The sequence below is a fragment of the uncultured Sphingomonas sp. genome, assembly GCF_913774285.1.
Taxonomy (GTDB): Bacteria; Pseudomonadota; Alphaproteobacteria; order Sphingomonadales; family Sphingomonadaceae; genus Sphingomonas.
The window spans coordinates 280,400-336,094 of record NZ_CAJYHX010000008.1 but is presented as its reverse complement, the minus strand read 5'-3'; the positions used below and the strand labels follow the sequence as shown (position 1 = coordinate 336,094).

The 55,695-nt window shown below is 68.8% G+C and carries 53 protein-coding genes (2 of these 53 only partly in view); 22 read left to right on the top strand and 31 right to left on the bottom strand.

The window, feature by feature from the left end; genetic code table 11:
- Nucleotides 1-1,427 carry the 5' end (the start) of an excinuclease ABC subunit UvrA gene (gene uvrA / locus QZ670_RS05320; protein ID WP_294252741.1) on the bottom strand. Its footprint begins 1,600 nt before the window's first position, so 1,427 of the gene's 3,027 nt are visible here — the first part of the coding sequence; its start codon is at nt 1,425-1,427; the stop codon falls past the left edge of the window.
- A gap of 439 nt (nt 1,428-1,866) precedes the next feature.
- Between uvrA and QZ670_RS05315 the strand changes: the two genes are divergently transcribed.
- Nucleotides 1,867-2,103: a restriction endonuclease gene (locus QZ670_RS05315; protein ID WP_294252740.1), complete on the top strand. Its 237-nt coding sequence runs from the start codon at nt 1,867-1,869 to the stop codon at nt 2,101-2,103.
- Nucleotides 2,104-2,212: 109 nt separating this feature from the next.
- Here the strand turns inward: QZ670_RS05315 and QZ670_RS05310 are convergent, their stop codons facing one another.
- From QZ670_RS05310 to QZ670_RS05300, 3 genes are all read right to left on the bottom strand, one after another.
- Nucleotides 2,213-3,607 (bottom strand): globin-coupled sensor protein, encoded by a 1,395-nt coding sequence (locus QZ670_RS05310; protein ID WP_294252739.1) that lies wholly within the window; start codon nt 3,605-3,607, stop codon nt 2,213-2,215.
- A 139-nt stretch (nt 3,608-3,746) separates the two neighbouring features.
- A complete protein-coding gene (locus tag QZ670_RS05305; protein ID WP_294252738.1) occupies nt 3,747-5,072 on the bottom strand; it encodes a surface lipoprotein assembly modifier in 1,326 nt (441 codons plus the stop codon).
- Nucleotides 5,069-7,654 (bottom strand): transferrin-binding protein-like solute binding protein, encoded by a 2,586-nt coding sequence (locus QZ670_RS05300; protein ID WP_294252737.1) that lies wholly within the window; start codon nt 7,652-7,654, stop codon nt 5,069-5,071. Before QZ670_RS05300 ends, QZ670_RS05305 begins: the two co-directional genes overlap by 4 nt.
- Nucleotides 7,655-7,824: 170 nt before the next feature.
- Here QZ670_RS05300 and QZ670_RS05295 point away from each other — a divergent pair, with 170 nt between their 5' ends.
- From QZ670_RS05295 to QZ670_RS05285, 3 genes are all read left to right on the top strand, one after another.
- Nucleotides 7,825-9,210, top strand: a complete 1,386-nt coding sequence (locus tag QZ670_RS05295; protein WP_294252736.1) for a hypothetical protein — start codon at nt 7,825-7,827, stop codon at nt 9,208-9,210.
- 397 nt (nt 9,211-9,607) lie between these two features.
- Complete coding sequence (locus QZ670_RS05290; protein ID WP_294252735.1) at nt 9,608-10,252, top strand: response regulator transcription factor; 645 nt, start codon at nt 9,608-9,610, stop codon at nt 10,250-10,252.
- A 95-nt stretch (nt 10,253-10,347) separates the two neighbouring features.
- The gene (locus QZ670_RS05285; RefSeq protein WP_294252734.1) at nt 10,348-10,713 is read left to right on the top strand and encodes a response regulator; all 366 of its coding nucleotides are present in this window, start codon (nt 10,348-10,350) and stop codon (nt 10,711-10,713) included.
- Nucleotide 10,714: 1 nt separating this feature from the next.
- Here the strand turns inward: QZ670_RS05285 and QZ670_RS05280 are convergent, their stop codons facing one another.
- The gene (locus QZ670_RS05280; protein ID WP_294252733.1) at nt 10,715-12,286 is read right to left on the bottom strand and encodes a PAS domain-containing sensor histidine kinase; all 1,572 of its coding nucleotides are present in this window, start codon (nt 12,284-12,286) and stop codon (nt 10,715-10,717) included.
- Nucleotides 12,287-12,463: 177 nt separating this feature from the next.
- Between QZ670_RS05280 and QZ670_RS05275 the strand changes: the two genes are divergently transcribed.
- Nucleotides 12,464-12,628, top strand: coding sequence for a hypothetical protein (locus QZ670_RS05275; protein ID WP_294252732.1), 165 nt, complete (start codon nt 12,464-12,466; stop codon nt 12,626-12,628).
- A 7-nt stretch (nt 12,629-12,635) separates the two neighbouring features.
- On the opposite strand, the gene QZ670_RS05270 is transcribed toward QZ670_RS05275, so the two are convergent.
- Nucleotides 12,636-13,931 (bottom strand): MFS transporter, encoded by a 1,296-nt coding sequence (locus QZ670_RS05270; protein WP_294252731.1) that lies wholly within the window; start codon nt 13,929-13,931, stop codon nt 12,636-12,638.
- 111 nt (nt 13,932-14,042) lie between these two features.
- On the opposite strand from QZ670_RS05270, the gene QZ670_RS05265 reads away from it, so the two are divergent.
- From QZ670_RS05265 to QZ670_RS05240, 6 genes are read left to right on the top strand one after another with little or no spacing between them, the layout of a single operon-like run.
- The gene (locus QZ670_RS05265; protein WP_294252730.1) at nt 14,043-14,843 is read left to right on the top strand and encodes an APH(3') family aminoglycoside O-phosphotransferase; all 801 of its coding nucleotides are present in this window, start codon (nt 14,043-14,045) and stop codon (nt 14,841-14,843) included.
- Nucleotides 14,844-14,898: 55 nt separating this feature from the next.
- Nucleotides 14,899-15,453 carry a CDP-diacylglycerol--glycerol-3-phosphate 3-phosphatidyltransferase gene (pgsA, locus tag QZ670_RS05260; protein WP_294252729.1) on the top strand — a complete coding sequence of 185 codons (555 nt, stop codon included), beginning with the start codon at nt 14,899-14,901 and terminating at the stop codon, nt 15,451-15,453.
- Nucleotides 15,453-15,710, top strand: a complete 258-nt coding sequence (gene moaD, locus QZ670_RS05255) for a molybdopterin converting factor subunit 1 (protein ID WP_294252728.1) — start codon at nt 15,453-15,455, stop codon at nt 15,708-15,710. Before pgsA ends, moaD begins: the two co-directional genes overlap by 1 nt.
- Nucleotides 15,707-16,144: a molybdenum cofactor biosynthesis protein MoaE gene (locus tag QZ670_RS05250; protein ID WP_294252727.1), complete on the top strand. Its 438-nt coding sequence runs from the start codon at nt 15,707-15,709 to the stop codon at nt 16,142-16,144. Before moaD ends, QZ670_RS05250 begins: the two co-directional genes overlap by 4 nt.
- A 33-nt stretch (nt 16,145-16,177) precedes the next feature.
- Nucleotides 16,178-16,447 (top strand): addiction module antitoxin, encoded by a 270-nt coding sequence (locus QZ670_RS05245; protein ID WP_294252726.1) that lies wholly within the window; start codon nt 16,178-16,180, stop codon nt 16,445-16,447.
- Nucleotides 16,444-16,758 carry a type II toxin-antitoxin system RelE/ParE family toxin gene (locus QZ670_RS05240; protein WP_294252725.1) on the top strand — a complete coding sequence of 105 codons (315 nt, stop codon included), beginning with the start codon at nt 16,444-16,446 and terminating at the stop codon, nt 16,756-16,758. The genes QZ670_RS05245 and QZ670_RS05240 overlap by 4 nt, the downstream gene beginning before the upstream one ends.
- Here the strand turns inward: QZ670_RS05240 and QZ670_RS05235 are convergent.
- The 6 genes from QZ670_RS05235 to QZ670_RS05210 form a co-directional block, all read right to left on the bottom strand.
- Entirely contained in the window at nt 16,755-17,657 is a 903-nt protein-coding gene (locus tag QZ670_RS05235) for a hydrogen peroxide-inducible genes activator (RefSeq protein WP_294252724.1), read from the bottom strand. The genes QZ670_RS05240 and QZ670_RS05235 overlap by 4 nt on opposite strands.
- 107 nt (nt 17,658-17,764) lie before the next feature.
- The gene (ahpF, locus tag QZ670_RS05230) at nt 17,765-19,345 is read right to left on the bottom strand and encodes an alkyl hydroperoxide reductase subunit F (protein WP_294252723.1); all 1,581 of its coding nucleotides are present in this window, start codon (nt 19,343-19,345) and stop codon (nt 17,765-17,767) included.
- A gap of 131 nt (nt 19,346-19,476) precedes the next feature.
- A complete protein-coding gene (gene ahpC, locus QZ670_RS05225) occupies nt 19,477-20,040 on the bottom strand; it encodes an alkyl hydroperoxide reductase subunit C (protein WP_294252722.1) in 564 nt (187 codons plus the stop codon).
- 269 nt (nt 20,041-20,309) lie between these two features.
- On the bottom strand, nt 20,310-21,536 hold the full coding sequence (locus QZ670_RS05220; RefSeq protein WP_294252721.1) for an acyltransferase: 1,227 nt from the start codon (nt 21,534-21,536) through the stop codon (nt 20,310-20,312).
- A 128-nt stretch (nt 21,537-21,664) separates the two neighbouring features.
- The gene (locus tag QZ670_RS05215) at nt 21,665-22,873 is read right to left on the bottom strand and encodes an acyltransferase (RefSeq protein ID WP_294252720.1); all 1,209 of its coding nucleotides are present in this window, start codon (nt 22,871-22,873) and stop codon (nt 21,665-21,667) included.
- A gap of 84 nt (nt 22,874-22,957) precedes the next feature.
- Nucleotides 22,958-23,731: a sulfite exporter TauE/SafE family protein gene (locus QZ670_RS05210; RefSeq protein WP_294252719.1), complete on the bottom strand. Its 774-nt coding sequence runs from the start codon at nt 23,729-23,731 to the stop codon at nt 22,958-22,960.
- A 155-nt stretch (nt 23,732-23,886) separates the two neighbouring features.
- Here QZ670_RS05210 and epsC point away from each other — a divergent pair, with 155 nt between their 5' ends.
- From epsC to QZ670_RS05190, 4 genes are all read left to right on the top strand, one after another.
- The gene (epsC, locus tag QZ670_RS05205; RefSeq protein ID WP_093298692.1) at nt 23,887-24,576 is read left to right on the top strand and encodes a serine O-acetyltransferase EpsC; all 690 of its coding nucleotides are present in this window, start codon (nt 23,887-23,889) and stop codon (nt 24,574-24,576) included.
- Nucleotides 24,576-24,914 (top strand): DUF2794 domain-containing protein, encoded by a 339-nt coding sequence (locus QZ670_RS05200; protein WP_294252718.1) that lies wholly within the window; start codon nt 24,576-24,578, stop codon nt 24,912-24,914. Before epsC ends, QZ670_RS05200 begins: the two co-directional genes overlap by 1 nt.
- Nucleotides 24,915-25,114: 200 nt before the next feature.
- A complete protein-coding gene (locus QZ670_RS05195; protein WP_294252717.1) occupies nt 25,115-27,526 on the top strand; it encodes a TonB-dependent receptor in 2,412 nt (803 codons plus the stop codon).
- Nucleotides 27,527-27,622: 96 nt separating this feature from the next.
- Nucleotides 27,623-27,943: a 2Fe-2S iron-sulfur cluster-binding protein gene (locus QZ670_RS05190; RefSeq protein ID WP_294252716.1), complete on the top strand. Its 321-nt coding sequence runs from the start codon at nt 27,623-27,625 to the stop codon at nt 27,941-27,943.
- Between the two features lie 12 nt (nt 27,944-27,955).
- Here QZ670_RS05190 and QZ670_RS05185 read toward each other — a convergent pair whose 3' ends face one another.
- From QZ670_RS05185 to QZ670_RS05165, 5 genes are all read right to left on the bottom strand, one after another.
- Complete coding sequence (locus QZ670_RS05185) at nt 27,956-28,738, bottom strand: hypothetical protein (RefSeq protein ID WP_294252715.1); 783 nt, start codon at nt 28,736-28,738, stop codon at nt 27,956-27,958.
- Nucleotides 28,739-28,759: 21 nt separating this feature from the next.
- Nucleotides 28,760-30,301 carry an MBL fold metallo-hydrolase gene (locus QZ670_RS05180; protein ID WP_294252714.1) on the bottom strand — a complete coding sequence of 514 codons (1,542 nt, stop codon included), beginning with the start codon at nt 30,299-30,301 and terminating at the stop codon, nt 28,760-28,762.
- A complete protein-coding gene (locus tag QZ670_RS05175) occupies nt 30,301-32,430 on the bottom strand; it encodes a hypothetical protein (RefSeq protein ID WP_294252713.1) in 2,130 nt (709 codons plus the stop codon). The genes QZ670_RS05180 and QZ670_RS05175 overlap by 1 nt, the downstream gene beginning before the upstream one ends.
- A gap of 218 nt (nt 32,431-32,648) precedes the next feature.
- A complete protein-coding gene (locus tag QZ670_RS05170) occupies nt 32,649-33,098 on the bottom strand; it encodes a PH domain-containing protein (protein WP_294252712.1) in 450 nt (149 codons plus the stop codon).
- A gap of 42 nt (nt 33,099-33,140) precedes the next feature.
- Nucleotides 33,141-33,608: an EF-hand domain-containing protein gene (locus QZ670_RS05165; protein WP_294252711.1), complete on the bottom strand. Its 468-nt coding sequence runs from the start codon at nt 33,606-33,608 to the stop codon at nt 33,141-33,143.
- A gap of 130 nt (nt 33,609-33,738) precedes the next feature.
- Here QZ670_RS05165 and purB point away from each other — a divergent pair, with 130 nt between their 5' ends.
- The 3 genes from purB (at nt 33,739) to QZ670_RS05150 (ending at nt 38,261) form a co-directional block, all read left to right on the top strand.
- A complete protein-coding gene (gene purB, locus QZ670_RS05160; RefSeq protein ID WP_294252710.1) occupies nt 33,739-35,055 on the top strand; it encodes an adenylosuccinate lyase in 1,317 nt (438 codons plus the stop codon).
- Nucleotides 35,056-35,144: 89 nt separating this feature from the next.
- Nucleotides 35,145-35,690 (top strand): biliverdin-producing heme oxygenase, encoded by a 546-nt coding sequence (locus tag QZ670_RS05155; RefSeq protein WP_294252709.1) that lies wholly within the window; start codon nt 35,145-35,147, stop codon nt 35,688-35,690.
- The gene (locus tag QZ670_RS05150; protein WP_294252708.1) at nt 35,691-38,261 is read left to right on the top strand and encodes an HWE histidine kinase domain-containing protein; all 2,571 of its coding nucleotides are present in this window, start codon (nt 35,691-35,693) and stop codon (nt 38,259-38,261) included.
- A gap of 48 nt (nt 38,262-38,309) precedes the next feature.
- Here the strand turns inward: QZ670_RS05150 and QZ670_RS05145 are convergent, their stop codons facing one another.
- From QZ670_RS05145 to QZ670_RS05100, 10 genes are all read right to left on the bottom strand, one after another.
- On the bottom strand, nt 38,310-39,422 hold the full coding sequence (locus QZ670_RS05145) for a hypothetical protein (protein ID WP_294252707.1): 1,113 nt from the start codon (nt 39,420-39,422) through the stop codon (nt 38,310-38,312).
- Between the two features lie 69 nt (nt 39,423-39,491).
- Nucleotides 39,492-40,382, bottom strand: a complete 891-nt coding sequence (locus tag QZ670_RS05140; protein WP_294252706.1) for an SDR family NAD(P)-dependent oxidoreductase — start codon at nt 40,380-40,382, stop codon at nt 39,492-39,494.
- A gap of 203 nt (nt 40,383-40,585) precedes the next feature.
- Nucleotides 40,586-41,056: a hypothetical protein gene (locus QZ670_RS05135; RefSeq protein ID WP_294252705.1), complete on the bottom strand. Its 471-nt coding sequence runs from the start codon at nt 41,054-41,056 to the stop codon at nt 40,586-40,588.
- Nucleotides 41,057-41,183: 127 nt separating this feature from the next.
- Entirely contained in the window at nt 41,184-41,876 is a 693-nt protein-coding gene (phoB, locus tag QZ670_RS05130; protein WP_064314091.1) for a phosphate regulon transcriptional regulator PhoB, read from the bottom strand.
- Nucleotides 41,877-41,885: 9 nt separating this feature from the next.
- Nucleotides 41,886-42,587: a phosphate signaling complex protein PhoU gene (gene phoU / locus QZ670_RS05125; RefSeq protein WP_294252704.1), complete on the bottom strand. Its 702-nt coding sequence runs from the start codon at nt 42,585-42,587 to the stop codon at nt 41,886-41,888.
- Nucleotides 42,587-43,363 carry a phosphate ABC transporter ATP-binding protein PstB gene (pstB, locus tag QZ670_RS05120; protein WP_093298717.1) on the bottom strand — a complete coding sequence of 259 codons (777 nt, stop codon included), beginning with the start codon at nt 43,361-43,363 and terminating at the stop codon, nt 42,587-42,589. Before pstB ends, phoU begins: the two co-directional genes overlap by 1 nt.
- Nucleotides 43,363-44,661, bottom strand: coding sequence for a phosphate ABC transporter permease PstA (pstA, locus tag QZ670_RS05115; protein ID WP_294252703.1), 1,299 nt, complete (start codon nt 44,659-44,661; stop codon nt 43,363-43,365). Before pstA ends, pstB begins: the two co-directional genes overlap by 1 nt.
- The gene (gene pstC / locus QZ670_RS05110; RefSeq protein ID WP_294252702.1) at nt 44,654-46,030 is read right to left on the bottom strand and encodes a phosphate ABC transporter permease subunit PstC; all 1,377 of its coding nucleotides are present in this window, start codon (nt 46,028-46,030) and stop codon (nt 44,654-44,656) included. The genes pstA and pstC overlap by 8 nt, the downstream gene beginning before the upstream one ends.
- 40 nt (nt 46,031-46,070) lie before the next feature.
- The gene (locus tag QZ670_RS05105; RefSeq protein ID WP_294252701.1) at nt 46,071-47,102 is read right to left on the bottom strand and encodes a substrate-binding domain-containing protein; all 1,032 of its coding nucleotides are present in this window, start codon (nt 47,100-47,102) and stop codon (nt 46,071-46,073) included.
- Nucleotides 47,103-47,190: 88 nt separating this feature from the next.
- Nucleotides 47,191-48,396, bottom strand: coding sequence for an ATP-binding protein (locus QZ670_RS05100; RefSeq protein ID WP_294252700.1), 1,206 nt, complete (start codon nt 48,394-48,396; stop codon nt 47,191-47,193).
- 82 nt (nt 48,397-48,478) lie between these two features.
- Here QZ670_RS05100 and QZ670_RS05095 point away from each other — a divergent pair, with 82 nt between their 5' ends.
- From QZ670_RS05095 to QZ670_RS05080, 4 genes are read left to right on the top strand one after another with little or no spacing between them, the layout of a single operon-like run.
- The gene (locus QZ670_RS05095) at nt 48,479-48,868 is read left to right on the top strand and encodes a hypothetical protein (protein ID WP_294252699.1); all 390 of its coding nucleotides are present in this window, start codon (nt 48,479-48,481) and stop codon (nt 48,866-48,868) included.
- A gap of 10 nt (nt 48,869-48,878) precedes the next feature.
- On the top strand, nt 48,879-49,154 hold the full coding sequence (locus tag QZ670_RS05090; protein ID WP_294252698.1) for an HPr-rel-A system PqqD family peptide chaperone: 276 nt from the start codon (nt 48,879-48,881) through the stop codon (nt 49,152-49,154).
- Nucleotides 49,142-49,993: an HprK-related kinase A gene (locus QZ670_RS05085; protein WP_294252697.1), complete on the top strand. Its 852-nt coding sequence runs from the start codon at nt 49,142-49,144 to the stop codon at nt 49,991-49,993. Before QZ670_RS05090 ends, QZ670_RS05085 begins: the two co-directional genes overlap by 13 nt.
- Nucleotides 49,990-50,997 (top strand): nucleotidyltransferase family protein, encoded by a 1,008-nt coding sequence (locus QZ670_RS05080; RefSeq protein ID WP_294252696.1) that lies wholly within the window; start codon nt 49,990-49,992, stop codon nt 50,995-50,997. The genes QZ670_RS05085 and QZ670_RS05080 overlap by 4 nt, the downstream gene beginning before the upstream one ends.
- A gap of 162 nt (nt 50,998-51,159) precedes the next feature.
- Here QZ670_RS05080 and QZ670_RS05075 read toward each other — a convergent pair whose 3' ends face one another.
- The 4 genes in view from QZ670_RS05075 to QZ670_RS05060 are tightly spaced (at most 53 nt apart) and all read right to left on the bottom strand, a layout consistent with a single transcriptional unit that may run on beyond the window.
- The gene (locus QZ670_RS05075) at nt 51,160-53,154 is read right to left on the bottom strand and encodes a TonB-dependent receptor (RefSeq protein WP_294252695.1); all 1,995 of its coding nucleotides are present in this window, start codon (nt 53,152-53,154) and stop codon (nt 51,160-51,162) included.
- 53 nt (nt 53,155-53,207) lie between these two features.
- Nucleotides 53,208-53,561, bottom strand: a complete 354-nt coding sequence (locus tag QZ670_RS05070) for a hypothetical protein (RefSeq protein ID WP_294252694.1) — start codon at nt 53,559-53,561, stop codon at nt 53,208-53,210.
- A 41-nt stretch (nt 53,562-53,602) separates the two neighbouring features.
- The gene (locus QZ670_RS05065) at nt 53,603-55,180 is read right to left on the bottom strand and encodes an ATP-binding cassette domain-containing protein (RefSeq protein ID WP_294252693.1); all 1,578 of its coding nucleotides are present in this window, start codon (nt 55,178-55,180) and stop codon (nt 53,603-53,605) included.
- Nucleotides 55,177-55,695, bottom strand: the end of a protein-coding gene (locus QZ670_RS05060) for an ATP-binding cassette domain-containing protein (protein WP_294252692.1). 1,182 nt of this gene lie beyond the right edge of the window; 519 of the gene's 1,701 nt are visible here — the last part of the coding sequence; the start codon falls outside the window, past its right edge; it ends in the stop codon at nt 55,177-55,179. Before QZ670_RS05060 ends, QZ670_RS05065 begins: the two co-directional genes overlap by 4 nt.

Here is a 55,695-nt window from a genome sequence, read left to right as displayed (position 1 = left end):
ACCGCCAGCGCCTCGGGCTTGAGGCGGGCGCCGCCGCACACCTCGCAGGGGTGGCTGGCCTGGTACTTGCCCAGCTCCTCGCGCATCCACGCGCTTTCGGTCTGCAGCATGCGGCGGTTGAGGTTGCCGATCACGCCCTCGAACGGCTTCTTGACGTCGTAGCTCTTGCGACCGTCGATGAAGGTGAGGGTGACGGGCTTGCCGCCGGTGCCGTGGAGGATGATCAGTTGCACTTCGCCGGGCAGGTCCTTCCACGGCGTATCGAGGCTGAAGCCGAATTCGCGGGCGAGGCTGCCCAGCACCTGCATGTAATAGGGCGAGGGCGGGTTGGACTTGGCCCAGGGCACCACCGCGCCCTTCTTGATGCTGAGATCATGGTTGGGGACGACGAGGTCCTCGTCGAACTCGAGCTTCTCGCCGAGCCCATCGCACGCCGGGCAGGCGCCCTGGGGGGCGTTGAACGAGAAAAGGCGCGGCTCGATCTCGGGAATGGTGAAGCCGGAGACCGGGCAGGCGAACTTCTCGGAGAAGACGATGCGGTTGTCGGGGATGCCCGCTCCCTTGAGGTTCCCCTCCCGCTTGCGGGAGGGGCTAGGGGAGGGGCTGTCCGGGGCCTCAACGGCGAACGTCTGGGGTGCCTCCCGAACAGCCCCTCCCCCGACCCCTCCCGCAAGCGGGAGGGGAGCGCTGAGCTCGGCCACCGTCGTATCCACCAGGTCCACGTACGCCAGCCCCTCGGCCAGCTTGAGCGCGGTCTCGAAGCTCTCGGCCAGGCGCGTGCCGATATCGTCGCGCACCACCAGGCGATCGACCACCACCTCGATGTCGTGCTTGAACTTCTTGTCGAGCGCCGGGGCTTCCTCGATCAGGTACATCTCGCCGTCGATGCGGACGCGGCTGAAGCCGGCCTTCTGCCATTCGGCGAGCTCCTTGCGATACTCGCCCTTGCGCCCGCGCACCACGGGCGCGAGCAGCAGCAGCCTTGTGCCCTCGGGCAGCGCCAGCACGCGGTCGACCATCTGGCTCACCGTCTGCGCGCTGATCGGCAGGCCGGTGGCGGGCGAGTAGGGGACGCCCACCCGTGCCCACAGCAGGCGCATGTAATCATAGATCTCGGTGACCGTCGCCACCGTCGAGCGCGGGTTGCGGCTGGTGGTCTTCTGCTCGATCGAGATGGCGGGGCTGAGGCCCTCGATATGCTCGACATTGGGCTTCTGCATCAGCTCGAGGAACTGGCGCGCATAGGCCGAGAGCGACTCGACATAGCGGCGCTGCCCCTCGGCATAGATGGTGTCGAACGCGAGGCTCGACTTGCCCGAGCCCGACAGCCCGGTGATCACCGTCAGCGTGTCGCGGGGAATGTCGATGTCGACGCCCTTGAGATTGTGCTCGCGCGCGCCGCGGACGGAGATCGTGGTGAGTGCCATAGGGGAGGGTTCTATCTTTGTTCTGAATGGTTTTCCAGAGCCGAGATAGGAATGCCGTCCGCGCTTCGCCACCTGCCCCTGCGGTCCATGCCGGTAGCCGAGCCGAGGGCAGCGGGAATCCACCGATCGACCGGCGCGGACGCCGCGTTGCCATCGCGACGAGCGCCTGCGCTGCACGATTCATTGCCGAGGCGTGACGACGGTCACATGGTCCCATTTTCGCAATATGGCAGATGCACCGCAGCGCCGGAGCCAGCGGCCCGCGGCGCACCAGGTCTCCCAAGGCGCTGCGATTCGGGGGAAGCGCGGCGCCCATGCGGGCGGGCAGGTTCAGGCCGGGGGGCTGAACCGCCCGCCCGCTGTTCGTTGGGGGCGTCTCCTCGCTCGGCGTGCTTCCTCAAGCACAAGGACTCGAAAGAGGGTCGCTTGCGCCGCCACGGTGCGCGATTTTCGCGGGGCGATGCAGGGGCGGGCGGACAAGGGGCTGATCCTCACCACCGGCAGCTTCACCGCCGATGCCAGGCAGGAGGCGCGGCGCGACGGCGCGCCCGCCATCGACCTGATCGACGGCGAGCGGCTGTGCGAACTGCTGAAGGACAACCAGCTGGGCGTGCGGGTAGAGGACGTGAAGACCGAGAAGGGGGCCGTGCTCCCCGACTTCTTCGCGGCGATCTGACCGCGACAAAGAGGCGGAGGGAACGGACGCCGGGGATCGCGCCATTCCCTCCGCCAGGTGCCGCCGGTGCCCGCGTCCTGACCGAGGCGGGCGGGCGGCGGCAGGGACGTCAATAGGCCATGGCGCCCAGGGCCTGCACGGTCGCCCGTGCCGCCGCGCTGGGCTGGCCGGGAAGCGTCGGGGCCGCGCCCCCGGCCTGGAAGCCGTTCGCCTGGCGGGCCAGCCGGTCGACCTCGCGCGCCAGATTCTGCGCGGCGGCGGAGGTCTGCTCCACCATCGCGGCGTTCTGCTGGGTGGCGCGGTCCATCTCGCCGATCGTCGCCGACACTTCGCTGATCGCGCCGGCCTGGGTCTGGTTGTCGCTCGCCATCCCGGAGACCAGCTGGTTCACGGTCGCCACGTCGCCGGCGATGTTGGAAAGCGCGCCGTCGACCTTCTCGACCATGCCTACCGCTGCGACGATGTCCGCCTGGGTGGCAGTGAGCTGGTCGCGGGCGCGGCCGGCCTCTTCCTCGGCCCGCATCGCCAGCGCCGAGACGAGATCCGCGACGACCGCGAAGCCGCGGCCCGCCTCGCCGGCGCGGCCCGCCTCCACCGCGGCGTTCATCGCGAGGACGCGGGTCTGGAAGGCGATCTTGTCGAGGCCCTCGATGACATTGTCGATGCCCTTGGCGCTTTCGGACACCCGCTCCATCGCGGCGACCGCCTGTTCGGTGATCGTGCGGCCGGTGTCGACGGTGGCTTTGGCACCGTCCGCGCGCTCCACCGTGCGGCTGGCGCTCTGCGCGGTCGCCTTGAGGCGCTGGTCCATTTCCTGCACCGAGGCGGCGGTTTCGGCGAGGCTGGCGGCATTGGCTTCGGTGCGGCGGGCGAGGTCGCCCGAGGCCTGGGCGATTTCCTGCGAGCCGGTCTTGATCGCATCCACCGTCTCGTTGATCGCGGCGAGCAGCGAGGCGAGCGATTTCTCCCGCTCCTGCAGCGCTTCCATCGCCTTTGCGCGTCCCGCCTGTTCCTGTTCGAAATAGATAGAGACCGACATCTCCAGGTCGATCAGCGCGGCGGTGACGATCGCGCGGAGCTGATCGAAGCGCGGGTCTGCCTTGCGGCGCCCGAAGGGCAGGCGAGGGCCGCCGCCGCCCATGGCCGCGAAGCTCTCGATCATCGAATCGAGGATGATCGCGTAGGAGCCGATATACCATTGCGGGGTGAGGCCGATCTGGGCGTGGCGGGCGCCGATGCGCTTCACCCGCTCGACATAATCGGCGTCGAAGGCGGCGCCCGAGAGGTGCGCCCAATGGTCGGCCTGGAGCTGCTTGGCCTTGGTGATGTGGCTGGGGCCGGAGAACATCCGTGCCGTTTCCGGATGCGCGGCGATCTGGGTGTAGAGCCGGTCGAGCGCGGGGGCGAGCGCCGCCTGGATCGTGTCGCGCGCGTCCGCGAGGATGGCGCGCTTGTCCGCGGTATAGCCGACGAAATCGAGGCGGGTGGTGAGTTCGGGGTGCACGATCCTGCTCCTGTAAACCTGCTGGGGCGGTTTACGGGCGTTATAGATCGGGCCGCCCTCGCGAGGCGGCCCGGGCACGTTACAAATGCTTGCTGGACCCCCTGTACATTAGGCCATTCAGGAGGGCCCCGGAGGCGGTTCAGAAAGCCCTGGTGAGCCCGATCGCCGCCGCCTTGCGGGTGAAGTCGTAGATGCCGACCGTCGACTGGTTGCGCTCCCATTCGAGCCGGATCAGCGGTGCGAAGCCGTGGATCTGGAGGCGGCGGAAGGTCGCGCCGGCGCCGAGGCTGATGTTCCAGTCCTTGCGGCGTTCGGGGAACAGGAACAAGCGCGCGTCGCCCTCCAGCCGGCGCAGGCCTGCAGTGGCATAGACGGTGGTGCGGCCGAACTCGCGCCAGCCGAGCAGACTGCCCGCGCCCGAGGCGGTGGCATAGCCGGGATCCTCAGCATTCTGACGGGTGGCGGAAACAGTGATGCTGCCCCCGGCGCGGGCGGAGAAGGCGCGTTCGTAGGACAGTCCGGCGTTGAGCAGCAGGCCGTCCTGTAGCGGGTTACCCCGATACTTGGTGTCGGCGACGGTCACGCTGGTGGTGAGCTGCGCCTTGGTGCCCAGCGGATGTTGCCAGTCGATCGCGGCGGTGGCGGTGCGCGCATAGGGGCTGCCGCCATACCAGCGCTGGGTGCCGCCGATCGAGGGGCGCAGGCGATCGCGGCCGAGGCTCCACTCCAGCCCGACCAGCCCCGAGGCCGAGACGTCGTTGAAACGGCCTTTGCGGTAGAAATCGCCCTGGCCGGAGACGCGTGGGACCAGCGACAGATTGGGCGCAATCGGCACGCGGGCATAGAGCTGGCCGGCGGCGCGGGCGCCGATGCCCGACTGCTCGCGGGCGTCGCGGGAGAGCTGGAGCGGCGCGAGCACGGTGTCGAGCGTCGCCGCGTCGGTGGCGCGGTTGACGTTGCTGTCCGGCACCAGCGCAACCTCGAGGCTGGCGCCCCAGGGCTTGCGCGAGCGCAGCGCCGCGGCGAACTGGTCGACGATCTGCGCCACCTGCGGCGGCAGCCCGCCGGCCTGGGCGGCGCGCAGCTCGCGGCGGGCGGCGCTCTCGTCGCCAAGCTGGGTGAGCAGCCGGGCGAGTTCCAGCCGGACGCGCGCGGCGCCGGGCTTCTCGTCGAGCAGCGCGCGATAGGTGGTCGCCGCCTCGCGCTTGCGGCCGAGCCGATCGAGCAGCTGGCCGAGCCGGAAGCGGGCCTCGGCGCGCACCTCGGAATCGGGATCCTTGGCGAGCGCGCGGTACATCGTCTCCGCTTCGTTCGGCCGGCCGGCGCCCTCCGCCTGCGCGGCGAGCGCGAACAGCTCCACCGCCGAAACCCGACGTTGCCCAGGCTGGGGCTCGGTGGACTGGGCAAGGGCGGGGATCGGCGCGAGCAGGGCCAGCGCCAGGGAAGTCACGATGCGGTGGGTCACGGCGCCTTCTTAGCGAGTGCGGCGCCGTTGAGAACCGCCTTGTCCCCATTGGAGAAGGTTCGAACCGCGTCGAAACGCGCCCCGATCTCCTGTGCCTGGGGGCCGAAGAACCAGCCGGTAAGCGTGCCGCTGCCGCCGGACCCGCCCAGTGCCCCGGTGAAGCCGTTCGCGGAGATGCCGGCGCCGGTGAAGCCCAGGCTGCCGAAATCACGCGTTCCCGCCGCGCCGCTGCCGGTGATGGCGAGGTTGCCGCTGGCGCTCGCCCGGGCGAAGTCGATGGCGAAGCTGCTGGTGCCGCCGAGCGTGTAGGATGCCGTGCCCACCGTGCCGGTACCGAACACCTGGCCCGCATAGCTGGCGGTGCCGGTGCGCGGCAGCTGGTCCGCCGTGGTGCGCTGGCCGAAGGGCAGATACCAGCGCAGCGGATCGCTGCCCGCCGGGGTGTTGTTCGCCAGATAGGCAAGCTCGGCGAAGCTGGCATAGCTGAGCGCCAACGGGCCCTTGCCGGCATCGTAGATCCGCGCCTCCACCGTGCCGGCGGCGAGCGCCCTGCGATAGACCTCGAAGCCCACGTCGCTGGTGATCGCCTCGCGATCGGCGGCGGTGAGGAGCACCAGCGTCTCGGACAGGCCGGGCAGACCGGTCACGCGATAGCCGTTGGCCGCGTCCCCGGCGAAATCGGGCGTGGCGAGCATCTGGCCCGCGGCGAGCGCGCCGCCGGCCTTGCCGCCGACCAGGCTGATGGCGGCGACTTCGCCGCTCGCATCGGTGAGCGCGGCGGCGCCGCCGACCTCGTCGGCTGCCGGGCCGTAGAAATGGCCGGTCAGCGCGCCGTTATAGCCTGCGAACAAGGCGAGGTTGAAATTGCCGGCGAAGCTGTTGGCGCTGCTCGACAGCGTTGCCGATCCGGTGAAGCCGCCATTGGTGGTGCTGGTCGCGTTGGCCGCATCGGTGAAGCTCGCGGTGGCGGTGCCGCTGGTGGCGATCGCCCCGCTGGCGAAATTGGCGGTGAGCGTGCCGCTACCGGTGACCGCGAACGGCCCGGGCTTACTGGCATCGGCGAGGCTGCCCGCCAGCCGCACGGCATAGCTCGCCGACCCGGTGCGCGGTACGCTGCCGGCGGGCGTCATCATGCCGAAGGCGAAAGCATCGGTCGTGCGGGTGGTGATGCCGTTGGCGGCGGTGGTGGTCGTCCAGCGGCCGGCGCGGACATAGCGCATGCCGTTCAGCGCATCGAGCGTCAGCTGGTCGGGCGATCCCGCGACCGGGTTGGCCGGGAAGATGCCGGTGCGTGCGCCCGAAATGACGAGGTAATTGCCCGAGGCGGCATCGTAGCTCACCGTCACCGGCTGGGCGGCGGCGGTAGGCGCGGCGAGTTCGCCGCTGGCATCGACATAGCGCGCGGTCAGCGTCGCGGCCTCGCCGGTGAAGATCTGGCTGGCGGTGAGGCCTGCGAGGCTGGTGTTGCCGGTCTGCGCGCCCGACTGGCGGCCGATCAGCACGCCCGCGGCGGCGCGGCCATCCGGGTTGGACGCGCTCCAGGCGGCGCCGACTTCCTGCGCGGCGGGGCCGTAGAAGCGGCCGTCGAGCGCGCCGGTGAGCGCGCCGCCCGCGAAAGCGAAGATGCCCGCGAACACGTTGTTGCTCGCGCCGAGCTGGGCGAGCCCGACAAATGCCGAGCTGTTCGTGGTCGCGCCGCTGGCGGTGGAGACCTGGCGCACCTCGCCGCTGGTGACGATCTTGCCGCTGGCGAAATCGATCTGCAGCGTGCCGCTGCCGACCAGGCTCTCCAGCATGCCGAAGCCCATCGAGCCGACCAGATCGACCGCATAGGCGCCGTTGCCGATGCGCGGCTGGGCTGCGTCCGGCGTCTCGACGCCATAAGTGAAGGCGTTGAAGCGGAAGGCGCTTTCGCCGCCGGTCGCGATGTCCGCGCGCTGCCAGAAGCCCGCGCCGACATAGCTGTAGCTAAGCGCGCCGCTGGTGCCCGGCAGGCTGAGCGTCAGCGTATAGTCACTGCTTGCGCCGGGGTGGCGATAGACGCGCAGCACCGCATTGGACTGCGCCGCATCGACGTCGCCGGGCAGGAAGGTTTCGGTGTTGGTGCCGTCGCTGACGGTGTAGCCGCCGGTGGTGGGATCGAAGCGAATGGTCAGATCGCGCGATGCCGCGAGGCAGCCGCAGGCCCGCGCATCGGGATAGAAGGTGCCGGCAAAGCCGCTCGCGTAATTGTCGAAGCTCTCGGCCCTGGTCGGCGCGAGCAGGCTGGGGTTGATTTCCGGCGTGGTCGGCTTGGCGACGATCCCCGGCGTGGGCGTGGGGGTCGCGGTGGGCGTCGGGCTTGGGGTAGGGCTCGGGCTCGGGGCAGGGCTCGGGCTCGGGGAGGGACTCGGGGTCGAGCTTGGGCTTGGGCTTGGGCTTGGGGCAGGGCTCGGGCTCGGCGCCGGGGTCGGGTCGGGTGCAGGGCTGGGGGCTGCGGGCGTGGTCGCAACGCCACCGCCGCCGCCGCCACCCCCGCCGCTGCAGGCGGCGACCAGCGCCAGTGCCGAAACCATCGTCGGGAGCAGGACCGCGCGCCGCATGCCGAATCTTCCGAAGTACGCGTTAACCATGGGGCGGCTATGCGGGGCGGGGCGCTAAGTTTTGGTTAATTCAATATTTTTCATATTGTTGCCGGCGCGGCCGATATTGTCATGCTTTGTTCACCGCGACGGGCGGATGGTGCCGGCAGGACGTTGTACAGGACCACGACATGGCACGGATTACCCCATGGCTGCTCGGCACGGCGCTGCTTGCGGCTGGCGCGCACCCCGCTGCCGCGCAGAACGGATCCATCGTCACCGCCGGCTCGGCGGAGGTCGATGCCGAGGGCGAGAGCAGCTATCGCTGGATCGACCGTGCCCATGCGCTGTGGGACACGCTGGGCGATGCGCCGCCCGATTACAGTTTCCGCTTCGACGGCGGCACGCCGGTCGCCTGGGAACTGCGCGACGGCTATTGGGTGGTGGCGGAGGACCGGTCCGAGGGCGCCCGCACCTATTTCTTCGCCCCCGGCGAGCGCGGACCCTTCCTGGTGCGCGAGGTCGATCGCAGCTTCGGCTATCAGGACGGCAATGTCGCAGCGGTCTATGACGGCGGCGGCAAGCTGCTGCCGCACGATCTGGGCGCCCGGTGGATCGACGAAGGCGAGCGGCTCTACCAGCGCGGGCGGCGGCTGCGGAACGCGCTGCTGGACCGCCAATGGGACGCGGTCGACACCACCAGCTGGAGCGACCTCAATCTGTTCTTCGTCGGCATCGATCCCGGCTGGGATTCGGGCTGGCAATATCGCAATTCGGGTTTCGCCTTCGCCGACCAGCAGCGCTGGGCGGCCGAGCGCGCGCGCCGCGCGGCGATGGCAGCGGCGTTCGCCAACTGGCGGAACGGCGGCTTCAACGGCCCGCCGCCGCCGGGGCTGGGCCAGCATTGGCAGCACCGTCCGCCGCGCCCCGGCCGCCCGCCGCACGCCGCGCCGCCGCCGGGCGGAGGACAGCCGGTCCCACCGCCGCCGGGTACCGGGAAGCCCGGGCGCCCATGGATGTGGGGCGGGTTGCCCGGGCAGCGCCCGAACCGGCCAGATCGTCCGCAGGGCGGCACGCGTCCCACCCGGCCGCCCGGCACGGTGACGACCCCGCCGCCGCCCGGTGCCGTCACGCCGAGCCAGCCGCCGGTCACCGGTGCGCCGAGCTGGAGCGCGGGACGCCCGCGTCCGGACGGCTGGATCGCGGGTCCGCCGCGCGGCAACGGCGAGGGACGCCCTGGCTGGCAGGGGCCGCGCCCCGACTGGCGAGGCAGCCGCCCGGGCGCCGGTGCGCCGCAGCCTGCGTCTCCCCCGGCCGCAGCCCCTGTACCGGCCGCGCCCACCCCGGCTGCGCCCACGAACGCAGGCCCGCGCCGCGGCGGCGGCTGGATGTCGCCAGGCTGGATGCGCCAGGCACGTCCCGAAGGCGCCGCCGCCCCGCCGCCGCGCCCTGCCTTCCAGCCGCAGGCGGTCCACCCCGCCGCCGCGCCGAGCCGCCCGAGCCCGCCCCCGGCCGCAACGCCGGCCCCCCGACCGGTGCCAGCCCTCCGCGCGCGAGGGCAGGCACGGCAAGAGTGAACCGGTTGGAAAGACGGTAGCCGACATCGGTGGCTAGCTGCCTTTCGGGCGATCACTGGGAGCGGATCAGCGCTGGAGGCGAACCTCCCCCGATCTCCGCTGCGTGCGCCGTTGCGAACCGCCAGACGGCAGCGGCTGTACCCGACGTGCCAGCCAATATTGTCGCCGAAAGCAGCCGACTGTTCAGGCGAGATGGCAACGCGGCGTAGGGCGCGCAGCCAAGCCCGTTGGTAGAGCGACCAGTACCCCACGCCACCGCGGCGAGATGTCTTTTGCACCTCCCGCCGGTCCGTACCCGGCCGTCTGCCCCGCCCGTTCGGGGGGCGCCCTGACACCCCTTCCGGGATTGCCGCCCGGCGCCTCGTGCGCCACCCCTGTTGCGAAAGGATCGCAACCCATGACCCGCATTGCTCCCGCGCCCGAAGCGCAGCCCGTCGTGCTGGTGGTCGACGACGATCCGCTGGTGCGGGGCGCGCTGGATTCGCTGTTCCGCTCGGTCGATTTCGCGGTGCGCAACTACGGATCGGCGCAGGAATTCCTCGATGCGCCGCTGCCGGAGACGCCCTGCTGCCTCGTCGTCGACGTGCGGATGCCGCACATGGGCGGGTTCGAGTGTCGCAACCGGCTGGCCGAGCGCGGGGTCGACCTGCCGGTGATCTTCCTCACCGGCCATGGCGACATCCCGATGTCCGTCCAGGCGATGAAGGGCGGGGCGGTGGACTTCCTCACCAAGCCGGTCCGCGATCAGGACATGCTCGACGCGGTCAATGCCGGGCTCGCCCGCGCCGCCGAGCGGCACAGCGTCGCACGCGAAAGCGAAGCGCTGCGCCGGCGCTTCGCCACACTCACCGCCCGCGAACGGCAGGTGATGGAGGGCGTGGTGCGGGGCTTGCTCAACAAGCAAATTGCCGGCGAGCTCGGCATCGCCGAGATCACCGTGAAGCTCCACCGCGCCAGCCTGATGCGCAAGATGGGGCTGCGCACCGTGCCCGATCTGGTGCGCGCGGCAGAGTCGCTGGCGCCCCACCAGGCCCCTGCGTAGTTCCCCGAGTAACCGAGCGTATAGCTTACAGCCGCGGCATTGCGCTCTACCCAGGCAACAGTCCCGGATGGCCCGGCGACGTTGGAGCGGTGCGCGTGCCGGACAGCCTGGTTGCGGTGGTGGATGACGATGCCCTGGTGCGCGATGCAGCGGCGAGCCTGATCCGCTCGTTCGGCTATCGCACCGCCCTCTATCCCTCTGCCGATGCCTATCTGGAGGCCGGGGACGGCGAAACGGCAGACTGCGTGCTGACCGACCTGCAGATGCCCGGCCGATCGGGGCTGGAGCTGCGCCAGACGCTGCGGGCGCGGGGCTCGATGGTGCCGGTGATCCTGATGACCGCCTATCCCTCCGCCGAGCTGCGCGCCCGCGCGGCGTCGCTGGACCTGGTGGCGCTGCTGGACAAACCGGTCGATCCCGACCTGCTCGCCGGCGCACTGGCACGGGCGCTCGGCGGGTAGTTCAGGCCGCCAGCGGCAGTTCGATCGCCGCCAGCGCGCCGCCATCGGGGTGGTTGGCGAGCGAGATGCGGCCGTCGTGCAGCTCGACGATCGAGCGGCAGATCGACAGGCCCAGCCCCATGCCGCCCGGCTTGGTCGTGGCGAAGGTCTCGAAGGGCTCGGCCAGGCCGGGGGCGATGCCGGGGCCATGATCGCGCAGCAGCAGCAGGACATGATCGTCCTTGGCGTGGAGCGTCAGGTCCATGCGCTTGTCGGCAACGCCCGCGCTTTCCATCGCCTGCAGCGCGTTGGTGATCAGGTTGAGCAGCAGGTGCTTGAGCAGGATCGGATCGCCCAGTACCCGCGGCTCCCCCAGCGGGGCGACCTGGATGCGCGCGCCGTGGGCGTCGAGGTCGCGGGCGGCGATCGCCAGCGTGTCGGCGACGAGGCTGCCCAGCTGCAGCGGCTGCATCTCGCCCTGCGACCCGCCGACCAGCGAGCGCACCCGCTGGATCACCGCATGGACATTGGCCACCGCCTGGTGAAGCCCCGCCAGCGACAGCCGCACCTCATCCAGGTCCGGCTCCGGCCGGGCGAGCCAGCGCGCGGCCGCATCGGCATAGCTTTGCACGGCGGAGATCGGCTGGTTGATCTCGTGCGCGATCGAGGCGGACATTGCGCCGATCGCCGCGGTGCGCTGGACGCGCTCCAGCTCGATGCGGGTACGCTCGACGGTGGTCTCCAGCCGCTTGCGCTGGCGGATGTCGAGGATGCTGCCCGGCACGTGCGCCAGACAGGTCCCAGGGGCGAGGCTGAAGGCGACGATGATGTCGATCGGCGATCCGTCGGCGGCGATCACCTGGGTCTCGGCCTGGAACATCGGGCGGCGCTCGTCGATCGCGAGGATGCAGTCGGCGAAGCTGGCGTCGGTCTCGGGGAGGAAGTCGCCGAGCTTGCGGAAGAAGGCGGCCTTGCTCGGCACGCCCATCAGATCGAGCGCGGTCCGGTTGACGTCGGTGATGCGCACCTGGCGGCGGACCTCGGCGACGAATTCGGGATGCGCGGCCAGATAGGCGCGCAGATCGGTGACGCCGTCGGCGCGTAGCGCCTGGATCGCGGCGTCGACGCAGCGGAAATCATGTTCCCAGATGGCGATGGCCAAAGTGTCGGTCATCGTCGCATAGCGGCGCTCCTCGTGTGCCACGCGTTCGTCGAGGACGATCCTGTGGAGCAGCAACGCGGTGGTGACGGCGTTGGCCGAGAGGCTGACCACCAGCCGCAGCAGCGCTTCGGTGGCAGGCGCTGCGCGGTGGACCGCGACGAAGCTCGCGATCGTCAGCGCGGCGCAGGCGATGCTCCAGCCGAGCAGCTGCCGCCGATCGAGGCTCGGGCCGGCGAGCAGCAGCACCAGCACGTACAGCGTGGCGATCGCGCTGTGGAAGCTGGTGAAGCTGTCGACTCCGAAGATGCCAAAGGCGAGCAATGCGGCGGCGAGCGCGCGCAGGCGGGCGCCGTCCAGCGCGGTGCCCAGCCGCGTGCCGCCCGACAGCGCGACGTTGCCGCCGCCCCGGGCGCGATCCCCGAAATCCCACATGGCGCGAGGATGCCGCGGCCGCCGCAACGTCGCCAGCCCAAGGCGAGCATCGCGCACCCCCCCATTTGGGGGTTGCATCGGGGGCGTGCGCGACCGGCGCCGGGCATCCCGCCGCGGGACGCCGTTAACCACGCTTGCGGCTGGCCGAAATCGTAAACGGCGCGTTAACCTCGTGCCATGCAGCAGCCGTTCGCCCTACGCGGCACCCGCCGCCATCCGTTCCGCCGCCATGTGCGGCAGGTGATCGCGCGCCAGCGCAAGGCGAGCAAGGACGGCGACGTGAAGCTCTTCGCGCTGAGCTTCACCGCCTTCTTCGTCTGCTTCTACACCTTCCTGCTGTAACCCGGGTTCAGACCTCGGGCGCGTCCCCGCGGCGGGGGACATCGCCTTCCTTGTGCAGCTTGCGGGCGCACCAGGCGGAGGCCAGCGCCAGCGCGACCACCACCCACAGCGCATCCTCGACGTTGATGCCGGGAATGCGGGTGAAGCCGAAGATGCCCACCGAGCCCAGCACCATCGCGCCCGAGTTGACGACGTTGTTCGCCGCCACCGTCCGCGCGGTCTGCGACTTTTCGACGGTGGTGGTGAGGAAGGCGTAGAGCGGCACCACGAACATGCCGCCGGTGGTGGCGATCAGGATCAGGTCGCCCAGCGCATGCCACGCCGCCGGCATCTGGACGAAGTCCATCGTCTTGAGCAGTGGCCCTTCGTGCACCGGCCAGTAGCGGGCGGTGAAGTGGAAATCGATCACGAACACGGTCATCGCCAGCACCGAGGGCACGCAGTAGCGCGCCGAGACATTGCCCTTCAGCAGCTTGTTGATGATCACCGATCCGATCGCGATACCGATCGAGAAGATGCCGAGGAACACGCTCGCCACGTCCTTCTGGGCGTGGAACACGTTCTTGACGAGCGGCGGGAACAGCACGCCCAGCACCGCCGCGATCGACCAGAACACGCTGATCGAAAGGATCGCCAGGAACAGCCGGCGGATGTGCATCGTCGCCGAGATCAGCCGGTGCGAGGCGCGGAAGATGTTGAGGTCGATTTCCAGATGCGTCAGCGGCGGGGCGGGCGGGATCTGCAGCGAGGCGATCCAGCCGACCAGCGCCACGCCGATCACCGCGAAGGCCGCCGCATGCGCGCTGATCAGCCCGCCGGCGATGGTGCCGCACAGGATCGCGACATAGGTGCCCGCCTCGATCATGCCGGTGCCGCCCAGCACGTCGTCTTCGGCCAGATGCTGCGGCAGCACCGCGTACTTGATCGGCCCGAAGAAGGTGGAGTGCACCCCCATGCCGACCAGCGCGACCAGCATCAGCGGCAGGCTCTTGAGGAAGATGCCTGCGGCGCCGACGAGCATGATGCCCACTTCGGCCGCCTTGATGATCCGCATGATCTTCGCCTTGTCATGCGTATCGGCGAGCTGGCCGGCCAGCGCGGAGAAGAGGAAGAAGGGCAGGATGAAGATGCCGGTGGCGATCGCGCTGAACCGTGTCTCTTCCTCCACCGAGTTGAAGATCTGGTAGGTCGCGAAGAAGATCATCGCGTTCTTGAAGAGGTTGTCGTTGAACGCTCCCAGGAACTGCGTGATGAATAGGGGCAGGAAGCGGCGCTCCTTCATAAGCCCGAGCGCACCGATCATTCGACAATAGCTCCCCTCGCTGCGGTGTTCCGCACGGTGAGGGGGCGGCATACCGGGGGGCGCGCGCGGCTTCAATCGATTAATCGGTACGGTGGAGAACGAGGGGTGAACATGAGCAGGGAAGTGGCGATCGAACCGGTTGCGGTGCCGGCAGGCCTGGCGGCGCTGGTCGCGGAGCGGACCTGGTTTCGCGACCAGGTCGGCGAGTCCGGCTGCGCGGTCCATCGGCTGGTGCGGGAGGGCGAGGGCGACCTTTATCTGAAGATGGCGGGGGCGGACACGCTGTCGGATCTGGTGGACGAGATGGCGCGGCTGCGCTGGCTCTCCGGATACCTGCCGGTGCCGCCGCTGCACGGCTTCGGGCTGGAGGCGGGCGGCGGCTGGCTGCTGACCGGCCGGCTGCCCGGGCGCACCGCCTATCAGCTGCTGGAGGAAGATCCTGCCGCCGCCCCGGTGCTGGCCGCATCGCTTGCGCGGTTCCTGCGGCGACTGCACGCTATCCCCGTCGAGCGCTGCCCGTTCAATGCCGATAGCGCGGTGCGGCTCGCCGCGGCGAAGGATCGGATGGAAGCCGGGCTTGTCGAGGAGGATGAATTCGATGCGGCGCGGCTGGGCAAGTCTGCGCGTGCGGTGTGGGACGAGATGCGCGCCGCGATGCCCCCAGCGTTCGACCGGGTGGTGACGCATGGCGACTTCTCGCTCGACAATCTGCTGGTGGTCGACGGCGACGTTACCGGCTGCATCGATCTGGGACGGGTAGGCGTTGCCGACCCATGGCAGGACCTTGCGATCCTCTGGCACAGTCTGGCCGAATTCGGTGAGGAAGCAGCTGCAGCGATGCTGCAAGCCTATGGAATCGCGCTCGATCCGGCGAAGCTCGACTTTCATCTGCGGCTCGACGAATTCTTCTGATCGGACCTGCCTTTGGCTCTCCCGCTGGGCCGGTGCCGGTGCTAGGGCTTTGCCGATGTTGACGTTGCCGAACATTCTCACCCTGTCGCGCATCTTCATGGTGCCGTTGCTGGTGGGGTTCCTGTGGTGGCCGCATTGGGCGCCCGGGTACGCGGTCGCCTTTGCGCTCTACTGCCTGATGGGCATCACCGATTACTTCGACGGCTATCTGGCGCGCGCGCAGGGCACGGTGTCGAAGCTCGGCGTGTTTCTCGATCCCATTGCCGACAAGATCATGGTCGCTGCGGTGATCCTGATCCTGGTGGGCAAGGGCGTGATCGCCGACTGGCACGTTATCGCGGCGCTGGTAATCCTGCTGCGCGAAATCGCCGTATCGGGGTTGCGCGAGTTCCTGGGCGGGATCCAGGTCTCGGTGCCGGTGTCGCGGCTCGCCAAGTGGAAGACGACGCTGCAACTGGTGTCACTGGGAACGCTGATCCTTTCCGGCGCGGTGCCCGAATGGGGCTGGGTGCTGACGGTGGGGATCACCACCCTGTGGGGCGCGGCGGTGCTGACCGCGATCACCGGCTGGGATTATCTCCGCGTCGGCCTGAGCCACATGGACAGCTGATGACCCTTTCGATGCTCTATTTCGCCTGGGTGCGCGAACGGATCGGGACCGGCGAGGAGCAGGTTGATCCGCCCGAGGCGGTGCGCAACGTTGCCGACCTGATCGACTGGCTCGCGCAGCAGAGCGCCGGCCATGCCGCCGCCTTTGCCGAGCCTGCAAAGCTGCGCGCCGCGATCGACCAGCGCTTCGTCCCGCTGGACGCGCTGCTGGGCAATGCGCGCGAAGTGGCGATCTTCCCGCCGGTGACGGGCGGATGATCCGCGTCTCGGTCGATCCCGCGCCGATCGAGCTGGGCGTCGAAGTCGCGGCGCTGGAGGAACGCGGGGCGGGCGGTGTCGCCACCTTTACCGGCGTGGTGCGCACCGACGACGGCGTCGAGGCGCTGGAGCTGGAGCATTATCCCGGGATGACCGAGGCGGCGCTCTGCGCGCTGGCCGAGGCGGCGATCGAGCGCTGGAACCTGCTCGGCGTCACCATCGTACACCGCGTCGGCCGCATGACGGCAGGCGAGCGGATCGTGTTCGTCGGCACCGCTGCGGCGCACCGGCGCGAGGCGCTGGAGGCCTGCGCCTATCTGATCGACCGGCTCAAGACCGACGCGCCCTTCTGGAAGCGCGAATGGCTGGCCGGCGGCATGCGCTGGGTGGAACCTCGCGCTGGCGACACGGAGGCGGCAGCCGGCTGGGCGTAGCTGTACAGGATATTCCATGATATCTGTACAGCCATGACCAAGCCGATGAACCTCAACGTCCGAGTCTCCGGCCCCTTGAGCGACTTCGTTGCCCGCAACGTCGGCGAGGACGGGCTGTACGAGAACGTCAGCGAATATGTCCGCGACCTGATCCGCCGCGACAAGGAGCGCGTCGAGCGCGAGATGTTCGAGACGCTCAAGGCCGAGCTGCAGCGCGCCTTCGCGACGCCGGACGAGGAGTATGTCTACGTCACCGCCGACGAGGTTTTGGAACGCAACCGCGCGCGGCGCGCCGCACGATGAGCGGCTTCTTCATCGAGCCTGCCGCCGACCGTCGGCTCGATGAAATTTACGAGTACACGGCCGATCAATGGGGCGAGGACCAAGCGGACGCCTACATTCGCGCATTGTTCGAGCGACTTGGAGCGATTGCGGCCAAACGGGTTCCATGGCGCCCGCTACCGGCAGAATTCGGCGCTCCGCTATACTTCGCGCGGGCTGAACACCACATCGTCTATTGGCGTGAGCGCGCGGATGGGACGATCGGCATCGTCACCATCCTCCACGAGCGGATGCATCAGCTGGAGCAGCTCCGCGCCGTCTGGGAACCCTAGGTTCGCGCCGCGATCAGCACGTCCGCCAGCAGCCGGAAGTCGCGCTCACGCGGGGAGGCCTTGCGCCATACCAGCGCAATGTTGCGCGAGGCGTTGATGGAATCCAGCGGCCGCGCCTTGACCGACGTATGCTCCAGGATGCCCGCATCCACCGCCATCTCCGGCAGCATCGTGACGCCCAGGCCGTTGTCGACCATCTGCACCATGGTGTGGAGCGAGGTGCCGAGCATCGTCGCCTCGGCGCGCATCTCCGGGCGATTGCAGGCGGCCAGCGCATGGTCCTTCAGGCAGTGGCCGTCCTCGAGCATCAGCAGCCGCGTCTCGTCGATCGCATCGGGGTGGATGGTCGCGGTCGGGTCCATCTCCCCGTCGCGGAAGGCGACGAACAGGCGGTCGTCGAACAGCCGGGCGCTCTCCACGTCGCCGCAGGAGAAGGGGAGTGCCAGCAGCACGCAGTCGGTGCGGCCATGGTTCAGCGCCTCGCAGGCCTGGCCGCTCGTCTCTTCGCGCAGATAGAGCTTGAGGTCGGGATATTGCTGGCGGAGCCGGGGCAGGATGCGCGGCAGCAGGAACGGCGCGATGGTCGGGATCACGCTCATCCGCATCTCGCCCGACAGCGGGCGACCGGCGGCGCGGGCGAGGTCGCCCAGTTCGTCCGCCTCGCGCAGCACGCGGCGGGCCTTCTCCACGATCCGCTCGCCCAGCGGCGTGAAGCGCACCACCCGGCGGGTCCGCTCGACCAGCACGACGCCGATCAGCGTCTCCAGCTCGCGGATGCCCGCCGACAGGGTCGACTGGGTAACGAAGCACGCCTCCGCCGCGCGGCCGAAATGGCCGGCGTCGTTCAGCGCCACCAGATATTGTAGCTGCTTGAGGGTGGGGAGGTAGGTTTGCGCCACTAATCGCCTCTCTCGATGGTCGAGCGGGTATATAGTGGCCGGATCGAACATGGGAAGCGAATAGCGGAAAGTGCTCCCCCTCCCGCAGTGCGGGAGGGGGAGAGGGCTCAGGCGGCAGCAGCCTGAAGTTCTTCTTCCGGCAGGCGGATCATGTAATCGAAGGCCGAGAGCGCCGCGGTCGAACCCGCGCCCATCGCGATCACGATCTGCTTGTACGGCACGGTGGTGCAGTCGCCCGCCGCGAAGATGCCGGGCTGGCTGGTCTCGCCGCGCGCATCGATCTCGATCTCGCCGCGATTGGTGAGCGCCACTGCGTCCTTCAGCCACTCAGTGTTGGGCACCAGGCCGATCTGGACGAAGATGCCTTCCAGCGCGATGTCGTGCTCGGCGCCGGTATTGCGGTCCTTGTAGCTCAGGCCCGACACCTTCTCGCCGTCGCCATTGACCCTCGTGGTCATCGCCGAGGTGAGGATCTTCACGTTCGGCAGGCTGGCGAGCTTGCGCTGCAGCACCGCGTCGGCGCGGAGCTGGCTGTCATACTCGATCAGCGTGACGTGCGCGACGATGCCGGCGAGGTCGATCGCCGCCTCGACGCCCGAGTTGCCGCCGCCGATCACCGCGACGCGCTTGCCCTTGAACAGCGGGCCGTCGCAGTGCGGGCAATAGGCCACGCCCTTGTTCTTGTACTCTTCCTCGCCGGACACGTTCATCTGCCGCCAGCGTGCGCCGGTGGAGAGGATGATGGCCTTGGCCTTCAGGCTGGCGCCGTTGGCCAGCACGACCTCGTGCAGCCCGCCCTCGCGCTTGGCCGGGATCAGCTTCTCGGCGCGCTGCAGGTTCATGACGTCGACGTCATAATCCTTCACATGCTGCTCGAGCTGTGCGACCAGCTTGGGGCCTTCGGTGTGCGAGACCGAGATGAAGTTCTCGATGCCCATGGTGTCGAGCACCTGACCGCCGAACCGCTCCGCCGCGACGCCGACGCGGATGCCCTTGCGCGCGGTGTAGATCGCCGCTGCGGCCCCTGCGGGACCACCGCCGATGATCAGCACCTCGAAGGGGTCCTTCTGCTTGATCTTCTCGGCGGCGCGGGCTTCGGCGCCGGTGTCGATCTTGGCGACGATCTGCTCCAGGTCCATCCGGCCCGAGGCGAAGGGCTCGCCGTTCAGGTACACCGTCGGCACCGCCATGATCTTGCGGCCCTCGACTTCGTCCTTGAACAGCGCGCCGTCGATCGCGACGTGGCGGATATTGGGGTTGAGCACCGCCATCAGGTTCAGCGCCTGCACCACGTCCGGGCAGTTCTGGCACGACAGCGAGAAATAGGTCTCGAAGCTGAACTCGCCCTCGATGTTGCGGACCTGCTCGATCAGCTCCTGCGCCGCCTTGCTGGGGTGGCCGCCGACCTGGAGCAGCGCCAGCACCAGCGAGGTGAACTCATGCCCCATCGGGATGCCGGCGAAGCGCACGCCGATATCGGTGCCCTTGCGGCGGATCATGAAGCTGGGCTTGCGCTTGTCGTCGGCGTGGACGAGGTCGATCTTGTCGGAAAGTGCGGCGATGGCCGCCAGCAGCTCGCCCAGCTCGCGCGACTTGGCGTCCTCGCCCAGGCTGGCAACGAGCTCGATCGGCTCGCGGATGTTCACGAGATAGCCCTTGAGCTGCTGCGTCAGATTGGCGTCGAGCATGGGAAAACTCCTGTATCTTCTACTAAAACGACCCGGAGCGGAGGGGGGATCCGCTCCGGGTCGCAACCGGCGCCCGCAAGGGGGGCAGGGGCGGGCGCCGTATTCTTGGACCCTCCGAAGAGGATCGGGTGTTAGATCTTGCCGACCAGGTCGAGCGACGGCGCGAGGGTCTCGGCGCCTTCTTCCCACTTGGCGGGGCAGACTTCGCCCGGGTGCGCGGCGACATACTGCGCGGCCTTGATCTTGCGGAGCAGTTCCTGGGCGTTACGGCCAACGCCTTCCGAAGTGATCTCCATGATCTGGATCACGCCGTCCGGGTCCACCACGAAGGTGCCGCGATCGGCCAGGCCCTGGCCCGCACGCAGAACGTCGAAGTTGTTCGAGATCACGTGGTTCTGGTCGCCCAGCATGTAATAGTTGATCTTGCCGATCGCGGGCGAGGTGTCGTGCCACGCCTTGTGGCTGAAGTGGGTGTCGGTCGAGACCGAGTAGACTTCTACGCCCATGCCCTGCAGGGTCGGGTAGATATCGGCCAGGTCTTCCAGTTCGGTCGGGCACACGAAGGTGAAGTCGGCCGGGTAGAAGAAGAAGACCGCCCACTTGCCCTTCACGTCGGCGTCGGTGACTTCGACGAACTTGCCTTCCTTGTAGGCCTGTGCGGTGAACGGCTTGATGGTGCTGCCGATAAGAGCCATGATTTTTGTTCCTCCAGAACGGGGGTTGCTGTTGCGAAGCCGGATATAGGCGGCGGAGTCGCCGATGGGAAATTGGAAGACCCGCTTTGGTTGATCGAGTGGGTCACTCAATAGCGCGTTTTTGATCGAAGGTGGCGGGAAGCGCGGCGACTATGGGCCGCGGGGCTGCCGCCGATCGGAAATGAAAGGAACTTCCCTTCGGCGACAGCAAATCCCGCGCGGTGCCCGGGACCGCGACGCTCTACAACGCCATCGTCTGACGGGCGGCGTCAGGCGGGGACGGCCACAATCGTATCACGGTCGGCAAGCGGCGGCGGGTCGCCGGCAAGGGCGGTCTTGCTGCTCGGTCCCTTGCGGGACAGCCATGTGCGCGACGCGTCGCGCGCGGGTGCCTCGATCCAGCGATAGCTCGCCATGGAGACCAGTACCACCACGCCCAGCACGCTGAGCGCCATCAGATCGGGCGCGAAGGTGACGATCTTCACGGTGCCGGCAGTGCCGAAGCGGGTTTCGATCAGCGGGTGGTGCAGCCAGGTGCCGAGAAGCGAGAGCACGTCCAGCGTCCGCGCGACGATCAGCGTGTGGACCATGTAGATCGAATAGGAGAGCGTGCCGAGCAGCACGAAGGGGCGCAGCTTCAGCACGCGACTGACCAGGCCCTGCTCCGCCGCGAACAGCACCACCGTCGCGGCAAACAGCAGGGGCGCGAGTACCGGGACGGCGCCCATTGCGACCATGGCGACACATGCCGCCGTCGCCATCAGCTCCAGCGCCGTGGCCAGGGAGGGGCCCAGTGCGGGCCAGCGCACTGCGGCGACCAGCATCCACGCCAGCACACCCAGCGAGAAGCCCAGGATGCAGCGCGCAAAAGCATAGGCGGTCGCGGGGTCCCAGGCCAGCGGGCCGGCGAGCGCGAGCACCAGCCCGGCGGCGACCGCGAGGCCGGCGGCCATGGGACCCGTCCAGCGGGGCAGCGCGCGGAACAGCAGCGCCATCAGCAGATAGGTCCAGACCTCCGCGGCGATGCTCCAGCTCGGCCCGTTCCAGACGATCGAGGGAAAGCCGCAGAAAATCTGCACGAGCGCGAGCGACCCGGCGAGCTCGCCAAGCGTGCGCGGATCGGAGAAGGGCGTTCGATTGCTAAGGCCCGCGGTGCCCACGAGCGCGCCGGCCACCTCCATCGTGAGGAACAGGGCAAGCACCGCGAGGTGGAGCGGATAGACCCGGCCGAGGCGGAGCAGCATAAACTTGCCGATCGGATAGCCGGTGCGCAGGCGGTCCAGATAGCCGCAAGAAATCACGAAGCCGCTGAGAACGAAGAAGAAGTCCACGAACATCCAGCTGTTGTGCACCAGGTTGGAGTTGGTGATGTTGCCGGTGGAGTGAAGATGAAACAGCACGATCATGCAGGCGCAGATGCCGCGCAGGCTGTCTAGCGCCAGAAAGCGTGGTCGAACCTTATGCGCACCGCTGCTGCTGGAGAACCCCTCCGCCATCGAATGTCGCCCCCTGACGTCCGTGCCCTGTCCGGTTGCTTACCATTCTTGCGGGTTGAGTGGAATAGATACTGTGTCCGCAACGAACCTGCGCTTCGCGAGGGCGGGCCCGCGCCGTCGCGATGGTGTCAGGGCGCGGTCGCGGGGGCAGGGGCGGCGGCGGGGCGAAGCCGCTCGCCCAGCCGCTTGCCGAAGCGCCATGCCGGGCGCTCGATCAGCAGATAGGTCGCCGCCGTCACCAGCACGATCAGCGCGGCCAGCACCGGGATCAGCAGCGGCAGCGCGGCCGGCGGCAATCCCCGCACGATCGGCGTGGCATCGACGAACAGCAGGTTCAGCATGATGCCGTGCAGCAGATAGATGCCGAACGAGATTTCGCCCACCACCGCCGCGCCCGGCAGCGAGAAGACGCCGCCGAAGCGGTTCCCGGCCGCCACGCAGCAGAAGAAGAAGGCGAAGGCGAAGAAGGCGGGGGTAAGCGCATGGTGGGACAGGGTAACCGCGGGGACCATCGCCAGCGTGGCGAGTACCGCGGCGGTGCGCGAGGCGAGCCAGCGCCGGACGGCGTCGCGGGCGCAGAGCTCATAGGCCAGCATCCCCGCGGCGAAGAGCGGCCAGAAGGTCGGCATGTTGCCGCCGACCCGTGCCAGATGGGCGGCGGCGCCGACGATCAGTACCAGCAGCGGCACGGTCCAGCTCGGCAGCCGGACCGCCCTGGCGAGCTGCAGGCCCAGGGCCACCGCGGGCAGCAGGATCAGGTAGAACAGCCATTCCTGCCACAGCGACCACAGCACCAGCGCGTTGACGCGTCCGCTATCGGCATAGCCCATGATCGGCACTTCGCGGTGCGCGCTGATCCATTCGATTGCGGCGCGGGCATAGCTGGCATCGGGGCGCGCGCCGGTCCGCAGGGCGATTACCAGCGAGATCAGCAGGAACGATACCGCGACCAGCGGCACGATGCGGAAGAACCGCCCGATATATATTTTCGGCCAGAAGACATGGCCGATCCCCTTGAGGGCAGTGGGATAGAAGACCAGTCCGGTGATCATGAAGAACAGCGCCACCGCGCCCGCGCCGAGCTGGTTGACGAAGGGCAGGTCGGCGGCCGACCAGGGCTGGCCGTACAGAGCGACCTGGGTCCAGATCCAGAAATGGTGGCTGAGCACCGACAGCGCGAGGAAGCCGCGCAGTCCGTCGATGTTGCCGTATCGCGGGCCCTTGGGCACCGGAAAGCCGCCACGCCGCAGCGCGCCGCCCACCAGCACCGCGCCGACGAGGGAGACGAGGTAGAAGAAGAGGAAGCTGAGCGTGAAGGTGTCGACCGGCAGACTCACGTAGATTACCTCTTGTCACGGTAAAGTTGGGCCGTCGCTATCACGCGTCAAACGGCTTTGCACCTCGACCCGCAGGCGATGCGCTCAGCCGAGTGCCCGGTAGAGGCTGAACGCACTGGTCGCGGTCAGCACGATGCCGACCAGGCTCAGCAGCAGCCGCACCGGCATGCGCTTGGCGAACATCGCGCCGAACGGCGCCGCGACCACGCCCCCGAGCAGCAGCCCCAGCACCGGGTGCCAGAAATCCGGGGTGAAGCCCTGCGCGCCGATATGGAAGAGGAAGGTCGCCGAGATGGTCAGCGTCAGGAAGAATTCGGTGGTGTTGACCGTGCCGATGGTCGTGCGCGGCTGCGCGCCCTGGACCAGCAGGTTGCTCGTCACCACCGGCCCCCAGCCGCCGCCGCCCGCTGCGTCGAGGAAACCGCCGGCAAGCCCCAGCGGCTCGACGATCTTCGGCTCGCGGTGATGGGGGGCGAAGCGGATCGCGCGAAACAGCAGATAGAGCCCGATCGCCGAGAGATAGGCCATCACGAACGGCCGTGTGACCGAGGCATCGAGCGTGGTCAGCACATAGGCACCGAGCACGCCGCCGATAATACCGGGTATCAGCAGCCGCGCGAACAGCCGCCAGTTGACGTTGCGGTGCAGGACATGGCTGAGCCCGGAAACGCCGGTCGTCATCGTCTCGACCAGATGGACGCCGGCTGAGGCGGTGGCAGGCGCGATGCCTAGCACGCTTACCAGCAGCGTGCTCGATATCACTCCGAAGGCCATGCCGAGCGCGCCGTCCACCAGCTGGGCGGCGAAACCGACGGCGACATAGGGCAGCATTTCGGCGAGCGTGATTCCGGCGAACATCCATGCCCCTGTTGCGGCGGTCGGCCTCTCGAAATGGCGGGTTCCGCCAAATCCTACAAGCCCGATAGTGTATGATCGGGACGGGCATATGGCGGGGCGATGCTGGAAATTCCGGGAATGCTCCCCTATTTTGCCTGCTGCAAAGGGGTCCGGCCATGTACCAGCGTCTCAAGCGCTATCTCGATTCAATCCATGCGCGCGATCCCGCGCCACGCAGCCGGCTGGAAATCCTGCTCTATCCGGGCGTCTGGGCGCTCGGCTATCACCGCATCGCGCATGCGCTGTTTCGCCGCCGCTTCTTTTTCCTCGCCCGGCTGGTCAACCACTGGTCGCGCTGGATGACCGCGATCGACATCCATCCCGGTGCGACGATCGGCCATAATTTCTTCATCGACCACGGCTTCGTCGTGATCGGCGAGACCGCGACCATCGGCGACAACGTCACCATCTACCAGTGCGTGACGCTGGGCGGCACCAGCCCGGACAATGGCGTGGGCGGCAAGCGTCACCCCACCTTGCTCGACGGCGTGATCATCGGCTCCGGCGCGCAGGTGCTGGGCCCGATCACGGTCGGCGAGCGCGCGCGGATCGGCGCCAATGCGGTCGTCACCAAGGACGTCGCGCCCGGCGCGGTGATGGTGGGCATCCCGGCCAAGCCGACCTTGGTCGAGGCGGTGACCTGGCAGAAGGATTTCGTGCCCTATGGCACGCCGTGCAGCGACGTGTTCGATCCTTCCAGCCAGAAGCTAGAGCTGATGCGCTGCGAGCTGGACACGCTGCGCAAGCGGCTCGACGCGATGATCGCCGAGCGCGAGGCCGAGGCCGAACGGCGCGACCGGGCCTGATGGGAACCGTTACCCCGCTTCCCCTTGCGCGCGCCGAGCAGGTCGGCTTCGATCGCCTCGAACTCAACCGGATCCTCGATCTCTACGGCCGGATGGTCGCTGCCGGGCACTGGCGCGACTATGCGATGCAGTTCGAGAAGGACTTTGCCGCCTTCGCCGCCTTCCGCCGCGCCGCCGAGCGGCCGGAATATCGCATCGAGAAGCGGCCGTCCCTGCGCAACCGCCAGGGGATGTGGGCGCTGGTCAACGAGAGCGGGGCGGTGCTCAAGCGCGGGCATGAGCTTGGCCCGGTGCTGGCCCCGGTCGAGCGCCGGCTGATGAAGCTGGTCGAAGAATAGGCTAGCCGCACCCCTTCCGGCCCGTCCCTGCAGCGGTCCCCCTCCGGGATTGCTGCGCTGCGGTACGTCAAACGCCCCATGGCGGCGCATGCCGTTTCCCCAAAGTCTGCAGCCCACAAGCCAGCCGCACAGGTGGCGGCCAGGGACCAAAGCAGAAAAAGGGGGCTAGGGTGGCACGATCGATTTCCCGCGCGGCGCTGTTGGGTGCAACCGTTCTCGCAAGCTTCGGTGCGACCCGCGCGGCGGCGCAGACCGAAGGCGCCGGCACCGCGTCGGTCCAGCAAAGCGACGACCAGGGGGGCGGCAGCGGCAACGAAATCGTCGTCACCGGCAGCCGCCGCAGCGTGACGCTGCAGGACGCCCCCATCAACATCAGCGCAGTGTCGCAGGAAACGCTGCAGCGCCAGCGCGTCGACGATATCCGCGGGCTCGCCGCCTTCACCCCCGGCGTCACCATCGTCGATACCGGCCCTGCCAGTTCGGGCAACGTCATCCTGCGCGGCCTCTCCTCGGGCGACACCAGCGCGACGGGCGCCAACGCCAATGACTCGGTGGGCATCTATCTCGGCGAAGTGCCGCTGTACCTCGACTTCAAGCTGATCGACATCGAGCGGGTCGAGACGCTGCTCGGGCCGCAGGGCACGCTGTACGGCCTCGGCACGCTGGCAGGCGCGGTGCGCTACATCCCCAACCGCCCAAATACGAGCCGCTTCTCGGTCGACCTGCACGGCCGCGGCTATGCCCAGTCGCACAGCGACGACTTCGGCCGGATCGGCGACGTGACCGTCAATCTGCCGCTGATCGCCGACCATGTCGCACTGCGCTCGGTCGTCGGCTATTACGACAATCCGGGCTTCATCGATTACGACTATCTGCTGCAGAAGCCCGGCATTTCCGATCCGCAACCGGTGCGCGGCACCAGCGCCGCCGATGCGTCGCTCGGCACCCGCGCCGACTATGCCCAGAACTACAAGCGCGCCGCCGACGTCAATTTCGAGCACACCTTCACCACGCGCAACACGCTGCTGCTCGAATACAATCCCAACGTGAAGGCGTTCCTCACCTACGCGCACCAGGATACCAAGACCAACGGCCGCCAGGCGAACGGGGCGGGCGTGCTCGGCACGGGGAATTACGTCGGCCCGTGGCGCTATCTCGAGCCGTTCCACCGCTCGGCGGACCTGTTCTCGGCCGAGCTCAACATCAACCTGTTCAACGTGGTGAACTTGGTCAGCACCACCGCCTATACCGAACAGAAGATCGAGAATGTCGACGACAATACCGACCTGCTGCTCGACCTGAACTATGGCTATGAGGCGTTCCCCGCCTTCTCGTCTTTCGCCAACAACCATCGCAAGTACAAGCAGCTGAACCAGGAGGTCCGCCTGGTCTCGTCGCATGGCGGGCCGGTGAACTGGGTGATCGGCGGCTTCTACAACCGGCTGAAATATGCCAGCGACCGCCAGGAATATACGCCGGGCTTCGCCGCCTTCGCGGGAATCAACCGGCCCGACGACCTAGAGTACATCTCCTTCGTCGATACCAAGACGGTGGAGAAGGCGGTCTATGGCGAGGCGACGCTGCACGCGACCTCGGCCTGGCAGGTCACCGGCGGCCTGCGCTATTTCAAGTATGACGCGACCGCGACCGGCGGCACCGACACGCCGCTGTTCGGCGGGGGCCTCACCCGCACGCCCTATCCGCTGATCCAGTTCGCGCCGAGCCGCGTCCGCTCGGGCAGCACCGGCGACGACGGCTTCGTGTGGAAGGCCAACACCTCGTACAAGTTCAGCCCCGACCTGCTCGCCTATGCGACCTACAGCACCGGCTACCGGATCGGTGGCGTCAACCGGGTCGCGCCCTGCGTGATCCCGCTGCCGGCGGGGCAGAATGTCTGCGCGCTGCCCAACGAGCTCGCCTACAAGCCCGACAAGACGCGCAACATCGAGGTCGGCGTGCGCGCCTCGCTGTTCGACAAGCGCCTCCAGTTCACCCTCGACGCGTTCCGGGTGAAGTGGGACGACGTGCAGGTGCCCAGCCAGACGGTCAACGGCGCGGTGGGCATCACCACCAATGCCGGCGCGGCGGTCTCCAAGGGCGTGGAGTTCTCGGGCTCGTTCAAGATCGTGCCGCGGCTCACCCTGCAGGGCACCTATGCCTATGTCGACGCCCATCTGAGCGAGGACTTCCCCGATCTCGTGGTCAGCCAGGGCGTCCGCTACGATGCCAAGAACGGCGATCGCCTGCCCGGCTCGGCCAAGCATTCGGGCAGTGCGCAGCTGATCTACACCCAGCCGCTGCCGCATGGCGGCGAGATCGAGGCGACCTGGGCGGCGACCTATACCGGTGACATCTATTCGCGCGTCGGTCTGCGCGGCTTCGGCGAGGCGATCCCCGACTATATGACCCACCGCGCCTCGGTCACCTATCGTGACAAGACCTACGAGGTGAGCCTGTTCGCCGACAACATCTTCGACAAATATGCCTATACCTCGATCAGCAACGACATCAGCTCGTTCAACCAGACGCGCACCGGCGTGGTCGAGCGCTATTATGCGCGATCGGTGCTGACCCCGCGACGGGTCGGCATCGACTTTCGCATCCATTACTGACCGCCATCGCCGCCGCGCTGCGTGGCGGCGTGCACCGACTTGCTCCCGCGGGAGGCGCCCCTCGCGCCTCCCGCACCCCTGGTTCAAGGTGAAGACATGCTGAAATTGCTGGTTACCCCGCCCGCCGGCGCCCAGGCGGTCGTCGAGGCGCAGGAAGGGCGGAGCGTGATGGAGATCCTCCGCGACGCCGGCTTCGAAGCGCTGCCGGCATTCTGCGGCGGCTGCCTGTCGTGCGCGACCTGCCACATCTATGTCGACCCGGCCTTCGCCGAGCGTCTGCCGCCGATGCGCGACGACGAGGACGCGCTGCTCGACAGCGCCGAACAGCGGCGCCCGAGCTCGCGGCTTTCCTGCCAGATCCCGTTCGGCCCGGCGCTCGACGGCCTCGTGGTGGAGATCGCGCCCGATCTGGGGTGACCCCCGCGCGCTTCAGGCCTCCACCGGCCCCAGATCAGCCTCTGCGATCAGCTGGGCGCGATAGGCCTGCATCTTCGCGGCGAGCTGGACCCGGATCCCGTCCAGCGCGTCGGCGGGGATCGAGAGCCGGCCCAGGCTGCGGCGCACCGAGGTGCGGTTCTTGTGGATCTTGAAGAACAATATCTGGGTGATGACCTCGTCGGCCGCCAGCCCGAACGCGGCCATCTCGGCGAGCAGCCCCTGCTCGGGGCTCTGGCGAACATAGGTGAACTGGAAGCGGCCGATCTTCTGGCGCGTGCTGCGCTTGTTGAACAGCGCGATGAAGGGGGCCTTGCCGTTCATCTGGTAGAGCCCGTCGAGCACCGCCAGCACGGCCTGCGCCGCGCCCGCGATCGGCGCAAGGAAGGCGGTGATCACCCCGGTAATGGCCTGGTGCACGTCGAGGCCGTCGCCCTTGACGTCGAGTTCGGAGGTGTCGCGCTGCTGGATCAGCCAGCCGAGCCGCATCATCCAGCGGAAATAGGCGTCGAAGAACAGCATCGGATCTGCGTCCTGCCCGACCTCGTGTAGCGCCATCAGCTGGGCGAACAGCGCACTGTCCGAAATCGCCTGGCGGAACGCCGCCTCGACGCCGGTTCCGAACGAGACGACATCGGCGCCGATCACCAGCGACTGTTCCTTGCCCGGATCGAAGTCGGGCAGCCCGCCGCCGGCGGGCGCGTCGACGGCGAAGGCTTCGGCGGGCGGCAGCTGGGCGGCGGCAATGGCGTCGCGCGCTTCGTGGATGGTCGGCATCGAAAGTCCTCCCTCTTGTCGTCAGAGCACGTGATATTCGAGGTACAGGTCGGTTTCGGTGAGCCGCGCCAGGAAGTCGGCATCGACGGCCCTGAGCTCCGGATCGGCGGCGCGCGAAACTGCGTCATAACGGCGGTCGTTGCGCAGGATGCGGTCCTTGGTGCGTGCCCGCAGCGCGGCCTTCACCCGCGGATTGGGCATCTGCCAGCCGCTGGCGCCCTGCTTCTTGCCCAGTTCCTCGTCGGTAGGGACCGCCGCCACCAGGTCGTCGCGCGTCATCATCGCCAGCCCCTTCTCGTCGAGCGTGGCATTGTGGCTGCCATGATGCCCCACCTTGTAGAAACGGGTGCGGTTGAGGATCTGTTCGGCGCTGTGTTCGGTCCCGGTCTCGTCGCGATAGGATTGTTCGTGCCACGACAGCCAGTTGCCGACCTGCGCATCCCCGGCGAACACCATCGCCGTGCCGTCGGGCAGGTCGAAGGCGAGCGCGAGGCTGGTATTGTTGGTGTCGCTGTCGAGCTTGAGCGCGAGCGGATCGGCGATGCCCAGCCAGTCGGCGTCGATCCTGCGCCGTTCGTTCATTTTGAACAGCGCCCGGTCCTTCGGGCGCTTCTCCGCCGCCTTGTCGCCGAAATAGCGCGCGGCGAGCCACGCGGCGTCGTCCGAATCCAGCCGGCCCTGCGCGACGTCCGCCACCGGTAGCGTGCGATATTGCGGCGCGAACGGCGTGTCCGCGCCGGTGCCGAGATCGCCGCCCTGGGCGAAGCGCAGTATCTCGTCGCTCAGCCGAAGGTCGGCGAGATAGGTTTCCTGCGCCTTGCCCGAAGACGGCTTGTCCTTGAACAGAAACGCCTCGTTGCGCGGTGGCCCCAGCACATAGGCGCGCAGCGCCGGCGCCCCCGGCTTCGCCGCCGGGGTGGGCAGCACCGTACCGGGTTCGAGGAACTGCGGCGGCGCCTTCGACTTGCCCTTGAGCGCGGCCATGATCTCGCGGCCCTGCAGCCGCTTGGCGCCGTTGCTCGTCGCCCCGCGAAAGCCCTGCAATCCCAGTGTCTGCGATGCGACCGCCGCGGCCGGCGAGTTGCCGTCGCGGCGGATCCGCTCGGCCAGCGCGCTGAGCGCCGCCCCGGTCTTGTCGAAGCGTTCGCGCAGCCGCTCGACCTGCGGATCGCCGTCCTTCTCGGTCCAGCCCATCCACAGATTGGCGATCTGCAGCGTCTCCGCGCCCGTTGCCGGATCGGGGCCGGCGAGGAACACGTCGCGTGCCTGCGAGAAGCCGGAGATATGGTCCCAATGCTCGTGCGTCACCACCAGCAGATCGAGCACGCCGCCGGTGGTCTCGACGATATCGGCGGCGATCGCCTGCATCCGCGCATCGGCATCGGCGCTGCCGAGCAGCAGCCCGCAATCGATCAGGATGTGCGATGCCTGGTCGCCCTGGACGATCCGGATCAGGAAACAGTCGCCCAGCATCCCCTTGTACGCGGCGTCCGGAGACAGCGCCCGGTACATGCGGACAAAGACCTGGAGCGGCGCGTTCGCCGTGGTTGCGGTGCTCGTCATCACGACTCCCGATGGATGAAGGCGAAGGGTTCGCGCGGATTGCCGGTGACGGCGGCGGTGGCGGCGAGCATGTCCCCGCTGCGGAAGGCACGCTCGCGCGCAAGCCGCGCGTCATCGTCGATGCGTTTGCGCAGCACACGCAGCAGCCGCCCGTCGCGCAGATCGATGTGCAGCGTCGCGCCGGCGCGGAACCAGAAGTCCGGCGTTTCCCAGCGCAGCGCGCCGATCACATCCTTCTTGCCCGAATCGGCGGCCTTCTGCTCCTCGGGGTCGAAATAGGCGCGGCGGCGCTGGACGACCTGCGCGATCAGCATGTGCATCTCGAACCCGTCGGGGCCCGTGCGCCGCGAGATGCGGGCCGAATGCACCTCGAAATTGGGCAGCGCATCGGCCTTGGTGCCGCCCGCGATCGAGCGCAGCGCCGCGGGATCATCGACGTCCTGCACGCGCGCCGAGGCCGGAGTCAGCTTCAGGCCCAGCAGCCGCTCCCAATCGTGGCGATCGGTGGTGCACCGTGCGAGCCATTCGTGGATCTCGCGCTGGTTGTGCGTGACCACGCGCATCGCCAGGTCGCGCAGGTTGCGACCTCCGCCAGCGCGGGAGCGGTAGTCCCGCCGGGTATAGGTAACCTTACAGCTGCCGTCTGGCTCGTCGCCCTCCGCCCTGCTTCCCGCAAGGACGTCGTCGGCCTGGTCGAACGCTGCGTCGAACTGGAGCCGCTTGAGCATGTCGGCGAACCACCAGGCGAGCGCGTCGTCCGGGTCCATCCCGGCCTGGGGCGGGGCCTCTCCCTCCGGCGTGCCGTTGGCGCGCGCTATCAGCGCCGGATATTCCTCGGCGCGCGGCGGATCCCACAACAGGCTGTCCGGCGCCATCGAGATGCAGCCGGGGACGGTGATGCCCCAGCGCTTGAACGCCTCGACGAAGGCGACACGATAATGGAGCGGGTCGTCGCGCACGAGATCGGTGTCGGCCGTGATGATCGCGCGCAGATATTCGCCGAAAGTCGTCCCGATCGGCGGCAGATAGTCGAGCGCGCGCACGCACATCCGCAGCACCTGGTCGGCAGCGCTGGCCGCCTCCTGCGCCAGTCGTCCGACCAGATCGGGGCTGAGGCCGTTGCCGGGCACCAGCCCCGGGCGGGCGAGCCGCAGCAGGTCCTCGCTGCGGCGCTCGTAGATGGTGACGAACGCGTCGAACACCGCCGCGACCAGGAAGCCGCCGCGGGCATGCGGCTCGGTCGTCTCGCGCAGCTTGGTGACGGCCGCGGCGATGCTCGCGGCCGAACCCTCGCCCGTTCGTGCACGATCGCCCAGCGCCTCGAGCGCGTAGCGGAGCGCCTTGCTGCGCCCGATCGCCCGGCCGAACTGCTCGCCCAGCCCGGTCAGCAGCCCCGGTTCGCGCAGCGAGCCGTGGCTCGCGGCAAGCAGCTGGCGCACCACCGGCGCCATCGAGAAATGCTGGAGCAGCGCGACGATGTCGGCAAAGCCCTCGTGGAAGGCGCGCGCGTCGACATGGCTCGGGTCGATCGAGCGCTGGCGCATGCCGTGCAGGATCGCATGCGCCGTCTCGTGCGCGATGACGTCCTGCGACAGGCAGGTGAACACCCAGCTCGCCTGTACGTCCGCCGCGCTTTCCTGCGGCTTGAAATAGCCGAACAGCAGCGCCCGCTTGTCCGGGCTGTAATAGGCATTGGCCTCGCGCAGGGCGTGCGGATAGATTCGCAGCCGCGGGGTGAAGTTGCGCTCGATCGCATCGCGCGGCAGCTCGCGGGACGAGACCCGGTCGTCGCGGGCCCACAGCACGACGCGGCCAAGCGCGCGTTCGAAGGCGCGGATCGTCCGCATCACCACGGCGAACACCATCTGCTGGTGAAATTGCGGGCGACCTTCGGAGGGTTCCAGCCCGCCGTCGCGCAGCCAGGGATGGTTGAGGTCGACCGGGGCGTAGAACAGCCCCGCGGCGGGATCGATGTCGATCACCTCGACATAGTCGTTGACCGGGCCCTTCTCGAGCGGCGCTTCCCAGCGCTCCTCCCACGGCAGCTCGATGACATAGTCGTTGGCCATCGCCGTCGCCAGCGTGACCGAGGCCTGCGGGTCGAAGGCATAGACCTTCAATCGGCGCACGGCAGGCTTTGGATATTTCGAACTCACACGCCTCTCCCCCTCCGAGAGCAGTGTTTTGCAGTCGATCGATGAAGTTTTTATGGTGCGACCGGCACGTCGCCCTCTGCACGGTGCGGGCCACCCGGCAAGGTGGCGGCGATCGGGACGAGAGTCGACTTCCTATGGCTGCGATAGCAGGTCAGTGTGACGCTGATAAGTCCGCAACCCTGGCTGCGACCTCAGCCGCGCGCGTCTTCCTGTACCATGTCAAATTCGCGCACGCCGCGCAGGCGACGGGCATTGCTTACCAGCTCGCGCAGCTTTTCGCGGCGTTCGCGGGCATATTCGACGTCGCGGATCACCAGCGGGCCGCCGCGCGTCGTCTCGTCCGACGAGGTGATGGTGAGCGTGCCGATGCCCGAGATCTGGTTGACGATCGAATAGTCGAGCCGCACGTCCTTCACCCGGTACAGCTCGATCTCGTCGATCGATTTGCGGACGATGCCGCGATAGAGGACGATGCGATCCTCGGTGACTTCGTAGAGCGTCGCCTTGTTGGCGATCCAGCGCGCCGCCAGGATCACGAAGCCGATCCCGACCAGGCACAGCGCCACCGTCGCCCAGCCGGCGAACGAGCCCTTGAGCCATCCGGCGGTCGAGGATTGGAAGCGATCGATCAGCTGCGCCATGCCACCATCATAGCCAGGCCGGCGGCCGCCGCAACGGGGATGTCAGCCGGCGGTGGGGGTGAGGAAGCGCACCCATTCCTCGCGGCTGATCCTGTCGTCGCGGTTCGCGTCGGCGCCGATGAAGCTGCGGTCGATCCAGGCCTTGGCCTCGGGTGCCTCGGGCTTGAAGTCGGCATCCTTGGCGGTGCGCAGCGCGGCGAGCCAGCTGCCATATTCGGCCTTGTCGAGCACGCCGTCGCCATTGGCGTCGTAGCGGGCGAACTGCGCCTCTACCGGCAGCTTGGCGGGGTCGGGGCGCGGGGTGGGCTGGGCGGCCTCGGCGGCGGGGGGCGGCGTGCCCGTGGTGTCGGCACCCTGCAACGGCTTGTCCGCGGGGGTGGGCTGCGTGCCCGGCATCGCCTGGTTGGCGGCAGGGGCGGCGGACTGTCCGTGCTGCGCCGGCTGCGCAGGTGCCTGCGGCGCGGGGGCACTGACCTGCAGGGCGGCGGCGAGCAACAACGGCGTCAGCATCGGGCGATCTCCTCGGGTGGGACAACGGCCGGGGCGCGGGTTCGGTTGCCGCTGTGGCCGGTTCTTGCTAGGCGCGGCGGCGACCCGCCCGGGGCTGCCGGGCACCCCCATTCCGCACAGAAGGAACGCCATGGTCCCCCGTTATGCCCGCGCCGCGATGACCGACATCTGGTCGCCCGAGACGCGCCTCGCCATCTGGTTCGAGATCGAGGCGCACGCCACGCAGGCGCTCGCCGACCTCGGCGTGGTGCCGCAGAGTGCCGCCAAGGCGCTGTGGGACTGGTGGGCGACCAAGCCGGCGATCGACGTCGCCGCGATCGATGCGATCGAGGCCGTGACCAAGCATGACGTGATCGCCTTCCTCACCTGGGTGGCCGAGCAGGTGGGCGAGGAGGCCCGCTTCATGCACCAGGGCATGACCAGCTCCGACGTGCTCGACACCTGCCTCGCGGTGCAGCTCGCCCGCGCCAGCGACCTGCTGCTCGCCGATATCGACGCGCTCCTGGAAGTGCTGGAGCGCCGCGCCCGCGAGCACAAGATGACCCCGACGATCGGCCGCAGCCACGGCATCCATGCCGAGCCGGTCACCTTCGGCCTCAAGCTCGCCGAGGCGCATGCCGAGTTCCAGCGCAACAAGGCGCGCCTGCTCGCCGCCCGCGCCGACATCGCCACCTGCGCGATCTCGGGCGCGGTCGGCACCTTCGCCAATATCGATCCGCGCGTGGAAGCGCATGTCGCCGAGAAGCTCGGCCTGTCGGTCGAGCCGGTCTCGACCCAGGTGATCCCGCGCGACCGCCATGCGATGTTCTTTGCGACGCTGGGCGTGATCGCCTCGTCGATCGAGCGTCTCGCGGTCGAAATCCGCCACCTGCAGCGCACCGAAGTGCTGGAGGCCGAAGAGTATTTCTCGCCGGGCCAGAAGGGCAGCTCGGCCATGCCGCACAAGCGCAACCCGGTGCTGACCGAGAATCTGACCGGCCTCGCCCGCATGGTGCGCGGCTATGTCACCCCGGCGCTGGAGAATGTCGCGCTGTGGCACGAGCGCGACATCAGCCACTCCTCGGTCGAGCGCTATATCGGTCCCGATGCGACGATCACGCTGGACTTCGCGCTGGCCCGTCTCACCGGCGTGGTCGACAAGCTGCTGGTCTATCCGGTGCGGATGCAGAAGAACCTCGATCGCATGGGCGGCCTGGTCCATTCGCAGCGCGTCCTGCTGGCGCTGACCCAGGCCGGCGTGAGCCGCGAGGACGCCTATCGCCTCGTCCAGCGCAACGCGATGAAGGTGTGGGAATCGGACGGCGAACTTTCGCTGATGGAACTACTTAAGGCGGACTCTGAAGTAACGGCGGCGCTCAGCCCGGAAGTGATCGAGGAGAAGTTCGATCTCGGTTACCACTATCGCCATGTCGACACGATCTTCGCGCGGGTGTTCGGCGCGGCATAAATTGCGGCCATTCCGGCCCTAATGGAACGGATCCACGGCGAGCGATTTCTGCTTGCCGTGGATCTATCCCTCATGAACAATCTGCCCGCATGAACGCCGCGCATCGCCGATTGCGGGAAGCCACCGGTGCCGCGCACGCACGGGTCGACGCACTGTTCAGCCGCTTCGACCTCTCCCGTCGCGACGATTATGCCGGCCTCCTCGCCGCACATGCCGAAGCGCTGCTGCCGGTGGAGGCATTGCTCGACCGGGGCGGTGCCGAGGCGATCACCGAGGACTGGCCGCAGCGCCGCCGCGCCGGCGTGATCCAGGTCGATCTCGACTCGCTCGGCATCGCCATCGATGCTCCTGAAAGCCAGGATTCCGTTACGTCCGATGCCGCGATGGCGGGCATGCTCTATGTGCTGGAAGGCTCACGGTTGGGCGGCCGGTTCCTCGCCCGCAGCGTGCCGGAAAGCTGGCCGCGCGCCTATCTGGGCAGCCACCAGCCGCCGCATATGTGGCCGCAATTGTTGGAAAAACTGGACGCGCTCCTATATGCGCCGGAATCCTTGGAACTTGCCGTAACTGCCGCCAACCAGACCCTCGGGCGGTTCGAGGCCGCCGGCACGAAGTGGCTGGCGAAGGTTGCATAAGTGGACGACGGCGTTTTTCAGGTCGACCTGACCAATTGTGATCGGGAGCCGATCCACCAGCTGGGCGCGATCCAGCCCTTCGGTTTCCTGATCGCCTTCTCGAGCGACTGGCTGATCAAGCGCGCCTCGGCGAATGTCGCGCGGCATTTCGATGTGTCGGCCGAGGACATGCTCGGCACCCATGCCAGCGACTATCTGGAAGACGACGCGATCCACGCGCTGCGCAATCGGCTGACGCTGCTGCGCGGCGACGATGCCCTGGAGCGCATCTTCGGGATCAAGGCGCTGCGAACCCGCGACCGCGCCTACGACCTCGCGCTCCACATGACCGGCGACACGATCGTCGTCGAGGGTGAGGCCTGCACTTCGGACATGCCCGGCGACACCGCCAGCACACTGCGCGCGATGATGGGCCGGCTGGACGAGAAGGAAAAGCTGGCCGACTTCTTCCGTGAGGGCGCGCGCCAGGTGCGGGCGCTGACCGGCTTCGACCGGGTGATGGTCTATCGGTTCGAGCGCGACGGATCGGGCGTGGTGGTAGCGGAAGCCGCGCGCAGCGGCATCGGCAGCTTCATGGACCTGCGCTATCCGGCCAGCGACATTCCGCAGCAGGCGCGCAAGCTCTATCTGCGCACGCCGTTCCGGATCATCGCCGATGTGCACGCCGAGCCCGTCGGAATCGTGCCGCCGCGCGACGAGTTCGGCGCGCCGCTCGACCTGTCACTGTCGGTGCTGCGGTCGGTGTCGCCGATCCACATCGAATATCTGAAGAACATGGGCGTGAAGGCCTCGCTGTCGATCTCGATCATCGTCGAGGGCAAATTGTGGGGCCTGTTCGCCTGCCACCATTATGGCGGCCCGCGCTGCCCGGGCTTCGAGCGCCGCTCGATGGCCGAGCTGTTCGGCCAGATGTTCGCGCTCAAGCTGGAAAGCCGCGAGCGCAAGGAACTCTCCGCCTACGAAGCGGCGGCACGGGCGACCAGCGACCGGCTGCTCGCCGCCGTGGCGAGCGACGGCGGGCTGCTCGACGACCCCGAATGGCTGGGCAGCCGGCTGCGGGAGGTGGTGCCGTGTGACGGCATCGCGATCTGGATCGGCGGCAAGGTCGCGTTCAGCGGCATCACCCCGCCGCCTTCGTCCTTCGCCGCGATCACCCGCCGGCTGAACGCGATGGCGGCGGGCCGCGTCTTCGCGACCGATCATCTGGCGGACGTGCTGCCCCAGGCCGCCGACTATGCCGATGTCGGCGCCGGACTGCTGGCGATCCCGATCAGCCGCTCCCCCCGCGACTATGTGCTGCTGTTCCGCCAGGAACTGGTGCGCACCGTCAATTGGGCGGGCGATCCCCATAAGCCGGTCAATTTGGGCCCGAACGGCGCGCGCCTGACGCCGCGGCAGAGCTTCGAGCTCTGGAGCCAGGAAGTGCGCGGCCGCTCGCTGCCCTTCACCGAGGTCGAGCTGCGCGTTGCCGAGGTCCTGCGCGCCTCGCTGATCGAAGTGGTGCTGCGCCTCTCCGACGATGCACAGGAGGAGCGCCAGCGCGCCTCCGAACGGCAGGAACTGCTGATCGCCGAGCTCAACCACCGGGTGCGCAATATCCTGGGGCTGATCCGCGGGCTGGTGCGGCAGTCGCGGGCGCCGGGGATCGATACCGCGACCTATATCCGGATGCTCGACGGCCGGATCGAGGCGCTGGCCCGCGCGCACGACCAGATCACCGAGGACAATTGGGGGCCGGCGCCGCTCGGCCGGTTGCTGCGCACCGAGGCTGCCGCCTATCTCGGCGGTCGATCGGATCGGCTCGACCAGGATGGACCGATGGTGCTGCTGCGCCCGGCAGCCTTTTCGACGCTGGCGCTGGTGTTCCACGAGCTGATGACCAACTCGGCCAAATACGGCGCCCTGTCGGACAGCGGCACCGTCTCCGTGCGCTGGGAGCTCGATGCGCAGGGCGACTGCCGGATCGAATGGCGCGAGCGAGGCGGACCCGTGGTCCAGCCGCCGACGCGGCAGGGCTTCGGCACCACGATCATCCAGCGCTCGGTGCCCTATGATTTGGGCGGCAAGGCGACGGTGCGCTATCCGCTCACCGGCCTGGAGGCGGAGTTCTGCATCCCGGCGCGGCATGTGGTGCTAGACGGCGACGCTGCCGCGAAGCATGCCCGCGACGTGGAAGAGCCCGTGCCGGCGCCCATGGGCGGCGAGATGCGCCCGGTGCTGCGCGGCCCGGTGCTGCTGGTCGAGGACAGCCTGATCATCGCGATGGACGCCGAGGACATCCTGCTGCGCCTGGGCGCCGAGCGGGTGGTGACGGCGGCATCGATCGGCAGCGCGCTCGAGGAAATCGCGGCGGAGCAGTTCGACGTGGCGATCCTCGACGTCAATCTCGGCGCCGAAACCAGCCTGCCGATCGCCGATCGCCTCCGCGCGAACGGCGTGCCCTATGCTTTTGCGACGGGCTATGGCGAGCAGCTCCAGCTCGACGCCGACCATGCCGGGGTGCCTGTGCTGCAGAAGCCCTACACGGCGGTGAACATGGCGCGGATGCTGGAAGGGTTGCTGGGCCGGTAGGGCCGACGCCCGATGCCCCCACCCGAGGGTGGGGGCAGGTACGCGTACTTAGGCCATCGCCCCCTGCTGGGTGGGCGGCAGCCGCCGGCCGAAGTCGCCGAGCACCCCGACGGCGGCGCTCCGCATCGGGTGCCAGAAGGCGGAGAGCGACAGCAGCGCCGAGCCGATCACCAGCCCGGTGAACGCAGCACTCAGCTCCACCGCGCCGCTCTGGTGGAACAGCGAATACATCGCCCACAACACATAGGCGAGGCTGGAGACGAGCAACGCGCGCCGGTCCACCGCCAGCGCCACGAAGGCGAAGAACAGGTAAAGCGCGAAGACCAGCGCCGCCATCGGTGCGCCGATCTCGCCGTCGAACACGCCGAGCATGTGGAACACCGGATGGGCGATCAGCGGCGCGGCGGCGAGGTGCAGCCAGAAGGCGACGTCGGCACGGCGGGTGCGGCGCTCGAGATCGGTCATGTCCCACCGCATCGCCGCGATGAACGTCGCGATGCCGCCGACCAGCAGGATCGCGTTGACCCAGTCCTTCGCGGCGGGGATCAGCGAGAGGATCAGGCCGACCGAGACGCCGACCACGGCCAGCGCGCCGGCTGCCACCGTGATCGGCACCATGAAGCGCCGCCAATGCACCCAGGCCGCGGCCGCGGTGAGGCTGCCGGCCACGGCGGCGATCGCCCCGCCGAAGCGCTGCTGCGCGACCTGGCTGGTCAGGTGCAGCATATCGGTGAGCCACTGGCCGTTGATCACGAACAGGCCCGCGATGGTCGCGCCCGCGCCGCCGACAAAGCCGAGCAGCAACAGGATCGAGGGGAGCGCCAGTCGGCGCCGCGCGGTGAAATATTCGGCGAGCATCCAGCTGGTCGCGGCCACCGCGGCGCCCCCGCCGATCAGGTTCGCGCCGAGGACGCGCGGCTCGGGGCCGCCGCCGGTCAGCATCTCGACCAGGCTGCCGCCCAGCTTGCCGATTGCCAGCAGGATCAGCGCCGCCGCGATGGTGACGAAGATGTCGTTGAAGCCGCTCAGCAGCCGGAAATGCTCTTCGTCCACCGCGGGCGCAGACCGGCTGGCGGCGACATAGTTGCGGAACGCCGTCGCGGCGTCGGGGGTGAGTGCCCCGGCCTCCACGGCGCTTGCCAGTTCGCTTTCGCTATACATCGGCAATCCTCCTTCGTGCCGGGAGAATGCCACGAGTGTATTGCTGATGCAATACGGTGATGCGCTTAGCTAGCGCTGCAGCTTGCTGAGGATCGCCATGGTCTGCTCGGCGCCCGATCCGGGGACGATCTCGCCGGTGCGGTCGATGATTTGCGCCCATTGCGCGGCGACGGACTCCGGCGTCGGCTCGGCCAGCACTGCACCTTGCGTGAGGGTTACATAGGCGGCCTGCACCACGCCCGCGCCGGCACCTACGATCATGTTGCTCGGCGCCTCCTCCGAGACCAGGAACAGCGCGGCGGGGGCGACATGCTCGGGCGCGAAGGCGGCGAAGGCGGCTTCGGGGAAGAGGCCCTCGGTCATCCGCGTGCCCGCCACCGGGGCGATGGTGTTGACGCGGATGCCGTGCTTGGCGCCTTCCAGGTGCAGCGTCTTGGCGAGCCCGGCGAGGCCGAGCTTGGCCGCGCCGTAATTCGCCTGGCCGAAATTGCCGAACAGGCCGGTTGAGGACGCGGTCATCAGGATGCGGCCATAGCCTTGTTCGCGCATCGTCTCCCACACCGCCTTGGTGGCGTTGGCCGAGCCGATCAGGTGCACGTCGACGACGAAGGCGAAGTCCTCGGGCGTCATCTTGGCGAAGCTCTTGTCGCGGAGCACGCCGGCATTGTTGATCAGGATGTCGATTCGGCCCCAGCGCGCCTTGGCGGCTTCGGCCATCGCGACCATCGCCGCGGCATCGGTGACGCTGCCGCCGTCCGCAATGGCTTCGCCGCCGAACGCTTCGATTTCGGCGACCACCGCACGGGCGGCATCGGAATGGCCCGAGCCGTCGCGGCTCGCGCCCAGATCGTTCACCACCACGCGGGCGCCGCGCCGGGCGAGCTCCAGCGCATAGGCACGGCCGATGCCGCCGCCGGCACCGGTGACGATGGCGACGCGGTCGTCGAAGCGGATGGTCATGGGCGATGCTCTCCAACACAGGTTTTGCGGAGAGCCTAGGGGAGGTTGGCCAGGACGCCAACCTTGGGAGGATGATCACCCCTCCCGCCTGCGGGAGGGGATGGGGGAGGGTGTGGCGTGGAGGCTCTTGCCGCGACGGCGTCGCCTGCGACCCTCACGCACCCTCCCCTAGCCCCTCCCGCAAGCGGAAGGGGGACGAGGCGTTACTTGCCGCCGGGCTGGCGGCAATGGTCCTTCACGGTGCGCGAGCACCGCGGATAGCTGGCCGGATCCGACGGCGGGGGCGGCGGTGCGGCGGCTGCGGCCGGGGCAGGTGCAGCTGCGGGCGCCGGCGGTGCCGCAGCGTCAGCCGGTGCTGGCGGCGCGGGCGGTGCGGGCGGCGCGCCCGGTGCAGTCGTGCCCGGGGGCGGGGGCGGCGACGGGGCCACGCCCGAACCCGGCGGCGGCGGAGGCGGCGGCGGGGGCGAGGCTTCGCCGGCGCCGGTCGTGCCGTTCATCGGAGCAGGCGGCGCTGCCGGATCGGTCTGCGGGGTCGTCTGGCCCTGCATCGGCGGTGCTGGGGGCGGGGCGGGCTGTGCCTGGGTCTGGTCCGGCGTCGTCTGCTGCGCCGGCATATCCTGCGCGATGGCGGTGCCGCTGAGGACCATCGCCGAGGCGAGAAGCATCCACTTCATCTTGTGTCTCCTTCTTCATGAAAGACGAGGGTGCGAACGTCCGCAGGGCGGAATTTGTTGCAACCACGTTTCCGGGAAGCGGGAGCCGGGGCGCGGCAATCGATCGCCGCCGCGCCCCGATTTCGGCTCAGTTGCCCGCGTCGAGCGCGTAGCCGGCGGAGCGGACCGTGCGGATGATGTCCGGCCGATTGCCCTTGTTGATCGCCTTGCGCAGGCGACGGATATGCACGTCGACGGTGCGCGACTCAATATCGCTGTCATGTCCCCACACCGCATCGAGCAGCCGCTCGCGCGAGAACACCCAGCCCGGATGCTCGAGGAAATGCTTGAGCAGGCGGAACTCGGTCGGCCCCAGCTGGATCACTTCGCCGCCGCGGCGAACCTTGTGGCCCACCGTGTCCATCTCGATGTCCGAATAGGTGAGCGCCTCGCCGGCCAGCGCCGGACGCACGCGGCGGAGTACTGCGCCGACGCGGGCGACGAGCTCGCGCGGCGAGAAGGGCTTGGTGACATAATCGTCGGCGCCGGTCTCGAGCCCGCGGACGCGGTCTTCCTCTTCGCCGCGTGCCGTCAGCATGATGATCGGCACGTTCGCCGTCTCCGGCATGCGGCGCAGGCGGCGGCACACCTCGATGCCCGAGAGCCCCTCGACCATCCAGTCGAGCAGCACGATATCGGGCGTCGCCTCCTTGGCGAGCAGCAGCGCTTCCTCGCCATCGGGGGTGTGCTTCACTTCATAGTCTTCGCGCTTGAAATGCCAGGTGACGAGCTCCGCGATCGCGGCATCGTCTTCCACCAGCAGCATCTTGACCCGTGCCATATGTTCCCCTCAGCTCCCGCTGCTTTCGCCGGCTTCCGCATCGGCGAGATAGTGCCCGGTCGCGGCAAAATAGACCATTTCGGCGACGTTGGTTGCATGGTCGCCGATCCTCTCCAGATTCTTGGCGACGAACAGCAGGTGCGCGACCTGGCTGATCGTGCGCGGATTCTCTACCATGAAGGTCACCAGCGTACGGAAGATCGAATCGTAGAAATCGTCGAGCGCGGTATCGCTGGCATGCACCTCGGCCGCCGCCCTGGCGTCGCGCGCCGAAAAGGCGTCGAGCGCGGCGCGCACCATGTCGGCGGCGATCTGGCCCATGGCGGGCAGGATCGAGACCGCCTCGATCCGCTCCTCGCCCTCGGCATGGATCATCGGCACGCGCTTGGCGATGTTCTTGGCATAGTCGCCGATCCGCTCGACCACCGCAGCGATCTTCATCGCGGCAATCACCTCGCGCAGATCGTCCGCCATAGGTGCGCGGAGCGCGATGACGCGGACGACGAGCTTTTCGATCTCGGCCTCCAGCGCGTCGATCTGCTTGTCCTTCTTGCGCACCGTCTTCGCCAGCGCCTCGTCGCCGCGCTGCAGTGCCTTCATCGCGTCGTAGATCGCCTGCTCGGCAAGGCCGCCCATCTGCGAGATCAGCGCGCGCAGCTGGCTGATGTCCTGGTCGAACGCCTTGACCGTATGCTCGTGGCCCGATGCCATCAGCCGTACCTTCCGGTGATATAGTCCTTCGTGCGCTCTTCTCGGGGCGCGGTGAAGAGGTTGTCGGTCTCGCCATATTCGACCAGCTGGCCGAGATGGAAGAAGGCGGTGCGCTGGGAGACGCGGGCGGCCTGCTGCATGTTATGCGTGACGATCACGATCGCGTAGCGGCCGCGCAGCTCGTGGATCAGCTCCTCGATCTTGGCGGTGGCGATCGGATCGAGCGCGCTGGCTGGCTCGTCCATCAGGATCACTTCGGGATCGACGGCGATCGCGCGGGCGATGCAGAGGCGCTGCTGCTGGCCGCCGGAGAGCGCGGTGCCGCTGTCCGAGAGGCGATCCTTCACTTCTTCCCACAGCCCCGCGCGCTTCAGCGAGCGCTCGACGATATCTTCCAGGTCGCTCTTCGACGCGGCCAGGCCGTGGATGCGCGGCCCATAGGCGACATTCTCGAAGATCGATTTCGGGAACGGATTGGGCTTCTGGAACACCATGCCGACGCGGGCGCGCAGCTGCACCACGTCCATGTCGTCGGCGTAGATGTCGGCGCCGTCCAGCGTGATCTCGCCCGACACCCGCGCGCTGGCGATGGTGTCGTTCATCCGGTTGAAGGTGCGCAGGAAGGTCGATTTGCCGCAGCCCGACGGGCCGATAAAGGCGGTGACCTTGTCCATGTCGACGTCGATCGACACGTCCTTCACGGCCTGTTTCTGGCCGTAGAACACGCTGACGCCGCGGGCCGACATCTTGTGGGGAGCGGGGGAGAGGGCGGTCATTACCAGCGGGTCTCGAACTTGTTGCGGAGGTAGATGGCGAGCCCGTTCATCGCGAGCAGCACCGCGAGCAGCACCAGGATCGCGGCGCTCGTCTTCTCGACGAAGCCGCGGCTGACCTCGTCGGACCAGAGGAAGATCTGCACCGGCAGCACGGTCGAGGGATCGGTGAAGCCTCCCGGCGCGGTGACGATGAAGGCACGCATGCCGATCAGCAGCAGCGGCGCGGTCTCGCCCAGCGCCCGTGCCATGCCGATGATCGTGCCGGTTAGGATGCCGGGCATCGCCAGCGGCAGGACATGGTGGAACACCACCTGGATCGGGCTTGCGCCAATGCCGAGCGCGGCGTCGCGGATCGAGGGCGGCACGCCCTTGATCGCGTTGCGGCTGGCGATGACGATCACGGGCATGATCATCAGCGCCAGCGTCACGCCGCCGACCAGCGGCGCCGAGCGCGGCAGCATCGGGCCGAAGCTGTGCCCGCCGATCTGCCAGGTGCCGAGGAACACGGCGAGCCCGAGCAGACCGAAGATGATCGAGGGCACCGCCGCGAGATTGTTGATCGAGACCTCGATCAGATCGGTCCAGCGGTTCTTGGGCGCATATTCCTCGAGATAGATCGCCGAGAGCACGCCCACCGGGAAGGCGATCAGGAAGGTGATCGCCATGGTGAGCAGCGAGCCCTTGAGCGCCCCCCACACGCCGACCGCGACCGGATCGGTGGAGTCGGATTCGCTGAGGAAGGTCCAGTTGAAGCCGCGATGGATCGCGCCCTGCTTGGTCAGCCGGGCGACGCCGGCTTCCATCGCCGGATCGCCGTCCCCGGCCAGCGCACGGTCGAAGCCGGTGGCGGCGGGAACATAGACGGTCGCGCGCCGCTCGAGCAGCGACGGATCGCGCTTCATCGCGCTGCGCACCGCCAGCCAAGCGCTGGGGGCGAGATAGGTCGGCCCATCGGTCCCGAAGGCGCGCGTCGCGGCATTCTCCACCACATCCTCCAGCCCCGCGCTCGCCAGCGCGAGATCGGCGGCGGGGGTGGCGAGCTGGCTGCGCTCGATCTTGAGGCCGTCCGCCTTCAGGTCGATCGGCAGCGCCAGTTCGGTGACGGTGAAGCCGCGCCAGCCCTGCGCCACCATGGTGAGGAGCAGGAAGCCGAGAAACGCCGCAGACAGAATCACCGCGCCCGCGCCGAGCACGCGGAAGCGCCGCTCGGCGGCATAGCGGCGGCGGATGCGCTTCTGCATCGCCGTGCTCTTCCAGTCGGTCGGCCGGCGCTCGGCCTGGGCGGCGGGCTTACTCATAGGCTTCGCGATACTTCTTCACGACGCGCAGCGCGACGATGTTGAGCAGCAGGGTGATGACGAAAAGCGTCAGGCCCAGCGCGAAGGCGGCGAGTGTCTTGGGGCTGTCGAACTCGGCCTCGCCGGTCAGCAGGTCGACGATCTGCTTGGTGACGGTGGTGGCGCTCTGCAGCGGGTTGAGCGTGATCGTCGCCGCGCCCGAGGCTGCCATCACCACGATCATCGTCTCGCCGATCGCGCGGCTGACCGCGAGCAGCACGCCCGCCACCACGCCCGGCAGCGCGGCAGGCACGAGCACGCGCGAGATCGTCTCGCTGGTCGTGGCCCCCATCGCCAGGCTGCCGTCGCGCATCGAGGTCGGCACCGCGGCGAGCGAGTCGTCGGCCATCGAGGAGACGAAGGGGATGATCATCACGCCCATCACCAGACCCGCGGCCAGCGCGCTTTCGGAGGAGGCGAAGGGGTCGCCGAGCAGCACCGCCAGCTTGCGCACGGCAGGGGCGACGGTCAGCGCGGCGAAATAGCCATAGACCACGGTCGGCACGCCCGCGAGCATCTCCAGCGTCGGCTTCATCCAGCGGCGCGTGGTCGGCGAGGCATATTGGGTGAGATACACCGCGCTCATCAGTCCGAAGGGGATAGCTACCAGCATCGCGATCACCGCGCCGATGAAGAAGGTGCCCCAGAACAACGGCACCGCACCGAGCGACGCGCCGGGGTTCTTCGCGTCGATCACCTGCGGGCTCCAATGGGTGCCGAACAGGAACTGGGTGATCGGCACCTGTTGGAAGAAGCGCAGCGATTCCCAGAAGAGCGAGACGAAGATGCCGATGGTGGTGAAGATCGCGATCAGCGAGGCGACCAGCAGCCCCATCATCAGCGTGCGCTCCACCTTGGAGCGGGCGCGGAAATCGGCGCGGATGCGGCTGAGCGCAAAGGCCGCGCCGGCAAAGGCGAGCAGCACGGCGGCGGCGGTGCCGGTCCAGGCGTAACGGCGGCTGGCGTCGCGCACCACGGGAGCGAGCTGGCGGGCGAGCGGGTCGGCCTCGGTCTCATACGGGTTCTTCGCCACCGCGCGCGCCTGGGCGAGCACCGAATCGCGCTCGAAGGCAAAGTCGGAGAGGCCGGCTGCGGCGGGGCTCTGCAGCACGGTCTGGCGAACGAGGCCGGGGCTGATCCCCGACCAGACGACCAGGAACAGCAGCGGCGGCAGGATCGTCCACATGCCGACGAACCAGCCATGCTGCGCCGGCAGCGAATGCAGCCGCTTGGCGCCGCCGCGATCGAAGCGCAGCGCGCGCGCCCGCGCCGTCAGCCAGCCGATCAGCCCCAGGCCGAGGATCAGGAACAGTAACGCGAAGGGGTTCACCGGCGGAGCATTTCAGCAGGTTGGAGGGCGAGGGGAGGGGTCACTTGAGCGCGGCCGGATCGAGCGGGGTGAGATCGGCCACGCGCTTCGCCATCTCCGCGCGCATCGCCTCGGGTGCCGCGATCAGCCCGCGCTTCACCAGCGGGCCGCCCGGGCCCCACAGCGTGGTGTAGAGCGTGAGGAAGTCCTTCAGCCCCGGCACCGCCTTGAGGTGGCGCTTCTTCACATAGAGGTAGAGCGGGCGGGCGCCCGGGTACTGGCCGTCGGCGATCGTCGCATAGGTCGGCGCCACGCCCTCGATCGGCACGCCGTGCAGGCGGTTGCGGTTCTCTTCGAGATAGGAATAGCCGAAGATGCCGAGCGCATTGGGGTTCTGCGCCAGCCCCTGGACGATCAGATTGTCGTTCTCGCCCTTGTCAACATAGGGGCCGTCATCGCGGATGCGGCGGCATTCGGCGTCATAGTGCGAAGGATCGGCTTCGGCCTTGAGTCTGGTGGCGTTCGGATCGGCTTCCAGGCAGCCCGGCGCCAGCATCAGCTCGACGAAGGCGTCGCGGGTGCCGCTGGTCGAGGGCGGGCCCATCACCAGGATCGGGATCGCGGGCAGGCTGGGGTTCACGTCCTGCCAGGTGCGCGTGGTGTTTGGCTTGCCGAGCGGCTTGGCGGCGAGCGCGAGATAGACGTCGCGCTTGCTGAGTTGGAGCTTGGGGCCCTGGTTCGATTCCGCGAGGGCCACACCGTCGAGCCCGATCACGATCTCGAGGATCTCGCCGACCTCATTCTCCTCGCAGCGATCATACTCCTTGCGCGTCATCCGGCGCGAGGCGTTGGCGATGTCCGGGAACTGCGCGCCCACGCCCTCGCAGAAGCGGCGGAGGCCGGCGCCGCTGCCGATCGATTCGACCACCGGCGCCTTGCGGCCGCTGCGCGCGTTGACGAAGGCCTCAGCCACGGCGGTGGTGAAGGGATAGACGGTGGAGGAGCCGACGACGCGGATTTCGCGCGTGGCGCTGCCGTCGCACGCCGAGAGGGCGAGCGTGCCGAAGCCGATCAGCGCTAGACGACCCAGCATCGTCACTTTGTGCTCCCCGAGGATGGCGGTGTTTCGGATCGCGGAGTCTGCGCCTCGCTTCCCACGCATCGCCCATCCGGCAATCGCGTTACGACTTTATGACACTCGCCTCGATCGGCAGCCGCACCGAGACGGTGGTGCCGACCCCCACGGTGGAGGCGATATCGAACCGCCCACGGTGGCGTTCGACCACATGCTTGACGATGGCCAGGCCCAGGCCGGTGCCGCCGAGCGAGCGGCTGCGTCCCGAATCGACGCGATAAAAGCGCTCGGTCAGCCGCGGAATATGCTCGGCCGGGATGCCTTCGCCCTGGTCGGCGACGGCGAAGCGGACCATCGTGTCGCCCTCGCTGCGCAGCGACACGGTGACCGGGGTGCCGGCGCGGCCATATTTCATCGCGTTGCCGATCAGGTTGTGGAGCAGCTGGCTGAGCTGGGTGCGGTCGCCGCGCACCGGCGGCACGCCCTCGATCTCGGTCACCAGATCGGCGGCGCGGGGGCTGCCCGAAAGCTCGGTACAGACCTGGTCGATCAGATCGGCGAGCTGCACCGACTCCGCCGGGGCACGATATTTCTCCGCCTCGATCCGGCTGAGCGAGATCAGGTCGCTGATCAGCCGGTCCATGCGCCGCGCCTCGTCGTGCATGATCTTGAGGAAGCGGGCGCGGATCTCCGGCTCCTCGCCGGCGCCGTCGGCCAGCGTCTCGACATAGCCGAGCAGCGAGGCGAGCGGCGTGCGCAGCTCGTGGCTGGCATTGGCGACGAAGTCGACGCGCATGCGGTCGGCGGTGTAGCTGCCGGTGCGGTCGACGAGGTGGACGACGCGCTCGCCGGTTTCCAGCGTGCGGACGCGCATTTCCCAGCGCTGCTCGCGCGTGCCGAGGCCGACCAGATGAATCGGGGCGCTATGGTCCTCGCCGGGATCGAGCAGCCGCTCGGCGGCAGCGGGGTGGCGGATCGCCAGGCGCACGTCCTCGCCCAGGATATGTTCGCCGAGCAGCGCGCGGGCGGCGGCGTTGGCGGCGATCACGCGGGTAGCGGCGGTTACCAGCACCGGCTCGGCGATCGCTTCGATCACTTCGGCAAAGGCGGGGTCGCGGTCGGCCGTGGCGGCATCGTCGCGCGGCGCGGGGGCGGGGTCGCCGCCGATCGCGACGATCAGCACCGCGGCGATCGCGCCGACCAGCATCACCAGGGTGAGCTGCAGGTCCCCGCCGACCAACAGCCCGACGACCGCCGACAGCGCGGCGACACCCAGTGCGAGGCTGATTCGGAAGCCATGGGCCGAGAGCATGGCGCCTTCTAGCGTGCAATCGTCCCAAGACGAGCCCGTATTTACGATTGCGAAATGGGCCCGGGCGCAGAAGAAGAAGGCGATGGACGATCCCAAATCCGAAGACCAGCCGACCCGTCGGCGCGCGCTGATGCTCGGCGCCGCGAGTGCGGCCGCGATCGTCTCGATCCGCCCGGCGCTGGCGCAGACCAATGCCTCGGTCATGCAGTGCGAAATCCCGGTGACCGATCCCGGCCGTGCGGGCAGCTATATCGCGCCCGACGGCCGCGTCGTGCCTGCGCGCACGCCGGGTGCCTTCCCGGCGCCGGGGCGCAACTTCAAGGCGCAGGACGTCAAGCGCGCGCTCAATGGCGGTACGCTGCCGGGCACCGATCCGCAGGCGAGCCGCGCCTATACCAACTATATCCGCCGCCTGCAGCGCGGGACCAGCGGCTTCACCTGCTTCGCCTCGCTGCAGATGCCGCGCGGCTGAGGGCCGGGCGGTGTTCTATCGCGCCGCCGATCCCGCGACGCTCCGCATCGTCCCGCTCGATGCGCTGACGCTGATCTACCACCGCGCCTCGGGCATCACCCATATCGTCGACGCGCCGGTGCCGGAGATCCTCGAGATCCTCGGCGAAGGCCAGCGCGACGTGGCTGGGCTGCTGGCGGTGCTGAGCGAACGCTTCGACCTCGCCGATCCCGATTCCGTAGCGCTGGCGGTGCGGCTCGACGAACTGGTCGCCGCCGGGCTGGTGGAGCGGACATGCGCCATCTGAAGCTGCTCCGCATCGGGCCGCTGGGCTTTCGCATCGGCAGCCACTGGCGCGCGCCGATCGCCGCACTCGACGACCTCTACCGCGACTATCCGGCGCCGCAGGACGGCATCGCCGACTTCAACGTCCATCTGTTCGCCGCGCGACGGTGGCGGCGGGTGCTGCGCCCGTCGGTGCACATCGCGGGGGACTTCGTGATCCCGGATGCCGCCCCGCTGCCGCTCGCCCAAGGGCTGCTCGCCGCCGAGATGGGGATGAACCTGCAGGTCGCGCTCGGGCTGCGACGCTATCTGCTGCTCCACGCCGCGATGGTCGAGCGGGGCGGCCGCGCGGTGCTGATGACCGGCATCTCCGGCGCGGGCAAGTCGACCCTCGCGGCGCTGCTGATGGCGCGGGGCTGGCGGCTGATGGGCGACGAGTTCGCACTGATCGACTGCGCCACCGGGCTCGCCCACGCCTTTCCGCGGCTGGTGAGCCTCAAGAACGAAGCGATCGACGTGGTCGCGCAGGCGCTGCCGGGCGCGCGCGTCGGTCCGCTGCTGGAGGGCACGCCCAAGGGCGCGATCCGCCACCTAGTGCCCGACGCCCGCGCCATCGCCGCGATGGCGGAACCCGCCGAACCCAGCCTGATCCTGTTCCCGCGCTTCGGCTTCGAGGCGGCGGAGCGGCCGGTGCTGCCGAGCGAGGCGTTCGTCCGGCTGACCCAGGCCTCGACCAACTATGTCACGCTCGCCGAGCGCGGGTTCGAGGCGCTGACCCGGCTGGTGCAGCAAGTGCCCGCGCGGGCGATCGACTATCCCGATGCGGAGACGGCGCTGGCGATGGTGGAGGCGCTGGCATGAACCCGGCGCTGCTGCTCGCCCGCGTGCTGCGCGCGCCCGGCACCATCGAGGGACTGGCGCCTGCCGATTGGAACGCGCTGTGGGCAGTCGCGCGCGCCGAACAGCTGGCGGGTACGCTCGCGCACCGCATCGCCGGGCTGCCGATGCCTCCGGCAGCGGCGCGGCTGGTCGAAGACGCCATCGCTTCGGCCGAGCAGGGCCGCACCGCGGCGCTGTGGGAAGCCGAGATGGCGCGCCGCGCGCTTGCCGGGATCGAGGCGCCGGTCGTGCTGCTCAAGGGCACCGCCTATGCCGCGGCGGGGCTGTCGCCTTCCACGGGCCGCGTGATCGGCGATCTCGACATCCTCGTGCCGCGCGAGGCGATCGAGGAGGTGGAAGCGGCACTGCTCGCGGCGGGGTGGGAATGGGTGAAGCCTGATCCCTATGACGACGCCTATTACCGCCGCTGGATGCACGAGCTGCCGCCGCTGATCCACCGCGACCGCGACAAGATGATCGACGTCCACCACACGATCCTGCCGCTCACCGCGCGCATTCGGCCGGATGCGGCGGCGCTGCTGGCGGACAGCGTGGCGCTGGAGAACGGGCTGCGCATCCTCGGCCGCCAGGACATGCTCTGCCACGCCGCCGCGCATCTGTTCGCCGACGGCGACCTCGCGGGCGGGATGCGCAACCTTTGGGACATCCACTGCCTGCTCGGCGAATTTGGGTTCGACGGGCTGGCCGAACGTGCGGCGCAGCACGGACTGGGTGCCGCCATACGCCGCGCGGTGCGGCAGGCGGTGCGGCTCTACGGCACCGAGGCCCCGCCTGCATGGCAGGGCTGGAATGCGCTTGACCCGCTGTTCCACCGCCGGTTGACCGCGCGCGACGCCTGCGGCCGCTCGACCCGCAAGGCGGTGCAGCTCGGGTTCTACCTCCGCTCCCACGCGCTGCGGATGCCGCCGGCGATGCTCGCCCGGCACCTCTGGACGAAATGGCGCAAGGGGCACCGGCCTGCCTGATCACCTAAGCTTGGTGATTCCGGCGAAAGCCGGAATCCATTGGCTTCAACGCTGCGGCGCTTTCTTCGGACCGAGAGGCGAATGGATCCCGGCTTTCGCCGGGATGACGAGAATAGAGGAAGGCGGGTTGGTGGCATCCACCGAACCCGCCTTCCTCGACCCTCAGAAGGTCGCGATCTTCACCATGAAGCGGATGTTCCGCCCCGGCTGGATCACCAGATCCTTGTTGAGCGACGCCGCGTTGCGCACGATCTCGTCGGTCAGGTTCTGGCCGACGATCGCGAACTCGATCCCCGGCTGCGACTTGAACGGCCGCCAAGCGACATTCGCGTTGATCAGGTTGTAGCCCGGCGTCTCGGTATCGAAGGCGCCGAACTTGGTCTGCTTGGCATTGTGGACGAACTGCACCGCGCCGTCGAACTGCGGCGTGAACAGGTTCATGCCGGCACCCAGCCGATAGGGCGGGATGCGCGGCACGTTGCCGCCATCGTCCAGCGTCGCGCGGGTATAGTCGGCCAGGCCGGTCAGCTGCAGCGTCTGGTCGTGCTGGTGGAACAGGTCCAGGCTCGCCTTGCCTTCCAGCCCGCGGAAATGCGCGCCCTGCTGGCGATAGTTGAGCTCCTTCAGATCGCCGTCGCCGCCCAGCGCACAAGTGCCGTCATCGTCGCAGGTGCGGCCGGTCAGGTCGCCATAGATGTAGTTCTTGAACCAGGTCGAATAGGCGCTGCCGTCGAAGTGGAAGCGATCGACATTCACCCGCAGCGTCGCCTCGATCGAGTTGGCGCGCTCGATCTTCAGGTTCGGGTCGCCGGTCTCGAAGGTGTTGGGGCCGTCATGCCCGCCGCGGGCGAACAGCTCGGTGATTGCCGGCGCACGGCCGGTGCTCGATCCGGTGAAGCCCAGCTTCACATGGCTGCCGACGTCGAGCAGCGCGCCGATCGCGCCGCTGACGGGGGTGAACTCGCGCACCGTGAACACGTCGCCCGCCGGCGTGCCTTCGCTGCGGACATGCTCGACCCGGCCGCTGGCCTGGAGGTGGAGGATGTCGGTCAGCGGTACTTCGGTGAAGAGATAGGCCGCTTCGCTCTGGGTGGTGGTGGGGAACAGGTAGCTGCTGTCGTCGCCGATCGCCGAGAACTTGCGGTTCTGCACCTCGAAGCCGAGTGCCGAGTTGCGGATCGGCCCCAGCGGGTTGAGCAGGAATTCGAGGTGCCCGTCGAATTCCTTGTTGCGGAAGGTGGTGTCGATCGTGCCGTCGGGTTCCTTCTCGTCATGCGTATAGTCGGCATAGCTGGCGTCGAGGTTGATCGACTTGAGGGGGCCGGCGTTCACCGCGAACACGTCGCGCGACATCACCTTGGTCTGGCGCATGTCGATATAGGTGGTGTCGCTGGGGATGCCGTATTTCGAATTATACTGGCTGATCGACAAGCCGACATGGCTCGCATCGTCGCCGCCGAAGAAATAGGATCCGCCAAGCGAGGCGCCGTGGCCGCGGAAAAAGCTGTTCTGCTGGACGCCGAGCGGCGTGTCGTAATCACTCGCGTCGCGGTAGAAGCCGTCGGCGTGGAGCGCGAACTGGCCGAGCTTGGCATCGACCAGCGCGCCGCCTTCGCCGACCTTCGCGGCGCTGCCATAGCTGCCCACCGCTTCGCCGGAGACGGGATCGCTTGGCAGCTTCATCGGCACGCGGTTGTTGATCACGTTGACCACGCCGCCGATCGCCTGGCTGCCATAGCGCAGCGTGCCCGCGCCGCGGACGACCTCGATGCTCTCCGCCGCGAAGGGGTCGACGGGAATGCCATGGTCGGGGCCGATGTCCGACACGTCCGAGCTGCTGGCGCCATTCTCGAGGATGCGGACGCGCGTCGCGTCCATGCCGCGGATGATCGGCCGGCTCGCCCCGCTGGCGAAGCTGGTGGCGGAAATGCCGGGCTCCTGTGCCAGCGCGTCACTGATGCTCGCCCCGCCGCTGCGCAGGATCTGGTCGCGGTCGACATGGGTGACGATGGTCGGCACCTCGTCGCTCGCCACGGCATAAGGCGCGGCCGTGACGATGATCGTGTTCTTGTCGTTGGCCTGCTGCGGATCGGTGTCGGCAAAGGCATGGGGAACGAACGCGACGATCGCCGCGCCCGTGAGAAGGGCAGTACGCATGAAGGAAACTCCGTGAACCTGGGGTGCGCCGCGCGGGCGGCGCAAATTATGGGTCAGGCGCGGAGTTCAGGCGGCGCGCGGCTGCGCCAGGCGTGCGAGCGGACGAGCCGCGGGGCCGGATCGGCAGCGAGCGCTGCGTGCCATTCGGGTGCCGGCAGCGGCGCCGGGACGGCCGGCGACGTGGAGGCGAGATAGGCGCCCGCGGACGCGATCTCGTCGCACAGCGGACAATCCTCGTCGTCGTCATTCTGCTGGGGGGCGTGGTGGGAAGCATGCGTCGCGGCGAGCCAGCCCTGTCCCGCATGCACATGCGCGCGGACGATCCCCGCCTGCCAGCACAGCGCGAACGCCAGCAGCAGCGCCGGCAGCAGCCGGACGAACAGAGCAGGGATGCGGAACATGCGCATGAAAGGATGCCGTACTGCGGCATCGCGCATGTTTCAATATATCATTGGGCGATGGCGGCGATGTCGATCCGGTCAGTCGCCAGGGCCAGCGGGGCGGGGCGGTGGGAGACGAGGACCAGGCCGGTGCCGGTCGACTGTAGCCAGGCGTCGACGCGGCGGACCAGTTCCGCTTCGGTCGCGGCGTCGAGGCCTTCGCTGGGCTCGTCGAGCAGCAGCCAGGGGCGGGCCGCGAGCAGCGCGCGGGCGAGCGACAGCCGCTTGCGCTCGCCGCCCGACAGCGTGCCGCCGGCCTCGGCGAGCGAGGTTTGCAGCCCGGCGGGCATCGCGCGCACGGTCGCATCAAGGCAGGCTGTGTGGAGCGCCTCCCACATCGCCGCCTCGGTGATGCCGGGGCGGGCGACCCGGAGATTGTCGGCGATCGATCCGGCGATCAGCACGGCGTCCTGCGGGGCGAGCGCGAACTGGCGGCGGAGCGCATCGGCGCTGCACTGCGCGACCGGCGTGCCATCGAGCGCAAGGGCATGCACGGGCGTGCGGAGCCCGGCCAGCGCCTCGATCAGCCGGGTCTTGCCGGTGCCCGAGGCGCCGAGGATCGCCACGCGGGCACCCGGCGCGAGGGTATGGTTGCCGAGGCTGATCGGATGGGCCCCGATGTCGTCCGGGGTGCTGGGGGCGAGATCGCCCGGCAGCTCGGCGAGCGTGGCGAGGCGGGCGAGGCCCTGCTCGACGCTCGCCTGGCGGAGCGCGGTGCGGGCAAAGGTGGCCATTGCCTCCACCGATGCGGCGGAGGCGAGCAGCGCCAGTGCGCGGAGTGGGGCACTCGCGTCGGAGAGCGCGAAGACGATCGCTGCGGTCAGCGCGCCATAGCCTGCGAGCAGCCCGGCCACCGCGCCGTCGCCGCGCGCCAGCGCCGCACGGGCGCGGTCGAGCGGGCGGGAGAGTTCGGCGATCGTGTCCGCCACGCGCGGGGCGAGGCCATAGGCGATGATCTCGGGCCGGGCGGCGGCATAGTCGACGAACGCGGTGCGCAGCGCCCCCAGCGCTTCCGCGGCCTCGGCGGCGGGACCGGTGGTGAGGCGGCGGGCGGCGAAGGTGAGCAACAGGGGCAGCGCGGCGAGCAGCAGCGCCAGCGCGACTGCAGCCTTCCAGCCGGCCAGCGCTACCAGCACCACGGCGAACAGCGCGGCGGCGAGGCTGGCGGGGCGGCTCGGGCGGCGGACGACCAGATCCTCCAACGCTTCGATGTCGCCGATCATCCGCGCGCTGGCGTCGCCGCCGGCGAGGTCCGGCGCGGTGCGGCTGTCCTGCGCGGCGAGCTTGCCGAACAGCCGGCCGCGCAGATCGGCCATGGCGGTGAGCGCGGCCTGGTGCGACAGCTGCCGCTCGCCATAGCGGCCGCCGGTTCGCAGGATGGCGAGGCCGCGGATCGCGGCGCTGGGGATCAGATAGTTGAACGCGGCCACCGCGGCCGCGCCGCTCGCGCCTGCGATGGCGGCGCCGGTGAGGAACCAGCCGGACAGCGCCAGCAACAGGATCGCGGCGAGCCCGGCGATGGTCGCGCAGGCCAGCGCCTGGCGGAGCGTGCGGCGTTCGGGGGCGGCGAGGGGGAAGGGGTTCACAGCGTCACCTCGGCATCGGCGGCGGCGATCAGGCGCGGGTCATGGGTGGCGACGATCACTGCGCGTTCCCTGGCGACGGTGCGGAGCAGCGCAGTGATTGCGGCAGCGCTTTCGGCATCGAGGTCGGCGGTGGGTTCGTCGGCCAGCAGCAGCGGGCGGTCCGCCAGCAGCGCGCGGGCGAGGCCGAGGCGCCGCCGCTCGCCGCCGGAGAGGCCGGAGCCGCGATGGTCGAGCAGGAGGTCCAAGCCGGTGCCGCGGCGGGCGAGCATGGGGGCGAGGCCGACGCGGTCGATGGCGGCGAGGAGGTCGGCGTCGGAGGCGTCGGGTGCGGCGAGGGCGAGGTTGTCGCGCAGGGTGCCGGGGAGGATCAGCGGGTGCTGTGCGGCCCAGGCGATGGGGTTGTCCTCACCCGCTGCGCTCTTCCCCCCCTCCCGCCTGCGGGAGGGGATGGGGGAGGGTGCGACGTGGAGGCTTTGCCGCGACGGTGTCGCCCGCTCGCCCGACTCACCCTCCCC

What these genes read in the sequence shown, in the direction of transcription:
- QZ670_RS05300 (WP_294252737.1), bottom strand. Translation starts at nt 7,654, where the DNA reads ATGCGGCGCGCGGTCCTGCTCCCGACGATGGTTTCGGCACTGGCGCTG.
- QZ670_RS05295 (WP_294252736.1), top strand. Translation starts at nt 7,825, where the DNA reads ATGGCACGGATTACCCCATGGCTGCTCGGCACGGCGCTGCTTGCGGCT.
- QZ670_RS05290 (WP_294252735.1), top strand. Translation starts at nt 9,608, where the DNA reads ATGACCCGCATTGCTCCCGCGCCCGAAGCGCAGCCCGTCGTGCTGGTG.
- QZ670_RS05280 (WP_294252733.1), bottom strand. Translation starts at nt 12,286, where the DNA reads ATGTGGGATTTCGGGGATCGCGCCCGGGGCGGCGGCAACGTCGCGCTG.
- QZ670_RS05275 (WP_294252732.1), top strand. Translation starts at nt 12,464, where the DNA reads ATGCAGCAGCCGTTCGCCCTACGCGGCACCCGCCGCCATCCGTTCCGC.
- QZ670_RS05270 (WP_294252731.1), bottom strand. Translation starts at nt 13,931, where the DNA reads ATGATCGGTGCGCTCGGGCTTATGAAGGAGCGCCGCTTCCTGCCCCTA.
- QZ670_RS05265 (WP_294252730.1), top strand. Translation starts at nt 14,043, where the DNA reads ATGAGCAGGGAAGTGGCGATCGAACCGGTTGCGGTGCCGGCAGGCCTG.
- pgsA (WP_294252729.1), top strand. Translation starts at nt 14,899, where the DNA reads ATGTTGACGTTGCCGAACATTCTCACCCTGTCGCGCATCTTCATGGTG.
- moaD (WP_294252728.1), top strand. Translation starts at nt 15,453, where the DNA reads ATGACCCTTTCGATGCTCTATTTCGCCTGGGTGCGCGAACGGATCGGG.
- QZ670_RS05250 (WP_294252727.1), top strand. Translation starts at nt 15,707, where the DNA reads ATGATCCGCGTCTCGGTCGATCCCGCGCCGATCGAGCTGGGCGTCGAA.
- QZ670_RS05245 (WP_294252726.1), top strand. Translation starts at nt 16,178, where the DNA reads ATGACCAAGCCGATGAACCTCAACGTCCGAGTCTCCGGCCCCTTGAGC.
- QZ670_RS05240 (WP_294252725.1), top strand. Translation starts at nt 16,444, where the DNA reads ATGAGCGGCTTCTTCATCGAGCCTGCCGCCGACCGTCGGCTCGATGAA.
- ahpF (WP_294252723.1), bottom strand. Translation starts at nt 19,345, where the DNA reads ATGCTCGACGCCAATCTGACGCAGCAGCTCAAGGGCTATCTCGTGAAC.
- ahpC (WP_294252722.1), bottom strand. Translation starts at nt 20,040, where the DNA reads ATGGCTCTTATCGGCAGCACCATCAAGCCGTTCACCGCACAGGCCTAC.
- QZ670_RS05220 (WP_294252721.1), bottom strand. Translation starts at nt 21,536, where the DNA reads ATGGCGGAGGGGTTCTCCAGCAGCAGCGGTGCGCATAAGGTTCGACCA.
- QZ670_RS05210 (WP_294252719.1), bottom strand. Translation starts at nt 23,731, where the DNA reads ATGTTCGCCGGAATCACGCTCGCCGAAATGCTGCCCTATGTCGCCGTC.
- epsC (WP_093298692.1), top strand. Translation starts at nt 23,887, where the DNA reads ATGTACCAGCGTCTCAAGCGCTATCTCGATTCAATCCATGCGCGCGAT.
- QZ670_RS05200 (WP_294252718.1), top strand. Translation starts at nt 24,576, where the DNA reads ATGGGAACCGTTACCCCGCTTCCCCTTGCGCGCGCCGAGCAGGTCGGC.
- QZ670_RS05190 (WP_294252716.1), top strand. Translation starts at nt 27,623, where the DNA reads ATGCTGAAATTGCTGGTTACCCCGCCCGCCGGCGCCCAGGCGGTCGTC.
- QZ670_RS05185 (WP_294252715.1), bottom strand. Translation starts at nt 28,738, where the DNA reads ATGCCGACCATCCACGAAGCGCGCGACGCCATTGCCGCCGCCCAGCTG.
- QZ670_RS05180 (WP_294252714.1), bottom strand. Translation starts at nt 30,301, where the DNA reads ATGACGAGCACCGCAACCACGGCGAACGCGCCGCTCCAGGTCTTTGTC.
- QZ670_RS05170 (WP_294252712.1), bottom strand. Translation starts at nt 33,098, where the DNA reads ATGGCGCAGCTGATCGATCGCTTCCAATCCTCGACCGCCGGATGGCTC.
- QZ670_RS05165 (WP_294252711.1), bottom strand. Translation starts at nt 33,608, where the DNA reads ATGCTGACGCCGTTGTTGCTCGCCGCCGCCCTGCAGGTCAGTGCCCCC.
- purB (WP_294252710.1), top strand. Translation starts at nt 33,739, where the DNA reads ATGGTCCCCCGTTATGCCCGCGCCGCGATGACCGACATCTGGTCGCCC.
- QZ670_RS05155 (WP_294252709.1), top strand. Translation starts at nt 35,145, where the DNA reads ATGAACGCCGCGCATCGCCGATTGCGGGAAGCCACCGGTGCCGCGCAC.
- QZ670_RS05145 (WP_294252707.1), bottom strand. Translation starts at nt 39,422, where the DNA reads ATGTATAGCGAAAGCGAACTGGCAAGCGCCGTGGAGGCCGGGGCACTC.
- QZ670_RS05140 (WP_294252706.1), bottom strand. Translation starts at nt 40,382, where the DNA reads ATGACCATCCGCTTCGACGACCGCGTCGCCATCGTCACCGGTGCCGGC.
- QZ670_RS05135 (WP_294252705.1), bottom strand. Translation starts at nt 41,056, where the DNA reads ATGAAGTGGATGCTTCTCGCCTCGGCGATGGTCCTCAGCGGCACCGCC.
- phoB (WP_064314091.1), bottom strand. Translation starts at nt 41,876, where the DNA reads ATGGCACGGGTCAAGATGCTGCTGGTGGAAGACGATGCCGCGATCGCG.
- phoU (WP_294252704.1), bottom strand. Translation starts at nt 42,587, where the DNA reads ATGGCATCGGGCCACGAGCATACGGTCAAGGCGTTCGACCAGGACATC.
- pstB (WP_093298717.1), bottom strand. Translation starts at nt 43,363, where the DNA reads ATGACCGCCCTCTCCCCCGCTCCCCACAAGATGTCGGCCCGCGGCGTC.
- pstA (WP_294252703.1), bottom strand. Translation starts at nt 44,661, where the DNA reads ATGAGTAAGCCCGCCGCCCAGGCCGAGCGCCGGCCGACCGACTGGAAG.
- QZ670_RS05105 (WP_294252701.1), bottom strand. Translation starts at nt 47,102, where the DNA reads ATGCTGGGTCGTCTAGCGCTGATCGGCTTCGGCACGCTCGCCCTCTCG.
- QZ670_RS05100 (WP_294252700.1), bottom strand. Translation starts at nt 48,396, where the DNA reads ATGCTCTCGGCCCATGGCTTCCGAATCAGCCTCGCACTGGGTGTCGCC.
- QZ670_RS05095 (WP_294252699.1), top strand. Translation starts at nt 48,479, where the DNA reads ATGGACGATCCCAAATCCGAAGACCAGCCGACCCGTCGGCGCGCGCTG.
- QZ670_RS05085 (WP_294252697.1), top strand. Translation starts at nt 49,142, where the DNA reads ATGCGCCATCTGAAGCTGCTCCGCATCGGGCCGCTGGGCTTTCGCATC.
- QZ670_RS05080 (WP_294252696.1), top strand. Translation starts at nt 49,990, where the DNA reads ATGAACCCGGCGCTGCTGCTCGCCCGCGTGCTGCGCGCGCCCGGCACC.
- QZ670_RS05075 (WP_294252695.1), bottom strand. Translation starts at nt 53,154, where the DNA reads ATGCGTACTGCCCTTCTCACGGGCGCGGCGATCGTCGCGTTCGTTCCC.
- QZ670_RS05070 (WP_294252694.1), bottom strand. Translation starts at nt 53,561, where the DNA reads ATGCGCATGTTCCGCATCCCTGCTCTGTTCGTCCGGCTGCTGCCGGCG.